Origin of the sequence: Streptomyces tropicalis, from assembly GCF_029269835.1 — a bacterium.
In the GTDB taxonomy this organism is placed as follows: Bacteria; Actinomycetota; Actinomycetes; order Streptomycetales; family Streptomycetaceae; genus Streptomyces; species Streptomyces tropicalis.
Genome location: NZ_JARJBB010000007.1, coordinates 227,478 through 283,489 on the forward strand (window position 1 = coordinate 227,478; position 56,012 = coordinate 283,489).

General features: G+C 74.0%; 50 protein-coding genes, 3 pseudogenes and 2 riboswitches. Of the genes and pseudogenes, 28 read left to right on the forward strand and 25 right to left on the reverse strand.

Going from position 1 to position 56,012, the window contains the following annotated elements:
• Window positions 1–345: 345 nt before the first annotated feature.
• On the forward strand, window positions 346–2,016 hold the full coding sequence (locus P3H78_RS16575) for an FAD-dependent monooxygenase (RefSeq protein WP_276109754.1): 1,671 nt from the start codon (window positions 346–348) through the stop codon (window positions 2,014–2,016).
• A 188-nt stretch (window positions 2,017–2,204) separates the two neighbouring features.
• Here P3H78_RS16575 and P3H78_RS16580 read toward each other — a convergent pair whose 3' ends face one another.
• The 4 genes from P3H78_RS16580 to P3H78_RS16595 all read right to left on the reverse strand — a co-directional run bounded on the left by P3H78_RS16580 (window position 2,205) and on the right by P3H78_RS16595 (window position 6,150).
• Complete coding sequence (locus tag P3H78_RS16580) at window positions 2,205–3,125, reverse strand: WD40 repeat domain-containing protein (RefSeq protein ID WP_276109755.1); 921 nt, start codon at window positions 3,123–3,125, stop codon at window positions 2,205–2,207.
• Between the two features lie 126 nt (window positions 3,126–3,251).
• On the reverse strand, window positions 3,252–3,782 hold the full coding sequence (locus tag P3H78_RS16585; RefSeq protein ID WP_276109756.1) for a transglycosylase SLT domain-containing protein: 531 nt from the start codon (window positions 3,780–3,782) through the stop codon (window positions 3,252–3,254).
• A gap of 352 nt (window positions 3,783–4,134) precedes the next feature.
• Window positions 4,135–5,229 (reverse strand): DUF6215 domain-containing protein, encoded by a 1,095-nt coding sequence (locus P3H78_RS16590; RefSeq protein WP_276109757.1) that lies wholly within the window; start codon window positions 5,227–5,229, stop codon window positions 4,135–4,137.
• A 150-nt stretch (window positions 5,230–5,379) separates the two neighbouring features.
• The gene (locus P3H78_RS16595; RefSeq protein ID WP_276109758.1) at window positions 5,380–6,150 is read right to left on the reverse strand and encodes a class I SAM-dependent methyltransferase; all 771 of its coding nucleotides are present in this window, start codon (window positions 6,148–6,150) and stop codon (window positions 5,380–5,382) included.
• Window positions 6,151–6,261: 111 nt separating this feature from the next.
• On the opposite strand from P3H78_RS16595, the gene P3H78_RS16600 reads away from it, so the two are divergent.
• On the forward strand, window positions 6,262–6,639 hold the full coding sequence (locus tag P3H78_RS16600; protein WP_276109759.1) for a VOC family protein: 378 nt from the start codon (window positions 6,262–6,264) through the stop codon (window positions 6,637–6,639).
• Window positions 6,640–6,794: 155 nt separating this feature from the next.
• Here the strand turns inward: P3H78_RS16600 and P3H78_RS16605 are convergent, their stop codons facing one another.
• The gene (locus P3H78_RS16605; protein WP_276109760.1) at window positions 6,795–7,529 is read right to left on the reverse strand and encodes a S1 family peptidase; all 735 of its coding nucleotides are present in this window, start codon (window positions 7,527–7,529) and stop codon (window positions 6,795–6,797) included.
• Window positions 7,530–7,655: 126 nt separating this feature from the next.
• On the reverse strand, window positions 7,656–8,723 hold the full coding sequence (locus P3H78_RS16610; protein ID WP_276109761.1) for a GlxA family transcriptional regulator: 1,068 nt from the start codon (window positions 8,721–8,723) through the stop codon (window positions 7,656–7,658).
• Between the two features lie 195 nt (window positions 8,724–8,918).
• Here P3H78_RS16610 and P3H78_RS16615 point away from each other — a divergent pair, with 195 nt between their 5' ends.
• From P3H78_RS16615 to P3H78_RS16630, 4 genes and pseudogenes are all read left to right on the forward strand, one after another.
• Window positions 8,919–9,842, forward strand: coding sequence for an NADP-dependent oxidoreductase (locus P3H78_RS16615; protein WP_276109762.1), 924 nt, complete (start codon window positions 8,919–8,921; stop codon window positions 9,840–9,842).
• A 216-nt stretch (window positions 9,843–10,058) separates the two neighbouring features.
• A pseudogene (locus P3H78_RS16620) lies at window positions 10,059–10,513 on the forward strand (2OG-Fe(II) oxygenase).
• A gap of 240 nt (window positions 10,514–10,753) precedes the next feature.
• A complete protein-coding gene (locus P3H78_RS16625) occupies window positions 10,754–11,005 on the forward strand; it encodes a DUF6332 family protein (RefSeq protein WP_276109763.1) in 252 nt (83 codons plus the stop codon).
• Window positions 11,006–11,032: 27 nt separating this feature from the next.
• A riboswitch (guanidine-III (ykkC-III) riboswitch) is annotated at window positions 11,033–11,095 on the forward strand.
• 12 nt (window positions 11,096–11,107) lie between these two features.
• Complete coding sequence (locus P3H78_RS16630; protein WP_276109764.1) at window positions 11,108–11,986, forward strand: MBL fold metallo-hydrolase; 879 nt, start codon at window positions 11,108–11,110, stop codon at window positions 11,984–11,986.
• A gap of 34 nt (window positions 11,987–12,020) precedes the next feature.
• On the opposite strand, the gene P3H78_RS16635 is transcribed toward P3H78_RS16630, so the two are convergent.
• The 3 genes from P3H78_RS16635 to P3H78_RS16645 form a co-directional block, all read right to left on the reverse strand.
• Window positions 12,021–13,043 (reverse strand): cytochrome c oxidase assembly protein, encoded by a 1,023-nt coding sequence (locus tag P3H78_RS16635; RefSeq protein WP_276109765.1) that lies wholly within the window; start codon window positions 13,041–13,043, stop codon window positions 12,021–12,023.
• A 113-nt stretch (window positions 13,044–13,156) separates the two neighbouring features.
• The gene (locus tag P3H78_RS16640; protein ID WP_276109766.1) at window positions 13,157–14,512 is read right to left on the reverse strand and encodes an NRAMP family divalent metal transporter; all 1,356 of its coding nucleotides are present in this window, start codon (window positions 14,510–14,512) and stop codon (window positions 13,157–13,159) included.
• Window positions 14,509–15,876: a magnesium transporter MgtE N-terminal domain-containing protein gene (locus tag P3H78_RS16645; RefSeq protein ID WP_276109767.1), complete on the reverse strand. Its 1,368-nt coding sequence runs from the start codon at window positions 15,874–15,876 to the stop codon at window positions 14,509–14,511. Before P3H78_RS16645 ends, P3H78_RS16640 begins: the two co-directional genes overlap by 4 nt.
• A gap of 314 nt (window positions 15,877–16,190) precedes the next feature.
• A riboswitch (M-box (ykoK) riboswitch) is annotated at window positions 16,191–16,366 on the reverse strand.
• A 298-nt stretch (window positions 16,367–16,664) separates the two neighbouring features.
• Between P3H78_RS16645 and P3H78_RS16650 the strand changes: the two genes are divergently transcribed.
• Both P3H78_RS16650 and P3H78_RS16655 read left to right on the forward strand, forming a co-directional pair.
• Window positions 16,665–17,192 carry a hypothetical protein gene (locus P3H78_RS16650; RefSeq protein WP_276109768.1) on the forward strand — a complete coding sequence of 176 codons (528 nt, stop codon included), beginning with the start codon at window positions 16,665–16,667 and terminating at the stop codon, window positions 17,190–17,192.
• Window positions 17,193–17,547: 355 nt separating this feature from the next.
• Entirely contained in the window at window positions 17,548–17,886 is a 339-nt protein-coding gene (locus P3H78_RS16655) for a phospholipase D-like domain-containing protein (protein ID WP_276109769.1), read from the forward strand.
• Between the two features lie 288 nt (window positions 17,887–18,174).
• On the opposite strand, the gene P3H78_RS16660 is transcribed toward P3H78_RS16655, so the two are convergent.
• Complete coding sequence (locus P3H78_RS16660) at window positions 18,175–19,563, reverse strand: DUF418 domain-containing protein (protein WP_276109770.1); 1,389 nt, start codon at window positions 19,561–19,563, stop codon at window positions 18,175–18,177.
• A 266-nt stretch (window positions 19,564–19,829) separates the two neighbouring features.
• Between P3H78_RS16660 and P3H78_RS16665 the strand changes: the two genes are divergently transcribed.
• Window positions 19,830–20,495: a response regulator gene (locus tag P3H78_RS16665; protein ID WP_276109771.1), complete on the forward strand. Its 666-nt coding sequence runs from the start codon at window positions 19,830–19,832 to the stop codon at window positions 20,493–20,495.
• 56 nt (window positions 20,496–20,551) lie between these two features.
• A complete protein-coding gene (locus P3H78_RS16670) occupies window positions 20,552–21,634 on the forward strand; it encodes a sensor histidine kinase (RefSeq protein ID WP_276109855.1) in 1,083 nt (360 codons plus the stop codon).
• A gap of 40 nt (window positions 21,635–21,674) precedes the next feature.
• On the opposite strand, the gene P3H78_RS16675 is transcribed toward P3H78_RS16670, so the two are convergent.
• Window positions 21,675–21,854, reverse strand: coding sequence for a DUF6480 family protein (locus P3H78_RS16675; RefSeq protein ID WP_276109772.1), 180 nt, complete (start codon window positions 21,852–21,854; stop codon window positions 21,675–21,677).
• A gap of 145 nt (window positions 21,855–21,999) precedes the next feature.
• Here P3H78_RS16675 and P3H78_RS16680 point away from each other — a divergent pair, with 145 nt between their 5' ends.
• Window positions 22,000–22,686 (forward strand): DUF899 domain-containing protein, encoded by a 687-nt coding sequence (locus P3H78_RS16680; RefSeq protein ID WP_276109773.1) that lies wholly within the window; start codon window positions 22,000–22,002, stop codon window positions 22,684–22,686.
• Between the two features lie 235 nt (window positions 22,687–22,921).
• Window positions 22,922–23,580 (forward strand): annotated as a pseudogene (locus tag P3H78_RS16685) (lamin tail domain-containing protein); the annotation flags it as partial.
• Window positions 23,581–23,626: 46 nt separating this feature from the next.
• Here P3H78_RS16685 and P3H78_RS16690 read toward each other — a convergent pair.
• From P3H78_RS16690 to P3H78_RS16710, 5 genes are all read right to left on the reverse strand, one after another.
• Window positions 23,627–24,208, reverse strand: a complete 582-nt coding sequence (locus P3H78_RS16690) for a GNAT family N-acetyltransferase (protein WP_276109774.1) — start codon at window positions 24,206–24,208, stop codon at window positions 23,627–23,629.
• 94 nt (window positions 24,209–24,302) lie between these two features.
• Window positions 24,303–24,824: an NUDIX hydrolase gene (locus P3H78_RS16695; protein WP_276109775.1), complete on the reverse strand. Its 522-nt coding sequence runs from the start codon at window positions 24,822–24,824 to the stop codon at window positions 24,303–24,305.
• A 143-nt stretch (window positions 24,825–24,967) separates the two neighbouring features.
• Window positions 24,968–25,252 carry a hypothetical protein gene (locus tag P3H78_RS16700; RefSeq protein ID WP_276109776.1) on the reverse strand — a complete coding sequence of 95 codons (285 nt, stop codon included), beginning with the start codon at window positions 25,250–25,252 and terminating at the stop codon, window positions 24,968–24,970.
• A gap of 12 nt (window positions 25,253–25,264) precedes the next feature.
• The gene (locus tag P3H78_RS16705; RefSeq protein ID WP_276109777.1) at window positions 25,265–26,497 is read right to left on the reverse strand and encodes an anhydro-N-acetylmuramic acid kinase; all 1,233 of its coding nucleotides are present in this window, start codon (window positions 26,495–26,497) and stop codon (window positions 25,265–25,267) included.
• Window positions 26,498–26,621: 124 nt separating this feature from the next.
• On the reverse strand, window positions 26,622–28,187 hold the full coding sequence (locus P3H78_RS16710; RefSeq protein WP_276109778.1) for a sodium:solute symporter: 1,566 nt from the start codon (window positions 28,185–28,187) through the stop codon (window positions 26,622–26,624).
• Between the two features lie 312 nt (window positions 28,188–28,499).
• Here P3H78_RS16710 and P3H78_RS16715 point away from each other — a divergent pair, with 312 nt between their 5' ends.
• Entirely contained in the window at window positions 28,500–29,447 is a 948-nt protein-coding gene (locus tag P3H78_RS16715; RefSeq protein WP_276109779.1) for a MurR/RpiR family transcriptional regulator, read from the forward strand.
• Between the two features lie 53 nt (window positions 29,448–29,500).
• Window positions 29,501–30,397: an N-acetylmuramic acid 6-phosphate etherase gene (gene murQ / locus P3H78_RS16720; protein WP_276109780.1), complete on the forward strand. Its 897-nt coding sequence runs from the start codon at window positions 29,501–29,503 to the stop codon at window positions 30,395–30,397.
• A gap of 50 nt (window positions 30,398–30,447) precedes the next feature.
• Here murQ and P3H78_RS16725 read toward each other — a convergent pair whose 3' ends face one another.
• Window positions 30,448–32,586 (reverse strand): amylo-alpha-1,6-glucosidase, encoded by a 2,139-nt coding sequence (locus P3H78_RS16725; RefSeq protein ID WP_276109781.1) that lies wholly within the window; start codon window positions 32,584–32,586, stop codon window positions 30,448–30,450.
• A gap of 130 nt (window positions 32,587–32,716) precedes the next feature.
• Here P3H78_RS16725 and P3H78_RS16730 point away from each other — a divergent pair, with 130 nt between their 5' ends.
• From P3H78_RS16730 to P3H78_RS16745, 4 genes are all read left to right on the forward strand, one after another.
• Window positions 32,717–33,799: a LacI family DNA-binding transcriptional regulator gene (locus P3H78_RS16730; RefSeq protein WP_276109782.1), complete on the forward strand. Its 1,083-nt coding sequence runs from the start codon at window positions 32,717–32,719 to the stop codon at window positions 33,797–33,799.
• Between the two features lie 111 nt (window positions 33,800–33,910).
• A complete protein-coding gene (locus P3H78_RS16735) occupies window positions 33,911–35,155 on the forward strand; it encodes a sugar ABC transporter substrate-binding protein (RefSeq protein WP_276109784.1) in 1,245 nt (414 codons plus the stop codon).
• Between the two features lie 6 nt (window positions 35,156–35,161).
• Complete coding sequence (locus P3H78_RS16740; protein ID WP_276109785.1) at window positions 35,162–36,205, forward strand: carbohydrate ABC transporter permease; 1,044 nt, start codon at window positions 35,162–35,164, stop codon at window positions 36,203–36,205.
• Window positions 36,202–37,101, forward strand: coding sequence for a carbohydrate ABC transporter permease (locus tag P3H78_RS16745; protein ID WP_276109786.1), 900 nt, complete (start codon window positions 36,202–36,204; stop codon window positions 37,099–37,101). Before P3H78_RS16740 ends, P3H78_RS16745 begins: the two co-directional genes overlap by 4 nt.
• Here P3H78_RS16745 and P3H78_RS16750 read toward each other — a convergent pair.
• Both P3H78_RS16750 and P3H78_RS16755 read right to left on the reverse strand, forming a co-directional pair.
• The gene (locus P3H78_RS16750; RefSeq protein WP_276109787.1) at window positions 37,091–38,158 is read right to left on the reverse strand and encodes a lysylphosphatidylglycerol synthase transmembrane domain-containing protein; all 1,068 of its coding nucleotides are present in this window, start codon (window positions 38,156–38,158) and stop codon (window positions 37,091–37,093) included. The two genes, P3H78_RS16745 and P3H78_RS16750, sit on opposite strands and share 11 nt — an antisense overlap.
• Before the next feature lie 172 nt (window positions 38,159–38,330).
• Window positions 38,331–38,759 carry an SSI family serine proteinase inhibitor gene (locus P3H78_RS16755; RefSeq protein ID WP_276109788.1) on the reverse strand — a complete coding sequence of 143 codons (429 nt, stop codon included), beginning with the start codon at window positions 38,757–38,759 and terminating at the stop codon, window positions 38,331–38,333.
• 431 nt (window positions 38,760–39,190) lie between these two features.
• Between P3H78_RS16755 and P3H78_RS16760 the strand changes: the two genes are divergently transcribed.
• The 4 genes from P3H78_RS16760 to P3H78_RS16775 all read left to right on the forward strand — a co-directional run bounded on the left by P3H78_RS16760 (window position 39,191) and on the right by P3H78_RS16775 (window position 43,749).
• A complete protein-coding gene (locus P3H78_RS16760) occupies window positions 39,191–40,438 on the forward strand; it encodes an LmeA family phospholipid-binding protein (protein WP_276109789.1) in 1,248 nt (415 codons plus the stop codon).
• Window positions 40,439–40,873: 435 nt separating this feature from the next.
• The gene (locus P3H78_RS16765) at window positions 40,874–42,103 is read left to right on the forward strand and encodes a sensor histidine kinase (RefSeq protein WP_276109790.1); all 1,230 of its coding nucleotides are present in this window, start codon (window positions 40,874–40,876) and stop codon (window positions 42,101–42,103) included.
• Entirely contained in the window at window positions 42,100–42,795 is a 696-nt protein-coding gene (locus tag P3H78_RS16770) for a response regulator (protein WP_276109791.1), read from the forward strand. Before P3H78_RS16765 ends, P3H78_RS16770 begins: the two co-directional genes overlap by 4 nt.
• A 615-nt stretch (window positions 42,796–43,410) precedes the next feature.
• Window positions 43,411–43,749, forward strand: coding sequence for a zf-HC2 domain-containing protein (locus tag P3H78_RS16775; RefSeq protein ID WP_276109792.1), 339 nt, complete (start codon window positions 43,411–43,413; stop codon window positions 43,747–43,749).
• Window positions 43,750–43,787: 38 nt separating this feature from the next.
• Here P3H78_RS16775 and P3H78_RS16780 read toward each other — a convergent pair whose 3' ends face one another.
• Window positions 43,788–44,522 carry a GAP family protein gene (locus P3H78_RS16780; protein WP_276109793.1) on the reverse strand — a complete coding sequence of 245 codons (735 nt, stop codon included), beginning with the start codon at window positions 44,520–44,522 and terminating at the stop codon, window positions 43,788–43,790.
• Between the two features lie 255 nt (window positions 44,523–44,777).
• On the opposite strand from P3H78_RS16780, the gene P3H78_RS16785 reads away from it, so the two are divergent.
• Window positions 44,778–45,659, forward strand: a complete 882-nt coding sequence (locus P3H78_RS16785; protein ID WP_276109794.1) for a YhjD/YihY/BrkB family envelope integrity protein — start codon at window positions 44,778–44,780, stop codon at window positions 45,657–45,659.
• A gap of 123 nt (window positions 45,660–45,782) precedes the next feature.
• Here P3H78_RS16785 and P3H78_RS16790 read toward each other — a convergent pair whose 3' ends face one another.
• From P3H78_RS16790 to tap, 3 genes are all read right to left on the reverse strand, one after another.
• On the reverse strand, window positions 45,783–46,412 hold the full coding sequence (locus P3H78_RS16790; protein ID WP_276109795.1) for a GmrSD restriction endonuclease domain-containing protein: 630 nt from the start codon (window positions 46,410–46,412) through the stop codon (window positions 45,783–45,785).
• Window positions 46,413–46,716: 304 nt separating this feature from the next.
• Window positions 46,717–47,271 carry a telomere-protecting terminal protein Tpg gene (tpg, locus tag P3H78_RS16795; protein ID WP_276109796.1) on the reverse strand — a complete coding sequence of 185 codons (555 nt, stop codon included), beginning with the start codon at window positions 47,269–47,271 and terminating at the stop codon, window positions 46,717–46,719.
• Window positions 47,272–47,277: 6 nt separating this feature from the next.
• On the reverse strand, window positions 47,278–49,476 hold the full coding sequence (tap, locus tag P3H78_RS16800) for a telomere-associated protein Tap (RefSeq protein ID WP_276109797.1): 2,199 nt from the start codon (window positions 49,474–49,476) through the stop codon (window positions 47,278–47,280).
• Between the two features lie 337 nt (window positions 49,477–49,813).
• On the opposite strand from tap, the gene P3H78_RS16805 reads away from it, so the two are divergent.
• From P3H78_RS16805 to P3H78_RS16815, 3 genes are all read left to right on the forward strand, one after another.
• On the forward strand, window positions 49,814–50,020 hold the full coding sequence (locus P3H78_RS16805) for a hypothetical protein (RefSeq protein WP_276109798.1): 207 nt from the start codon (window positions 49,814–49,816) through the stop codon (window positions 50,018–50,020).
• Between the two features lie 238 nt (window positions 50,021–50,258).
• Window positions 50,259–50,633, forward strand: a complete 375-nt coding sequence (locus P3H78_RS16810; protein WP_276109799.1) for a VOC family protein — start codon at window positions 50,259–50,261, stop codon at window positions 50,631–50,633.
• A gap of 156 nt (window positions 50,634–50,789) precedes the next feature.
• Window positions 50,790–51,908: a helix-turn-helix transcriptional regulator gene (locus tag P3H78_RS16815; protein WP_276109800.1), complete on the forward strand. Its 1,119-nt coding sequence runs from the start codon at window positions 50,790–50,792 to the stop codon at window positions 51,906–51,908.
• Window positions 51,909–51,982: 74 nt separating this feature from the next.
• On the opposite strand, the pseudogene P3H78_RS16820 reads toward P3H78_RS16815, so the two are convergent.
• Window positions 51,983–53,068: pseudogene (locus P3H78_RS16820) on the reverse strand (MFS transporter); the annotation flags it as partial.
• Window positions 53,069–53,617: 549 nt separating this feature from the next.
• Here P3H78_RS16820 and P3H78_RS16825 point away from each other — a divergent pair.
• Window positions 53,618–54,409, forward strand: a complete 792-nt coding sequence (locus tag P3H78_RS16825; RefSeq protein ID WP_276109801.1) for an inositol monophosphatase family protein — start codon at window positions 53,618–53,620, stop codon at window positions 54,407–54,409.
• A gap of 54 nt (window positions 54,410–54,463) precedes the next feature.
• On the opposite strand, the gene lgt is transcribed toward P3H78_RS16825, so the two are convergent.
• Window positions 54,464–55,357, reverse strand: coding sequence for a prolipoprotein diacylglyceryl transferase (gene lgt, locus P3H78_RS16830; protein ID WP_276109856.1), 894 nt, complete (start codon window positions 55,355–55,357; stop codon window positions 54,464–54,466).
• A 144-nt stretch (window positions 55,358–55,501) separates the two neighbouring features.
• Between lgt and P3H78_RS16835 the strand changes: the two genes are divergently transcribed.
• Entirely contained in the window at window positions 55,502–56,008 is a 507-nt protein-coding gene (locus P3H78_RS16835; protein ID WP_276109802.1) for a MarR family winged helix-turn-helix transcriptional regulator, read from the forward strand.
• Window positions 56,009–56,012: the final 4 nt, after the last annotated feature.

A 56,012-nucleotide genomic window follows, 5' to 3' on the forward strand; every position in this document is an offset into this window, starting at 1 on the left:
CCGACTCAGGCGTCGAGGAGAGCGTCCGTGGGTCCCGGGCGACCGGCCCGACGCCGGGTTCGCGGGCGTGGCGTGCGGTGCGAGGCCGATCGGCTGCCCCATCGCCCGCTGCACCTGTACCGCCGCGACCGGGTGAACGGCGCGCGCTCGCGGAGTTGACGGGCTCCCACTCGACACCCTTTGACACCCTTTGAGGTCATCCGGCTCGGTAGGCAATTGGTAAAGGAAGGGTTTCGATTCCTTCCGCTCCGCACTGCGGGAGAACGTCAACCCTTTCGGGTCGGCGCAACCTGGTGAAGCACACACTGGCTCGGGAGCCAATCCGGACGACGAGGGAGCCTGATCATGGCCGATGTCGACGTACTCGTGGTGGGCGCGGGCCCGGTGGGCCTGACGGCGGCGGCCGAGCTGCGCCGGCACGGCGTGGACTGCCGCATCGTCGACCGGCTGGCCGTCCCGAAACCCTATGCCAAGGCCGTCGGCGTCCTGCCCCGCACGCTGGAGGTGTGGGACGCCATGGGCCTGGTCCGCGGGGCGCTGGACGACGCGGTGCCGCACCGGGGCCAGCTGGTCTTCATCGACGGCAAGCCGCGTCCCCGGGTCGAGCTGACTCTGCCGCCCGAGATCCCCTACCCCTTCGCCACACTGCCCCAGTGCGCGACCGAGCGACTGCTCGCCGAGCATCTTGCGCGCTTCGGGACGGAGGTGGAGCGGCCGACCGAGCTCCGCTCGGTGGAGATGCGCCCGGACGAGGTCGAGGCCGTCCTCGCGCACGCCGACGGCCGGACCGAGCGTCTGCACGCCCGCTACGTCGTGGGCTGCGACGGCGCGCACAGCCTGGTCCGCAAGGCGGCCGGGCTGACCTTCGAGGGCGACGCCTTCCCCGAGCAGTACATGATCGGCGACGTCGAGGTCGACTGGGAACTGCCCGCCGGCTACAGCATGCGGGCCGTGAACCTGGACGCGAACGGTGCGATGGACGACATGCTCGTCTGCATTCCGATGCCGGGCGTTCGGCGGTACTGGCTGTCGATGCTGCGCCCCCGCGCCCGAGCCGGAGGCGACGACGGCTCGAGCGCGGGGGACGGCGTCCTCGACCTGGGCGATGGCCAGGGACCGGACCTCGGCCAGATCCAGGCCGTGCTCGACCGGCTGTCCCCGGAGCCGACGACCGCCTCCACGCTGCGCTGGTCGTCCACCTTCCGGGCCAGCCACCGCATGGTGGACCGCTACCGGAACGGCCGCCTCTTCGTCGCCGGGGACGCCGCGCACATCCACCCGCCGATCGGCGGGCAAGGTCTGAACACCGGCGTGCAGGACGCCTTCAACCTCGCCTGGAAGCTGGCCCTGACCGTCCGGGGTCTGGCCACGGACGACGTGCTGGAGAGCTATCACGCCGAACGCCACCCGGTGGCGCAGGAGGTGGTCGACCGCACCGTCCGCCATGCCCGCACCGTCCGCCATGGCCGCTCCGGTCTCAGCGGCAGCGGGGACGACGCAGGGATGCTGCTGCGGCGTCAGGCCCAGCTGCTGGTCGCCTACCCGGACAGCCCGTTGATCCAGTCGCAGGCGGCGGACGCCACACCCGCGGACGGTCCCGCCCCCGGTGAGCGGGCACCGGACTGCCGCGGCCTGCTGAGCGACCTCGCCACCTACCCGCGGCGGCTGTTCGACCTGCTGCGCACCCCGCGGCACGTGCTGCTGCTGTTCGCGGGCCCGGAGCACGCCTCGGACGACGGCGCCGCCCGGCTCGAGGCCTGCGCCGCCGAGGCGTATCGCGCCGCCCACGGCCTCCTCGACGCCTATCTGGTCACCGCCGCAGAGGTACCGGAGGGCGCCCGCCCGGTCGGCCGGCGTCCGCCGCGGGTGCGCGACGCGGCGGGCGAGTTCCGCGACGCCTATGCGCCGCGTGACGGAGAGGCCCTCCTGATCCGCCCGGACGGCTACCTCTCCGGACGCTTCCACCCGGCCGTACCGGAACGCCTGACGGCGCATCTGCGCCGGACCTTCGCCTGACTCCCGCTGCCACGGGCGGAGCGCCACCGGGCGGTCCTGCGGACGCGCCCCCGAAGACGTGCTCCGCGCGGATGCCGCCCACAGAGCGAGGAGGTAGGGAGCGCTGCTCCCTGCCGGCTCCCTGCTGATGGGCAGGGAGCCCGCCGCCGGGCCTCGTACATCCGCGCGGCGGTTGCGGTCGGGCGCCCTCACCACGACGGGTAGTCGACTTTCCAGAACCGGTAGGTCGCGTGGCGTCGGCCCTCCTCGCTGCTCCCGTCCATGTTCGGCGGCGGGCAGTAGCCCGAGACGAGCAGCGTTCTGTGGTTCGGGGAGAAGGAAGCGGCGCACACAGCAGGAGGCCTGGGCTTCGTCTCGGACGGACAGGTCGCTGGGAAGGCAAGGGGAAGTAGGGCCCGGATCCGGTGGGCGGCGAGATCCCAGAACAGGAGCCGCGCGTCCTGCAGGACCGCCGCCACCCGGCCGTCGTCGGCCACCGGCTGGATCGGGCTTCGCCGGGTGCTGACGGTCTTGTCGGCGATGACGCCGCTGAGCACCGGGTGCGGCTGCCCGGGAGCCGCATCGGCGCTCGGCAGCGGGCTGGTGCGACGGTGGTCCAGCAGCAGTACGTGGCTGAACGAGCCGTAGAGGATACGGTCATGGCCGACCAGGGCGTTGCCCGTGCGCGGGAAGTACACCTGCCGCTCCATGCGCAGCGTGCCGGCGTTCCAGATGCTCGCGCAGGAGTCGAACGCTGCGATCAGCTCACCGCCGGCAAAGGCCAGATCACGGGCGCCGGAACAGTCGTAGGTGCCCGCCAGCCAGCGAGGCCCGCTGCTGCCGCGCACGTCGTAGACGCCGATCGAGTCCGTCTGCGCAGCGACCAGTCGACCGCCGCGGTCGATGGCGAGCCGGTCCGGCTTGATCAGGCCGGCGCCCAGGGAGGTGACCGTCCGCACGGCACGCCGCACGACGGGGGCGGACGGATGGGCCGTGTCCATGACGGCGAGTTCACTCCCGGCGCTGACGGCCGCGAGCCACCTGCCGTCGGGGTCGAAGGCGAGCGTCACCACACGGCCGCTGAGGCCGCCGAGCCGGTGCGGAGCAGACCGCCCGGACGAGAGATACACATTCCCGGGCCTCTGCCCAGTCGGTGAAGCGCCGCCGGGCCGTTTCTCGGTGAGCACCCGCCCGCGGGAGACGGCGCGGCCCGCCGTTGTCCGGCGGGACCGCTACTGCGAGGGGGACGGCGCCGGTCAGTATGCGGAGTTGACGTTGTCGATGGAGCCGTAGCGGTGGGCTGCGTAGTTGGCGGCAGCGGTGATGTTGGCCACCGGGTCGGTGACGCTCTGAGCGGTACCGGCGACGTGGTAGGCGTGGAAGGTCGGGTCGATCACCTGCAGGAGGCCCTTGGAGGGGATGCCCTTCTGCGCGTTGACGTCCCAGTCGTTCTCGGCGTTGGGGTTGCCGCTGGACTCACGCATGATGTTGCGGTGCAGGCCCTCGTAGCTGCCGGGGATGCCCTTCGCCTTCATGATGGCCAGGGACTGCCTGATCCAGCCGTCGAGGTTCCCCGACGCAGCCCCCGCACCCGTAGCGCCGGTGGAGTCGGTGTGGCCGGCGCGGGCGGGAGCGGTGACGCGGTGAGCGCTCTGCGGGGCCTCGGCGGCCTGCGCGGAGGCCGGCGTCAGCGTCAGGACGGCGGCCGCGGCACCGGTGGTGGCCACAGCGCTCAGCGCAAGGGCACGCAGGCGGGAAGAACGGCGGATGGCAGGGATCGCAGTCATGAAAAAGGCACTCTCCTGTGAGACGTCTTCAAGGTCGCCGGCCGATGCCGGTCACGGCCCGTAGGGCGTCGGGGCGAGGCCCCGCGCTGCACAGGAGGGCATCGGGCACGAGCCGGGCGCTGCACACCCGGCCGGCCTCGTGGCTCCCGGCAACGACGGACATGGTTAGCCGCGGCCGGAAACCCACGCAAGAATGTGACGTACTACCCACATACGGAGAAATGCCCGAAAACTGCACCATTGGTGGCTTTCGGGCTGTTCACGGCGAAACCCACCTACGATGCACGATAGGACGTGACCCACGCCCTATGAGCGGCATCACGCACCCACCCCGATTCCCCGGCCGCGTGTCTCATCGAGCGCTTCGATCGGGGATCGACGGAAGGACCTTCTCGGCGACGCCGAGGAGCGCGCTGTCGTCCGGGAGGGCACCGGACTCGCTCCACACGGTGAGGTCGTAGTAGCCGCCCCCGTCCTTCCCGTCGAGGGCCACGGACAGGGTCCTGGCCAGGGGACCTTCTTCGACCGGCCCGCCGGTCCCGCCGCCCCCGAGACTGATCTTGAACTTCATGGTGTGGTCCGAGGAGAAGACCGCACTCCGGCCGAGAACCGTGAGCGTCCTGACGTCCTTCTCACTCCCGAACTTCATCAGCTTGACGTACTGAGCGATCGACAACCCGTTGTACGTGGCCGAGAAATGCACGGTGTACGTGTCGAACGAGACCTCGGCTTCCGGCTGGGCGACCTTCTCATCCGTCAACGGAGCGGTGTTGCTGGTACCGGAAGCCGTGGTTGCCCTCTCCCCCGGAGTTCCGAGGAGCTGCGCCAGGTCGGGACGGTTGAGGGCCTTGCACAGTTCGTCACCGGTCACGGCCCGCGGCTCCTTCCTGTAGGCCTTCGGCATCTCCTCGTGCTCCCCGTCCGTACACGAAGCGGGCCGGGGTGCGGTGTAGTCGGACGGCAGCACACGCGGCGCCGCCCACAGAGCGATCGCAAGCGCCCCGAACACGGCCACGGCCGCGGCGGCCTGGCCCCACGCGTTGGGCTCCTTCTCCGGAGCGTCCGGAGCACCACGCCGCCCGGTACCGACTTGAGGCTGGGTCTGGAGTTGGGGCTGGGCCTGGGGCTGGGGCTGGGCCTGGGGCTGGGGCTGGGGCTGGGGCTGGGCCTGGGGCTGGGGCTGGGCCTGGGGCTGGGCGGCAGGTTCCACCACTTCCCCGTCCGCGGTGGCCGCCGGGCCCGGGTTCCGGCGTGCGCGCAGGGCCCGGATCACCATGTGAACGCGTATCGCGGTGAACACGAGGAACACCACGCCCAGGCCGGCCGCCACCCAGTCGTGATCCTGGACCGCGAGATACATGATGCGTGCACCGAGAACGGACCCGACCGCGATGAGCAGGGGCTCGCGCACCCAGAACGGCAGGAGACGGAGAAGGAAACCGAGCATCCGGCGATCTCACCAGGACAAGATCACCTTTGCCGTGATGGAGGCCACAGTTCCGGGAACGTCTGGATAACGGGCCTCTGCGGGGCTTGTTCCTCCGAGCTCATCGCACGATCGCGGGGGCTTTTCCGGAGGACGGCCGGACGGAATCGGCTATCCACCAGCGCGTGCTGTGAGCAGCGGCTGGAAGAAGCCCGTCTCCTGCGGCATCAGCCACCGGGGGTCCACGAATCCCGCGTCGCTCACGAGGCCTGTCAGTCTGTCCCGGCCGAGCGCCCAGCAGACGGTCCGGCGAACCTCGACACGCCATTCCCCGCCGGGCGACGGCAGGAGTTGGAAGTGCTCCATGTCGTAGTGCTCGCCGTCCTCGTGCCAGTGCCAGAGCTGGAAGGTGACGGTCCGTTCTCCCCCGTCCGCGGGCTGGTGGACTTGCGGAGGTGCCGAAGGGGGACGGTGATGCAGCACGTCGTCGTAGGGGCGCGTGCTGACCATCAGCCGGCCCGCGGGGCGCAGCACACGGCGCATCTCCGTCAGGGCCGCGCGGACATCCTGCTCCGTCAGAAGGTGGGGCAGGGAGTTGTCGGCGCAGACGACAGCGTCGAACCGGGCGTCGGGAAACGGGAGACGTCGCATGTCGGCGGCGGCCGTGTGCAGCGTCGCGTTCCGCCGGGCAGCCTCCTGCGCGGCGCGCTTCGCCGCACGGGGGCTGAGGTCCGTCCCCGTGACACGGTGTCCGCGCAGGGCCAGGCCGATGGCCTGTGTGCCGATGCCGCAGGAGCAGTCGAGTACCGCCGCGCCGTCGCGGCCGATCAGGGCGTCCAGCGCGCGCCCCTGCCGGCGCAGGCTCGCGTCCCAGTCCGGATAGATCAGATGGTAGGCGTCGGCCAGTTCGTCGTAGAAGTGCGCCACCGAGGTCTCGGACATGCCGCCCATCCTCCCAGGGCTCGGCGCTGTCCGGCGGAAAAGTGGCCGGCGGCCGGGCGGTCGGCCGGATCCGCCTGGACGGGCGCGGGCGCACGTGATCGGGTGGCGCGCATGAGTTCCCTGATCCGTCATGTCACCGTCGACTCCGTCGATCCCCATGGTCTTGCGGTCTTCTGGGCCCGGGTCCTGGACGGCGCTCTCGCTGCCGACGACCTTCCGGGGGATCCGGAAGCCACCGTCACGTCCGCCGGTGCCACCTTGCTGTTCGTCAGGGTCGACGACCGAAGGACGGTGAAGAACCGAGTGCATCTGGACGTACAGCCTCAGGACCGCACCCGGGACGAGGAGGTCGAACGGCTCCTCTCGCTCGGAGCCACGTTGCGGCGCGACCACCGCAGGCCCGACGGGACGGGGTGGGTGACGCTGCGCGACCCCGAGGGCAACGAGTTCTGCGTGGAACGCAGCGCGGCGGAGCGGGCCGGCGGGTGAGTCCGGCCGTCCATCAGTCCGTCACTCCGTCCGTCGCTCCGGCTGTCAGCCCGTCCATCAGCCCTCTGATCGACGCGGTACTCCCCGGAGTTCATACCGGGGAGTCCCCCTTGCGGCGGTCCTGCGACAGGTGGTCCGCGCCTGCCCGCGTCCTGTCAGCGCCGGGTGACCGAGCGGATCCAGGCGAGTTGCTGTGCGATCTCTCCCGCCTCGGCGACACTCTGCCGGTCGGAGCCGTCGAAGACGCCGAGGAGTGCTTCCGTACCGTGCGGGGCGATGCTCATCACCGGGCCGCCGGAGTCGCCGCCGGCGGGAATCCCGGACACGGTCTCCATGCAGAAGTCAGATCCGCCCGGTGCGGTGAAGCCGTCGCATCGCGGGTCGTCCGGTCGTACGACCCGCAGGTCCGCCTGCTTGAGCACCGGAGACTGGCACCTGTTCTCGTCTCCGGTGCAGGTGGCGCCCCACCCGTACTGCCGCACCGGCTCGCCCTGATGGACATGGGCCGTCGCCAGGCGCGCCGGGCGGATCCTCATCGGCGGGACCTTCACGAGCATCATGTCGGCGTGCGCGCTTCCCACGCGGCCGCCCGGCACCGGACGCACCACAGTGCCCTTGCGTACGTCGAGATCGCCCACCCGGAACGAGATCCGCTGGTCGGCGATCGGCTGCGCCTGCTCGTAGAAGCAGTGCGAGGCGCTGAGAATCCACCGGCGTGAGACCGCCGTTGCGGTGCACACCGGTCTGCCGTCGACCAGCACGCGCACCGCCCACGGAGCGTAGACGCTCCTCGACCCGCCGATGACCGCGCCCGCCGGGGCGGACGACATCACCGAGGCCGCCACCAGAAAGAGGACGCTCAGCAGCAGCACCCGCATGCGACGCACCATCCGGAACAGATCCTCTCACTCGGGGCTGATGCCCTACCGGACAGTGAGACGGCCTGACGGGTCGACACGTTGCGAAGTTTCCGGATGAGAGGGGACGGGGCGGCGTCCCGGCGACACGGGCGGGCGTCAGAGGCCGGGGGCAGCGGACGCCGGGACGGCGTCGTGCGGGCTGAAGGTGCGGCGGTAGGCGGCGGGTGAGACGCCGAAGGCGGTTCTCATGTGCGCACGCAGGGAGTTCGCCGAGCCGAAGCCGGACCGGTGGGCGACGAGGTCGATCGACAGGTCGGTGGTCTCCAGCAGTTGTCTGGCCAGTTCCAGGCGCTGTGCGGTGAGCCACTGCACCGGGGTCATGCCGACCTCGTCGCGGAAGCGGCGGGTGAAGGAGCGCAGGCTCATCCGGGCGTGCTCGGCCAGCCGGGCCAGCGACAGCGGCTCGCCCAGGTGCTCCAGGGCCCAGGCGCGGGTGGCCGTGGTGGTGGCGACGGTGGGCTCGGGGACCGGACGGTCGATGTACTGGGCCTGGCCGCCGTCCCGCCAGGGCGGGACCACGCACATCCGCGCGGCGCGGTTGGCGGCGGCCGCACCGTGGTCGCGCCGGATCATGTGCAGGCACAGATCCACCCCCGCCGCCACACCTGCGGAGGTCAGCACGTCGCCGTCGTCGACGAAGAGGACGTCCTCGTCGACCTTCACCCGCGGATAGGCCCGGCGGAACTCCGGGGCCAGATTCCAGTGGGTCGTGGCCGGCCGGCCGTCGAGCAGTCCGGCCGCGGCGAGTACGTAGGAGCCCGTGCAGATCGACACCAGCCGGGTACCGGGCCGGATCCCGGCGATGGCCGCGGTGACCTCAGGCGGCAGTGGCCCGCCGCGACCCAGCTCGGGCATGGCGTGCGTGGGCGGAAGGATCACCGTGTCCGCGACGGCCAAAGCCTCCGGGCCCGCCGCGGGCTGCACCGTGAAACCGGCGTCGCTGAGCACCGGGGCGCCGTCCGCGGTGCACACGGTCACCTCGTACAGCGGGTGGCCCCCGGCGTCCTCCACGCTGCCGAAGACGCGTGAGGGGATGCCCAGCTCTAAGGGCGGGACGCCGGGCAGGGCGAGCACGGCGATCCGGTGACGGCGCGGCGCACCCTGCGCCGTGTCCCGCTCACCGGCCGCGTTCCGCGTGCCTGCTGTGACTGCCGGGGCGTCCATGGCTCCGGTGGCTGCTGTGGTGTCCGTGGCTGCTGTGGCCGACTGCCGCGCCCTACCCATGGCCAGATCCTGTCACATAGTGGCCGACCGGCCAACACCACTACGGGCCGCGTTGGCCGATCGTGGACTGAGTCGCCGCCGGAAGACCTTGCGGCGCGGAACCGGACCAGACGGAAAAGAACGAGGCAGGACAGCATGCGCGCGGTGGTCGTGGAGAAGTGGGGCGGGCCCGAGAACCTGGTCGAACGGGACGTCGAGCGCCCGGAACCGGGGCTGGGCGAGGTCCTGGTCCGGGTGCACGCGGCCGGCGTGAACCCGGTGGACTGGAAGACCCGCGCGAGCGGGGGCCTCATCGCCTGGGGCGACGTGCCCGCGGTCGGCTGGGACGTCTCCGGCACCGTAGAGGCCGTCGGCCCGGGAGTGGGGCTGTTCCGCCCCGGCGACGAGGTCTACGGCATGCCGCTCTTCCCCCGTCAGGCCGGCGCCTACGCCGAGTACGTCGTCGCCCCCGCCCGGCACCTCGCTCCCAAGCCGGCCGGCCTCACGCACGTCCAGGCCGCGGCCCTGCCGCTCGCCGCGCTGACCGCCTGGCAGGCCTTGGTCGACACCGCCGACGTCCAGCCCGGCGAGCGCGTCCTGATCCATGCGGCCGCCGGAGGCGTCGGCCACCTCGCCGTGCAGATCGCCAAGGCCCGCGGCGCCCATGTCATCGGCACCGCCAGCGCCGCCAAGCACGACCTCGTCCGGCAGCTCGGCGCCGACGAGGTGATCGACTACCGCACCGTCCGCTTCGAGGACGTGGTGGGCGACATCGACGTCGTCCTCGACGGGCTCGGCGGAGAGACCGCCCGGCGCTCCGTGAGCGTCCTGCGCGACGGCGGCCGCCTCGTCACCCTGCCAGGACCCGACGACGTCCCCGCCACCCCCGAGGGACAGCGAGCCGTGTGGGTCCTCGTCGAGCCCGACCACCACGGCCTCCGCGAGATCACCGAGCTCGTCGAGCAGGGCGCACTCAAGCCGGTCGTCGACACCGTCCTGCCGCTGCACGAAGCCGCCACGGCACACGGGATCGGCGAACAGGGCCGCACCACCGGCAAGATCGTCCTCACCGTCGGCTGACACGCAGCCCGAAGGACAGGGCCGCCGTCCCCGGGCCGAGGGCAGCCGACCCCCGGCCCGCAGGCGGCACACAGCAGGCACCGCACGACCCACCCGGCGGCGCGGCACCGCACCCCGGAGACAGGGCCACTCCCACCAGCCACGACGGGCACGCGGGGGTGGAGGCGGAGGTGGGGCTCGAAGCCAGGGTCCACCAGGACCCGGCCGGGCACGTCAGTGGACTGGACGCCTTCGCACAAGCCGGGGCGGCAGACGTCCTGGCCCGACAGCCTCGACGACTGGCTCGAGACGTGCCACCGGGCCGGGCGGACGAAGCCGACCGCGATCCTCTTCAAGTACGGCGCGGGGGACGGGACGCCCTGCACCGCGACCTGTTCGGAGACCTGGTCCTCCCCCTCCGGGCGGTCGTCCGGCTCAGCGATCCCCGACGGGAGCGCACCGCACCGCACCGCACCGGCGGCGAGTTCCTCCTGCTCGAACAGCGGCCGCGAGCGCAGTCACGCGGGTCGGCCTTCCTGGTCCCGCAGGGGCACGGCTACGCGTTCACCACGCAGGACCGCCCGGTGCGCTCCCGGCGCGGCTGGTCGGCGGCGCCCGTCCGGCACGGCGTCTCCGCCGTACGCTCCGGCGAGCGGTACCCCCGGCCCTCGTCGTCCACGACGCCCCCCTGACCGATCGGCGCCGACAGCGGGGATCACAGCACGGTGCAGGTCGACGCCCCGCTGCCGGCGGGAATCGTCGGAGCGCGCCGAATCGATCGCTGCACGAAGCGGCCGGCAGCCGCGGACGAGCCCGAGGGCCGACGCCGGGCCCCCGGCAGCCGGCGCCCCGGCAGCCGCGCACACACCGGAAATGCGCCAACACGGGCCGATTGCTTGGACCCTGGCCGAGCCGAATGGGATTCTTCGGACATGACGACGGGGCGGCGCAGTCAGGCGGAGCGGGACGCGATCACGGTCGAGATCGGCTACGCGCTGGTCAGTGCGGGCTTCCTCGGCGCCGTCGTGTTCGGGGTCGTCGCCGGTCCCGCGTACGTCTGGGACCTTCCGCCCACCGTCGAGAAGGTGACGCCGATGGTGGCGGCCCCGGTGGCCGGGATCCTCGCGGTGGCCCGCGTCGTCCAGGTCCTGTGGCGGCACGGGGAGAGGTCCCGCCGGGGCTGATCGGCGGCGTGGTAGCGTCGCCGCGGCGGTGCGCAGGTGCCTGCCCCGGACGAGATGTGCGCCGTACCCGGCCCGCCAAGACGACGCACTCGAGGAGACGCCGTGGGCCCGGGCACGCCCCTCATCGACTTCGCCGGACCGGTCCCCCGGCCCCGCGGGCTGGACGTCCGCTGGATCCACGGATCGCCGTCGGCCAAGCACAACACCGACCCCGACATCCAGGTCCACGCGTACGACGACCACACGTACATCCTGCGGCAGAACATGGCGATCGACTACGAGGCGCCGTTCCTGTTCCTGCTGTTCGGGAACGACCGCGCGGTGCTGATCGACACCGGCGCCACCGCGTCCGCCGCGTTCTTCCCACTGCGCCGCGTGGTCGACGAACTGGTCGACGGCTGGCTCGCCCGCCATCCCCGGGACGGGTACCGGCTGCTCGTGCTGCACACCCACCCCCACCGTGACCACGTCGCGGGCGACGGCCAGTTCGCCGGCCGGCCCGGGACCACGGTCGTCGGCGCGGACCTCGCCACCGCCCGGAGGTATTTCGGGTTCGGCGAGGATCCCGGCTCCGTGGCCCGGGTCGATCTGGGGGGCCGTGTACTCGAGGTCCTGGCCACTCCGGGCCATCACGCCGCCGCGGTCACATACCACGACCCGTGGACCGGGTTCCTGCTCACCGGCGACACCGTCTACCCCGGGCGGCTCTACATCGAGGACTGGCCGGCCTTCACGCGCTCCCTCGACCGGCTCATCGAGTTCTGCGACCGGCGGCGGGTCACCCACGTCCTGGGCTGCCACATCGAGATGACCCGGCAGCCGGGCGTGGACTACCCGATCCGCACCACCCACCAGCCCGACGAGCCCCCGCTGCAGCTGGCCGCCGGCCACCTCCGTGAGATCCGCGCGGCGATCGAGGACAACGGGAACCGTCCCGGACGGCTCGTCCTCCCCCTCTTCATCCTCTGCCCCGGCGCATAGGGAGAGGACGGAGCGAGGGGAGTCCGGGTCCCGCTCAGTCGCTCCCCCGCTGGCTCCGGATCCTTGCCGCCACACTGCTCTGTTCCGTCTCCCACCAGGGTCGTACCCGGTCGGCGGACGGAGCGGGGCCCTGGGCGTGGTCCGCGGCCGGTCGGGGGGCGGCGGCGAGTTCGGCGTCCAGACGGCGGTCCAGCGCCGCGTTCTGGACACGCTCGGCGCGCGCCCACTGGAACAGCAGCGCCAGCAGGAACGGCAGCGCGACCAGTTCGGCGATGCCCACCATCGCGCCGCCGCCGAGCTGCTGGTCGCGCTGGACGTCCGGCGACCAGGGCGGGGCGTGGTGCAGATACCAGGCGCCCGCGATCAGCGTGCCGTGGGTCATCACGACCACGCCGGGCACCGCATCGACGATGCCGTCCAGGAAGACCAGGGCCGCCCTCACCGGATGGGTGCACCAGGCCGGGAGCGCCTCCTCGTGCGTCAGCACGGGTACGACGACCAGGCAGCCCGCCACCAGCAGGTGCAGGTACATGAGCTCGTGCAGCCATCCGACGCGCAGGGCGGTGGCGAAGTACGGCGTGAAGTAGACCGTCAGCTCGGTGGCCAGCACCAGGGCCGTGCTGACCAGCGGAAACGTCAGCGTCCGCAGCACTCGTCCCGTCATCGCGGCCCGCAGGCGGCGTGCTCCCCGCTCCGGCAGCGCCCCGACGGCCAGCCGCAGCGGATCGCCGAGCGCCAGGCCCAGGGGCGCGACGAGGTCGAGCAGGATGTTCTGCACGGCGGCCGGCCAGAACAGCACACGGTCGTAGACGGCCAGTCCGGACATCGTCGCCGCGACCACGCCGCCGAGACCGAGCACCACGAAGGCGGCGATCCGCGCGGGCGGCCAGGCCGTGCCGCGCCCCCGCAGCCGGACCACGCCCCAGGCGTACAGCGCGCCCAGGACGGCGACGAGCAGCAACGCGGGTACGTCCGGCTGCCACGAGGACAGCAGTCGCCCGGTGGTCAGTTCCGCGAGCTGTCCGGCCGACTGATCGGTCATCGTGTAACCAATCATGCAGATCGTTCTCCTTCGCGACCCATCGGGCGAGCCGTCTCATTTGCCGTGTGGAACCGTAGCCTCCCCGCGCCGGGGAGGGGGCGGCGGGGTGGTCGGCGCCGTGTCCGCGGTCAGGCCGCGCCGAACCAGCCGAGCACCGTCTGCACGAGCAGGACGGTGGACATGCCCGCCACACCGACGACCACGGCGGTGGCGGCGATGCGGTAGCGCGGTCCGTTCGCCGCTGCGCCGAGCAGTGAGCGGCGGTTGGTGAGGACCAGCAGGTAGACCAGGACGACGGGGCTGATCAGGCCCTGGAGGACCTGGGTGCCGATGAGGAGCTGGATGACGTCGACCGGGGTCATCGCCACGGTCGCGCCGAGGACGATCTGTGCGGTGAACAGGCCGAGGAAGAGCGGGGCGTCGCGGAAGCTGCGGGAGACCGAGCGCTCCACGCCGGCGGCCTCCCCCACGGCGTAGGCCGCGGAGAGCGGGACGACGGCCCCGGCCAGGGCGGAGGCCCCGAGCAGGCCGAGGGCGAAGAGGAGTTCGGCGTTCTTGCCGGCGACCGGTTCGAGGGCCCGGGCCGCCTGCGCGGCGGAGTCGAGCGGGCCGGTGCCGCCGATCGCGGACGCGGTGGCGATGATGATGGTGAGGCTGATGACGCAGGCGAAGACCGCGCCGAGCACGGCGTCCATGCGGATCAGGCGGTAGTCGGCCGGTTTGGCACCGCGGTCGACGACGCCCGCGGCGGCGTAGAACTGCATGTAGGGGCTGACGGTCGTGCCGATCAGGGCGACCGCGAGGAGGACGAAGTCCTTGCCCGGCTCGATGTGCGGGACGACGAGGTGGTGGCCGACGGCGCCCCAGTCGGGGTGCCCGAGGATCATCGCGACCGGATAGGCGAAGAACGCCAGCGACATGATCAGGAAGATGCGCTCGGCCCAGTGGTAGGAGCCGAACAGCACCAGCGCCCACAGCAGGACCGCCGCCGGGGGGACGACGGCCCATTTCGGGACGCCGAGCAGTTCGAAAGCGGCACCGATGCCCGCGAACTCGCTGACGACCAGGCCGGTGTTGGCCAGCAGCAGGCACAGGACGGCCAGTGCGGTCAGGCGCAGGCTGAACTGTTCGCGGATGAGGGCGCCGAGGCCCTTGCCGGTGTGGGCGCCGAGACGTACGGCCATCTCCTGCACCATCACCAGGGCGACGGTCACCAGGACCATGAAGAAGAGCGTGCCGTAGGTGAACTGGGAGCCCGCGGAGGCGTAGGTGGCGATGCCCGCCGCGTCGTTCCCCGCGTTCGCGGCGACCAGGCCGGGTCCGGCGACCGCCGCGATCACGGTGATGCGCCGCCATCCGGTACGGCGCCTGCGCGTCGCGTCCCGTGTGCCGGCCAGGGCCTCCGACGGGCCGCCCGGGGTCCCCGGCGCGCCGGCCGGTGCCGTGGCCGCGGGGGTGGTGCTGGTGTCCAGGTCGCGGGTCACCGCAGGAACCTCCGGAAGTGCAGGCGCCCGCGCGCGGGCAGAAGGGCGTCGAGCAGGTCGTCGGCCAGGATCCGGCCGACGGGGCGGCCGGTGTCGTCGACCACGAGCAGCGAGGAGGCGCGGGCGGCGACCAGCCGGTCGGCGGCCTCGGCCAGGGGCGTGTCCGGGCGGACGGTGGCGGGCGGGCCGAACTGGGCGTGCCAGGACACCAGGTCGGCGACCGACGTGGTGTCCTCGGCCACCGCCAGGTCGAACAGCGCGATGTCGCACAGCAACCGGTCCTGCCCGTCCACGACGGCGACGGCGTCGATCTCGGTGCGGTGCTCGGCCTGTTCGGCCAGCCGGCCGCGCACCTCGGCGACGGTCTCGTCCCGCAGCGCGGTGAGCAGCAGGGTGGTCATGGCGCCGCCCGCGGTGCCCTCCCGGTGGGTCAGCAGCCCCCGGAGTTCCGCCGCCTCGCCGTCGGGCATGCGGGTGAGCAGGGCGTCGCGCTCCTCGGGGGTGAGGTCGCGCAGGGCGTCGGCGGCCTCGTCCGGTTCCATCTCGTCGATCAGGCGGGCGGCGCGGTCGGGCTGCGCCTCGCGCAGGAGGTTCTCCAGTTCGGCCGGCTCCATCTCCTCCAGCGCGTCGGCGGCCCGCTCCGGATCCAGCCAGTCGAGCAGCTGCCGGCGCTCGCTCCGGCCGAGGTCCTCCAGGATGTCGGCGAGGTCGGCGGGACGCAGCCGGTGCAGCGCGGCCCGGGAGGCGCGCAGCCGCACCTCGGGGGGACCGTCGGTGGCCTGTTCGGCGAAGGGGGCCACCGACTGCCAGTCCAGCACCCGGTCCGGGGTGGGCCGGGCCTGCCACCGGCGCGGGCCGAGCCGGCGCAGCAGGGTGGGCAGCGAGACGTCCACGCCGACCAGCACCACCCGGTCGGCCAGCGGCGCCAGGTACAGGTCCGCGGCGCGGGTGACCTGGACACCGTCCACGTCGACGAGCTGGTGGTCGAGGACGTCCCGGGCCAGCAGGACCTCGCCGGGGCGGCGGGCGAAGTCGCGCAGGTCCACGCGGGCCGTGCGCAGCCGCACCTGCCGGGCGTGGACCTTGGCGATCGCGCCGGAGGCCAGGAAGGCCCGCCGGCGTCCGATGCGCAGGATCAGCCCGGTGACCGGCGGATACGGCTCGGGCCCGTACAGGCGGGCGACGACGTCGACGACGCGGCCGACCTCCTCGCCGGCCTGGTTGGTGACCGGGCCGCCGATCAGCCCGGCAAGGGAGACGAGGGACGCGCGGACCGCCCGGGACGCGGTCGCGTGGCGCTCCAGGGTGACGCGGCGGTCGCGCAGGCGGTCGCTGGTGGACATGAACACGGTGTTGACGGACAAGACGGACACCCCCCTGCCCCGCGAGGGCGGGGCAACGGGCGGCCCGGCGGCGCTCCCGCCCCTGTCACCGGTGCCGTGGTGCGCGGGTGCGCGCCTGCGCGCCACGCCCGGGCACGGGTGCGCCCGCGCCGGGGCCCGGCGGGCGCCGGATCACAGGGAGAGGGAGGGCTGCCCGGGGCCGCGGAAGGACGGCGGGGACAACACGGAGAGGGGCCGACTGTGGCCCGGACTACTGTCCAACTCCGCCTCCTCCCGGTCCGGGCCGCGCGGGTCGCGACGGCCGTGCGGCAAGGGGAGACCGGGAGGCAGCTCCCGGTGCACCCCATCTCGTCAGAGCTTTGGCACTCCACGGCGTGTCCCCGCTCGTGCCGGGGAAGCCACTTGGGGTCACCCCTTGGGCCGGGGAGACCTGTCCTGATCCGGAGCGTCTCTCGACGGGTGGGATCAGTGGCCTGTATCCGTGAAGACGCCTCACCGAACGAGGTGTCCGATCAAAACCGGATCAAGGATACGTCCCGGGCGCCGGGCCCCGCGCGGCCATGACCGCGCCTTGACCTGACTCCTACGCGAATCTGACCGTCCTCCGAAGTCCACGGCCGTGTGCACCCCGTGGGTGCGGGGCCCGCCGGCGCGCGATGCCCGCCGCAGGGCCGGGGCGGCGCACACAGTGTGGCCATTTTTCGCTCACGCGCTCTTCACCTCCGGGTGTCTACCCGCGTAGTCCCGCCTGCGCTGTCATGTACCTGACTCCCGGAACCCCATCTCCGGGACCGACAGCCGGAGTGCCCATGTCTGCTCTCGCACGCATCGCCGCCACCAGCTCAGCACTCGCCCTGGCCGCAGCCGGGATCGTCGTCGGCGCCGCCCCCGGTCCCGCGGTCGCCGCCGGCTGCTCCCAGGCCTACCTCCCCCTCCCCGACTCGTCGTGCACCCCCGGCGCATACAACCCCGACGTCACGCAGTCCACGATCGGCTCGACGATATGCGTCTCGGGGTGGACCAGCACCGTCCGGCCGCCCACCTCGTACACGAACCCCCTCAAGGCGCAGGGCATCATCGACTACGGGTACGCGGACACCAGCATGTCCGACTACGAGGAGGACCACCTCGTCCCGCTCGAACTCGGCGGCGCACCGCGGGACCCGCAGAACCTGTGGCCCGAGCCGCACTACGGCACGAAGACCTCCTCCACCAAGGACGGGGTGGAGACCAAGCTGAAGAACGCCGTCTGCAAGGGCACCATCACCCTCGCCTCGGCCCGCAACGCCATCCGCACCGACTGGACGACCGCCCTTCAGGTGACCGGCATCGGCTGAACCGCCCACGGCGCGCGGCGGCTCGGCACACCGACGGTGCCGAGCGGCTCGGGGCCTCCGTCCCCGGGAGCGCGCCGCCCTGGACGCGCCTGCGCCCGTCCCTCGGTGAGGGGCGGGCGCTCGTGCGCCGGTGACCGCGCTCTGTGAGCCGTCTCCCGGCGGTGAACTCCCCTGCTGGTGGATTCTCATGATCATCCGTAGGCCCGGCGGCCGCCGTGCGCCGGATCCGGTCCGGTGCCGGGTGCTGTCCGGGGCGTCGGCCGTGCTGTGATCTCCCGGCAAGGGCGCGAAAGTTGCCCCGGACCCGGTCCCGTCCCTTATCCCGTCTCACCGGCACCTCGGTGTGCTGCGTGACGTGCTCCGCGACCGCCTGGAGCGCAGCACGGGCGACCCGGCGCAGGCCCGGTCGGCCCTGTGTGCCAACCTCCAGCCGGCTTCCAACCGTTCCTCCGGCAGGCCCATGTGGGCCGACGGGAAGCCGTACGCCCAGCACCACAAACTGGTGTCGGTGGACGGCTCGGCCTTCTACCTCGGCTCGAAGAACCTCTACCCGGCCCGGCTGCAGGACTTCGGGTACGTCGTGGAGAGCCCGGCCGCCGCCGGGCAGCTGAAGTCCGCGCCGCCGGCCCCGCAGTGGACGTACTCGCAGACGACGGCCACCTACGACTACGCGCGCGGCATCTGCCCGCAGTGACGGCGGCGGGGGGCGGGGCCGGAGCGCGTCCCGGGAAGGTCACCGGACCGGCGACACGGCCACCGTGCTGGAGGGGGAGTTCTGCCGGGCGGGGGCTCCGGACTGTGCCGCTCCGGGGGCGGGGGCGGGCTCGGGTGCGCCGTCCGATTCGAGTGCTGCGGGAGTGGCGCGAACGGGGGCGGGCGGAGTCCGAGCGGGGCGGGCCGCCCGTACCCGGCGCGAGCTGCCTCCGGGCGGCCCGCCCCTGTCCCGTCGCACGTCCCTGGCCTTCTCCCGGCCCGCCGCGTCTCACCTGACGAGCCGGGCGGGCCGGGTGGCGAGGTGCAGGAGGTGCTCCAGCGGGCCGCGCCGGAACCGCCGTGTCCACGCGGTCGCCAGCAGGACCGCGGCCGCGACGAAGCCGAGGAGCACCGGCAGCGCGGCCATGCCGTCGTCGTCGACCGGGACCACGTACCAGACGTCGTCGAAGAACCACAGCGCGACGACGTGCAGGACGTAGACCGTCAGCGCCGTCATGCCGACCGCCGCGACGGGGGCGGCGAGGTGGGTCACGCGGGGCAGCCGGTCGGCGACCGTGAGGCACGCGGCCACGACCATCAGGGCGATGCCGGTGTTGCCGACGGCGGAGAACGTCGTCTCGCTGTGCGGTGCGGCCACCAGGAGCCAGGCCGACGGCGCGCGTCTCGGGGGCTCGCCCACGGCGTCGGACCACCACGCGGAGGACGCGGACCCGGCGCCCGTCGCGGCCGCGACCGTGGTGAGGGCCCGCGGTACCAGATGCAGGGCCAGCCAGGAACCGCCGTAGCCGAGCAGGGCGAGCGCCCCGCCGGCCAGGGTCAGCCGACGGCGGACACCGGGGCGCGCCAGGTCGAGCCGGGCCACGGCCATGCCCGCGAGCATGAACGGCATCCAGGTCAGCACGGGGTAGTCGCCCGTGAACAGCAGTTCGGTGACACCGTCGGTGCCGGTGATCCGGGCCAGCGGGTCCCACGCGGTCACGGCGTCCAGCCCGTGGCCGTCCTGGGCCGCCGCCCGCACCGTGTACAGGACCGGGGGCATGGCCAGCGCGGTCGCCGCGGCGATCGCGGCCAGGGTCCGCGCCCGCAGCCGGTGCAGCGGCAGGACGACGAGGAAGAGCAGCCCGTAGAAGCTGAGGATGACGTTCACCGGGCCGTCGAGGGCGGTCAGGGCGTAGCCGAGGGCGATGAGGACGATGCCGCGGATGACCACCCGGGCCGCGGCCTGTCGGCCCTCGCGTCCGGTCCGGGGTCGTGGCCGCCCGGTGATGATGATCAGGGAGAAGCCCGCGAGCAGCGCGAAGAGGGCCGACGAGCGGCCTCGCGCCGCCTCCAGGGCGAAGCCCACCGGCCCGCCGACCGTGGGCTCGGGGCCCACGTGCACGGAGAACATGCCGAAGACCGCCAGGCCGCGAGCCAGGTCGATGCCGATCAGCCGTCCCGGGAGGGCCCGGGCGCGGCCCGGGCCGGTGTCCGGGGCCGGATCCTCGACGGTGCCGGAGTGCGGGGCCGGGGCGCGGGCGGGGCCCGGGGCCGGGGCACGGGCGGGGTCCGGCCGTCCGGACGTCTTCCTGATCCGCGGCGGCCGCCCGAGCGGCGGCCCGTGCGCCCCGGCCGCGGCAGGTGACCCGTCCACGGCCCACGATGCATTGCGCGTCATGCCCTCAGGTATTGCCGCCCGGCGCGCGGACGGCACCGGGCCGACCGTCCGGGGACACCCCGCCGACCGGCCGGACCCTCCCCCGCCATCCGGCCGGGCGATCCTGCCGAGGGAGCCGGGCGGCCGTCCGGGCGGGTGCGCGCCAGCCGACCGGCTGAGATCGCGCCGCCATCCGGCGGGATACCGCGCCGGGCCCGCTGCCCGGGCGCCGCCGGGTGGTACGCCACGGACGGCAGGACAGCGGGCCCACGGTGAGCGGAGCGCACTTGATCCGGGTGTTGGTGGTCGACGACGAAGCCCTGGTCCGTACGGGCTTCACGCACATCCTCGACGCGGCCGGCGACCTCGACGTCGTCGCGGCGGTCTCCGGCGACGAGGCCGTGAGGGCGGTGCGGGAACTGCGTCCCGACGTGGTGCTGCTGGACATCCGGATGCCGGACGTCGACGGGCTCAGCGTGCTGGCGGAGCTGCGCCGGCTGCCGGATCCTCCGGTGGTGGCGATGCTGACCACGTTCGACGCCGACGACTACGTGGCGGCGGCGCTGCGCTCGGGCGCGGCCGGCTTCCTGCTCAAGGACACCGATCCCGAGCAGCTGCCGTGTCTGGTGCGGGCGCTGGCCGAGGGCGGGACGGTGCTGTCGTCGGAGGTGACCCGCACCGTCGTGGACGGTTTCCTGGGCCACGGGGCGCGCGAGCCGGCCGCCCGTCTCACCGACCGGCTGACCGACCGGGAGCGTGCCGTCCTGCTGCTCATGGCGGAAGGGCTCGCCAACGGTGAGATCGGCGAGCGCCTGCATCTGAGCACCGGGACGGTCAAGGGGCACGTCAGCGCCGTGTTCAGCAAGCTGCAGGTCGGCAGTCGTGTGCAGGCGGCGCTGATCGCCGAGCGGGCGGGGCTTCTCGGGGCGCTGCGGAGCGGGCGGACGCCTTGACCTCCCGCCGGGTGCGGGACAGCCCGCGGGACGCGACCGTGGTGCGGGACGGCCTGATGGACGCCGCCCTGGTGCTGGTCGCGCTGGCGGACGCGTGGGTCCACGTCGACCCCGGGCAGCGGGCGGCCATGTCCTGCGCGCTCCTGGCCGCACTCGCGCTGACCGTGCGCCGCCGGCTTCCGCTGACGACGTTCGTGCTGACGCTGCCGACGGCCCTGGTCAGCGACGCGGTGGTCGCACCGACGGTCGCGCTGTACACCCTGGCCTCGCTCAGCCGGCGGCGTGTCCTGCCCGCCTGCTGCGCCCTGGCCTACGCGATCACCGACTTCCTGCCGTGGCCGTGGTCGTCGATGGAGACCGACGACCTGGCCCGCACGTCCGGCCTGGTCCACCTCGGCTACACCCTGGCCGCCGCGGCCGCCCCCGTCTTCCTGGGCCGGCTGGTGCAGGCCCGGCGCGAGCTGTCCCTGCGGCTCGCCGAGATCTCCGAGGCCCGCGAGCACGAGCGGCTGCTGACCGCGCAGAGCGTGCTGGCCACGGAGCGCGCGCAGCTCGCCCGGGAGATGCACGACGTGGTGTCGCACCAGGTCAGCCTGATCGCCGTCCAGGCCGGGGCGCTCCAGGTCGGCGGCCCGGACGCCGAGACCCGGCAGGCCGCGGCCGCGATCCGGCGGCTCAGTGTGCAGACGCTGGACGAGCTGCGGCACATGGTCGGTGTGCTGCGCGCCTCCGGCAGCCGCCCGACGGAACTCACCCCGCAGCCGTCCCTCGCCGACCTGCAGCGGCTGGTCGACGGCAGCGGCCTGGACGCGAAACTGGATCCCGATCTGCCGGCCGACCTGCCGCCCACGGTGCAGCGCGCCGTCTACCGCACGGTCCAGGAAGCCCTGACCAACGCCCGCAAGCACGCTCCCGGGGCGTCGGCGGCCATCCGCATCCAGCGCACGCACGACACGGTCCGGACCACGGTCACCAACACCGCGCCCACCCGTCCCGCGCTGCCCCTGCCCAGCGCCCACCACGGCCTGGCCGGCCTGCGCCAGCGCGCCGCCCTCCTCGGCGGCACCCTGAGCGCCGGGCCCACGGAGGACGGCGGCTACCGGCTCAGTCTCGACCTGCCCCTCGACCACGAGGGGTGACCGGCCGGACGGTGTCCGGTCCGGGTGGCGGCGCGGCGGCCTACACCAGGTCGACGACGCGGAAGACGAAGAACCCGGCCACGATGACGGATCCCAGGACGATCAGGCCCAGCCAGAAGTACGGGTGCTCCCACACTCCGCCGTCCGGCCGCTCCTGATGAGCCTCTGCGATCGAACCCTCCGCGGGAGGGGTCTCGCCCGGGGGAGGAAGTGAATCCATAGCAGCATCCTCCCCCGGGGGTACGGGCGCCGCACCCGCTGCCGGCGGCCGCCCGCCGCACCGGTCCGTCGACGCACCGATGAGTCCTGCGCCGCCGCGGGGTCACTACCAGGACAGCCTGTCACGCGAATGATCGGTGAGGGACATGACCGCCAACGCACTACCGCCCGTCGTCGACGCCGGCACCTGGCAGCGGGAACTCGACGAGTTGCGGGTCCGGGAGAAGGCCGCGACCCGGGAGCTGGACGCGATCGCCGCACGGCGCCGCCGCCTGCCCATGGTCGAGATGCCCGAGTACGTCCTGGAGGGCGAGGACGGCCCCCTGCGGCTGGCCGACGTCTTCGACGGCAGGAAGCAGCTGATCGTCTATCACCACATGTGGTTCCCGGGCGAGACGTGGCAGTGCCCGGGGTGTACGGGGTTCACCTCGCAGTTCACGCGGCTGGAGTTCCTGCAGGCCTACGACGCCCGGTTCGTCGTCGTCACACAGGGGCCGATCGACGAGGCGCTGGCCTACCGGCGGCGGGTCGGGAACAGGATGCCCTGGTACTCCACGGCCGGCAGTCCCTTCGGCGGGGACGTCGGCGCGCCGCCCGGTGGGGGCTTCGCCGTCAACGTGTTCCTGCGCGACGGCGACACCGTCTACCGCACCTGGCACACCGACGGCCGGGGCACCGAGCAGCTCGGTCACTCCTTCGCGTTGATCGACCTGCTGCCCTACGGGCGGCAGGAGGAGTGGCAGGACTCCCCCGACGGGTGGCCGCAGTCGCCGACGTACAGCCGGTGGAGCGGCTCCGAGGAGATCGCCGCGCGCTACGGCCCGGACGCCTGAACCGGGGGGCGGCGCGCGGCCCTTCACGGTGCCGCCCGGCTTCCGTCCGGCCGGTTCAGCGGGGCCGGTGGGCGGAGCCCGCGGCCCCGTGCGCGGCGACGGGGACGCGGTCGACACGGGGCGCGCCGACTGTGCGGTCACCGTTCACCGGGCAACCGCGGTCAGGCGAAGGCCTGTTGGGTGACGGGCCTGGACGGTCGTGCCGCCCCGGCCCACCGACTCCCGGACGGACGTCGTGACCGCATCGCGTGGACGCCACGGGCGCCGCAGTCCTGCCTTCTTCGTGATCGCCGTCCCGGCGCCGGCCGCCGCACCGGTGACCGCCGCGCCCGCGCACGCGGCCCCGGCGGACGACGTCCGGATCAACGAGGTGGTGACCACCGGGAGCGTCGACGACTCGGTCGAGCCGTACACCAGGGGCACCGGCACGGTCGACGTGTCCGGCTGGATCCTGAAGGACGACAACGACAGTTCGGCGTCCACGATCGCCTCCGGGACCTCTCTGGCCCCGGCGGGGTCCGTGCCTTCGACGTGCACGGCGCGTTCGGTCCGGGATCCGACGACGTGGCGCGCCCGTACCTGCCGGACGGCAGGACGCCGGTCGACGGCCTCGCGTGGACCGAGCACTCCGCTCCGTCCTGGTCGCGGTGCCCGGACGGCACGGGTCCGTTCCAGTGGGCCGCGCTCACCCTGGGCGCACCGAACGCCTGCGGCGGCGGGTCCGGGGGCACCAACTCGGTGGCGTGGCCCGGCGGCAGCTCGGTGACCACGGCCGACGCGTCCCATGTCTTCGGCAGGGACCTCAGCGGCCTGTACCAGGAGGGGGGCGTGATGTGGGGCGCCCAGCACTCCGGGAGGCTGTGGCGCCTCGTGCGCGGACGTCGCCCGTCGACGGGTGCGCCGTCGTCGTGCGCCGGCGGTGCACCCCGCGCGTCGGAGATCACCACAGCCTGTCGACGACTCCGGGGTGCAGTGCGATGCGGCTGTCCCGGAACGACGGCTCGGCCCGCCGTGCGTCCGGTGTGAAGAAGCCGGCCATGGTGACCTTGTCGAATCCGGGCCGGTCGCTGGGGAAGGGGTCGTCGGGCGTCCCTCCGATGAGGACCGCTCCGGGAAGGTGCCGCCATCCGGCGCTCTCGTAGAACTCCCGGAGCGGTCTGTCGCAGGTGAAGAGTCCCAGGTCGAGCCCGCGGGCGATCATCTCCTCACGGGCCGCCGCCACCAGGCGCCTCCCGTGGCCGCGGCCACGGGAGGCGCGGCGCGTGACCACGGTGCTCAGCCCGCCCGCGGCGTAGCGCCCGCCGGCGTGCACGATCTCCTTGGAGAGGACGTCCAGGGCGGCCAGCACCGTTCCGTCCTCGACGAGCAGCATCGACCACGGGTGCAGTGCGGGATCGTGGACGGGGGCCTGCGGCGGCGGCTCCGCTCCGGGCGGCGACGGCCACACCTGCTCCTGGATCTCCCGCACCTGCAGCCGCAGTGCGAGAGGGGTTGCCTGCTCGGGGAACGAAAGGATCTGCACGCGCCCGATTCTCCACACGGCGCGTGCACGTGCCAACGGAGGTCCGGCCGGGGGCACCGAGGGGCCGTCACTCGCGCCCGGCGCCGTGTGCGGCTCAGCAGATCGGCCGTCGCCGGACAGCCTCGCGGTAACGACCCAACGCGGCACCGCTGTCCGGAGTGAACGGGTGCTGTCGCATGAACCGGGCCAGCTCGACCGCCGTCAGCCAGTCGTGCCACATCACCTCGCCGGGATCCGGTCTCACCTCGACCGGGACGACGACCGCCTCGTGAACCCCGAGCCAGTGGGGGCTGAGACCGGCGCGGTTCAGGAACTTCAGCACGAAGCGGACGGGGACCGCGACGCCCAGTTCCTCAGCCAGCTCCCGCTCCGCCGCCTGCTCGTAGGACTCGCCCACGGCGACGGCACCGCCGAGCACGGCCTCGTAGCAACCCGGGAACCGGGCGACGCGCTCGGAGCGGCGGTGGACGAGGATCCGCTCGCCTCCGTCCGTGCACAACGTCACGGCGACCCGGTGCAGCCAGCCATGACGGACCGCCTCGTCACGGCGTACGACCGCTCGCACCCGGTCGTGCTCGTCGACCCGCTCCACCCATTCGTCCGCCCACTCGTCCACGAGCCCACCCTCCCAGACGGCACTGACACCGGGACCGGACGTGCGGCGGGCCCCGCGGCCATGACCGGACCGGCGCCCGGCGGGGCTGTGAACGGCGCTGACCCGCCCGCGGACACCGGGGCCGTACGTCCTGTGACGGACCGTCAGCGCGACGATCCGCGTCTCCTCCGCGCCGGCCGGTGCGGGGCGCGGACCGTCGTGCCGGCGGGCGGATCGGGCGCGGCCGGTTCGAGGCGGTGGTCGGCCACGCGGTGGTGCATGCCGCTCGCGGTCACCGACAGCCAGTCGCGCAGGGTCAGTCCGGACTCGCCGTGCCAGGCCACGCGGGCGACCGTGTGCAGGAGGGCGCAGACCCAGCAGTCGGCCACCGGGACGAAGGCGTTGGCCGGCGGGTCGGTGAGCGCGCCGGGGGGCCGGGAGGCGGTCACGGACGTGCTGCTTCAGGTTCTCGCGGGCTGCTGCGTCTCATCGTGTTCCGTCCTGGAGGTGGGGTGGGCGGGGCGGGTGACGCGCAGGCGGTGCGGTGCACGGGTGGCCGGTTCGGGCAGGCGCAGCGGTGACCGGCCGGGGGTGATGCTGCCGAGCAGGCTGGCGTGGCGGGCGCCGGTGCCGGAGGGGAGGGTGCCGGGCAGGCCGTGGACCGTGAGGAAGCCGAGGACGGCGAAGGCCAGGGCCTCCTTGGCGTCGGACGGCAGGCCGAGGTCGTCGCTGGGGTGCAGGGGGACGCCGGGGAGTTCCTCGCCAAGGCGGCGCATCAGTTCGGGGTTGCGGGTGCCGCCGCCGGAGACGACGAGTTCGGTGACGCGGTGGGCGCGGCAGGCGTCGGCCACCGTGATCGCGGTCAGCCGGGTGAGGGTGGCGAGGACGTCGTCGGCGCCGGGCCGGGGCCCGGACAGGGCGTCGAGAGCGCGGTGCAGGTAGGGGAGGTGGAAGTGCTCCTTGCCGGTGCTCTTCGGCGCGGGCCGGCGGTAGTAGGGGTCGGCGAGGAGGGCACGGAGCAGCTCGGGGCTGGTGCGGCCGGCGGCGGCCCGGCGGCCGTCCTCGTCGCAGGCGGCGGCGCCACCGGTGAAGTGGTGGACGGCCGCGTCGAGGAGGGCGTTGGCGGGGCCGGTGTCGAAGGCGAGCGGGTCGGCTCCGGCGGCGAGGACGGTGATGTTGGCGATGCCGCCGAGGTTGAGGGCGGCGGGGGTGCCGGGCAGGGCGCGCAGCAGGAGGGCGTCGGTCAGGCCGACGAGCGGGGCGCCCTGGCCGCCCGCGGCCACGTCCCGGCTGCGCAGGTCGGAGACGACGGGAAGTCCGGTGGCCTCGGCGATCCAGGCGGGCCGGCCGAGTTGGAGGGTGCCGCGGACGGTGCCGTCCTCGACCCAGTGGTGCAGGGTCTGGCCGTGGGAGACCACGAGGTCCGCGGTGCCGTCGCACAGGTCGCGCAGTGCACGTTCGGCGGCGCCGGCGAAGGCCTGGCCGATGCCGGTGTCCAGAGCGCAGACGGCCGCGGTGGTCGTGGCGGCCGGGGGCAGGGTGGCCGCGATCAGGCTGCGCAGGTCGTCCGGGTAGGGGACGGAGAGGTGGCCGAGCGGGCTCAGGTGCAGGGTGTCGCCGTCCAGGGTGAGATCCGCGGCGGCGGCCTCGATGGCGTCGTAGGAGGTGCCGGACATCAGGCCGATCACGCGCACGGCGTCTCCCGGTGTGTGCGGGGGGCGGCGGGCCGGGTGGGCTGGGGCAAGGCGTCTCCCGGGAGAGGGCGGGACGGGGCGGGTGCGGGGCGGCGGCCGGCCCCGCACCCGGTGGGAGGGGTCGTCAGTCCTGGCCGGCGGCGGTCGCGAGGCGGTCGGGGTGGCCGCCGGGCGCGCCGTCGGGTGCGGCGGACGCCTCGGGTGCGCGGTGCAGCAGGCTCATCAGGCCGCCGGCGGCGAGGGTGACGGCGACGCCGATGGGTACCAGCCACTGCGCGGCGATGGCGGTGGGCACGGTGGCGCCGGCGGTCGTGACGTCGATCTTCACGCTGCGGACGATGTACGTCATGACGCCGATCGTCACGAGGAAGGCCACGACGGCGTCGGTCTGGTTGGCGCGCCTGACGGTCCGGCCGAGCAGGAAGGCGCCGAGCAGTGCGCCGTAGGTGTATCCCGCGATGGTGAGACCGGTGAGGTACACGTTGCCGGTGCCGGCGCTGAAGGCGCAGGCGAAAACCGCCATCAGGGCCGCCCACACCAGGGTCATCACGCGGGCGAGCCGCAGCAGGAACTCCTCGGAGGGGGTGGCGCGGAAGAGGTTGTGCACGATGTCGGCGACGGTGGAGTTCGACATGGAGTTCAGGGCGGAGGACAGCGAGCCCATCGCGGCGCCGAGGATGCCGGCCACGAGCAGGCCGGAGACCACGACGGGGAGGCCGTGCAGGATGAAGTTCGGGTAGAGGTTGTCGGAGCTGCTGAGGCCGAGGTCGGTGAAGCTCCTGCCGCGGTTGTAGGACCACAGCAGCGCGCCGACGAGGGAGAAGGCCGCGAACTGGACGGTGACGAAGACACCGGAGGCGATCATCGCCTTCTGTCCGTCGCGCAGCGAGCGGGTGGCCAGGATGCGCTGGACGATCAGCTGGTCGGAGCCGTGGCTGGCCATGGCGAAGAGGGCGCCGCCGACGATCGCGGTGGGCAGGGCGAACGGGCTGGTGAGGATGTGCGCCGGGGTGAAGTCGGTGTCGAAGAGCCGGAACTGGCCGGCGTGCAGGGCGCGGGCGAAGCCGTCGCCGCCGACGTGGGCGGACAGCACGGCGACGGCGAGGATCGCGCCGCCCAGGTAGAGGCCCATCTGGATGGCGTCGGTCCAGATCACGGCCTTGATGCCGCCGAGGTAGGTGTAGACGACGGTGATCAGGGTGAGGACGACGATGATGAGCCGGTAGCCGGCGTGGACGCCGAACTCGTCGAGCAGCAGCTTGATGGGGATCGCGGAGGCGAAGAGCCGGACGCCCTCGGCGAGGAGCCGGGTGACGACGAAGGTGACGGAGGCCAGCCCCTGGAGCTTTCCGCCGAAGCGGCTGCCCAGGTACTGGTAGGCGCTGACGAAGCCGCCGCGCTTGTACAGCGGGATCAGCACGGTCGCCACGACGACGCGGCCGATCACGTAGCCGAGGGCGAGTTCGACGTTGCCGAAGCCCTGGCCGCTGTAGGCGCCGCCGGGGACGCTGATGACGGTGAGCACGCTGGTCTCGGTGGCCACCACGGAGAAGGAGACCGTCCACCAGGGCATGTGGCCCTCGCCGACGAAGTAGTCCTTCGTGGTCCGCTGCCGTCCGGCCAGCCGCAGTCCGATGACGGCGATCGCCACGAGGTAGACGACGACCACGACGAGGTCGAGTTGGCGCACGCTCACTCCTAAACAACGGCCGGCGGTCACGCCGACGGGGTGGGGACGGTCGGGAGGGTCGCCGACCGGCGGACGCCGGCGACGTGGGGTGCGCGCGGCGGCCGCCGGCGCCCGCCGCGTGCCACCGGGCGGGCCCTCGAGCGGGGGCGGTGGCCGGCGGGACGGCGACGGGCGCGGATCGCGGTGCAGCGAGTATCAGAAGGCTGACCTCCACATGTCAATAAGTGACCTCGCGTAACACAGTACGTAAATTTTTGACGGACCCGGGCAGCGTGACTACTGTGGCGCCACGCGCCTTCGGAGGGACGGCCCATGGCCCGCCAGGATCCACCCCGCACCCCGCCCCGGCCGGCGGAGGACACCACGCCGGCCGGCACGCTGGCACGGATACGCGCGGCGCTGCCCTCCCTGGCCCCCTCGGAACGCCGGGTCGCGGAGGCCGTCCTGTCCGATCCCGCGCACGCGTCGGAGCTGTCCATCCGCACCCTCGGCGAGCGGGCCGACACCTCGGTCGCCACGGTGATGCGCTTCTGCCGGACCGTCGGCGTGGCCAACTACCCGCAGCTGCGGCTCACCCTGGCCGCGGCCGCCGCCCGCGAGGACGCGCTCGGCGGCGAACGCCCCGCGCCGGGCACCGACATCAGCGCCACGGACACCCTGGACCAGATCGTCAGCAAGATCATCTACAACGAGGTGCGCGCCCTGGAGGACTCCGGCACCGCGCTGGACATGGCGGTGCTGGACCGCGCGGTGGAGGCGGTGGCGGGGGCCCGCCGGATCGACGTCTTCGGCGTCGGCGCCAGCGCCTTCGTCGGCCAGGACCTGCACCAGAAGCTGCACCGCATCGGCCGCATGGCGTTCATCTGGACCGACCGGCACGCGGCCCTGACCGCGACCGCGCTCCTGCAGCCCGGCGACGTCGCCCTGGCCATCTCGCACTCCGGGCAGACCGAGGACACGGTCGAGCCCCTGCAGGACGCGGCCGAGCGGGGCGCCACGACCATCGCCCTCACCAACTCCCCGGACTCCGCCCTCGCCCGGAGCGCGGACCTGGTGCTGACGACCCGTGCCCGGGAGATGCCCTTCCGCTCGGGCGCGACCGTCAGCCGCATCGCCCAGCTCGCCGTCATCGACTGCCTGTTCGTCGGGGTGGCGCAGCGCTCCTTCGACGCCACGACGGTGGCGCTCGAGAAGACCTACGGGGCGGTCCAGCGCCGCAGGCGGCGCCCGCCGCAGCGCCGGACACCGGCCGGAGACTGACCGCGATCCCCCGCTTCCCGCCATGGCACCACCTGCGAAAGGACGACCGCGTCGTGGACCTCAGCACCCTGGAGACCGAGACCCGCAACGAGCGGACCACCGACCTGGACCGCATGCCGCTGCCCGAGCTGCTCTCGGTCATGAACGCGGAGGACCTCACCGTGGCGCAGGCGGTGCGCGAGGCGCTGCCGCAGATCGGTGCCGCCGTGGAGGCGATCGCCGTGTCGCTGCGGCGCGGCGGGCGGCTGGTCTACCTGGGCGCGGGGACGAGCGGCCGGATCGGCCTGCTCGACGCCGTGGAGTGCCCGCCCACCTTCGGCACCTCCCCGGAGCAGGTCGTCGGCCTGCTCTCGGGCGGTCCGGGCGCGTTCGCGGTGGCGGTCGAGGGTGCCGAGGACGAGCCCGGGCGGGCGGTGGCCGACCTCGACGCGATCGGCCTCACCGCCCGCGACACGGTGGTCGGGCTCGCCGCCAGCGGCCGCACCCCCTACGTCGTGGGCGGTCTGCGGCACGCCGCCGCGCGCGGCGCGACAACGGTGTCGGTGGCCTGCAACCGCGATGCCGTCGTCAGCCGCCACGCCGATGTGGCGATCGAGGTGCCGACCGGGCCGGAGGTCCTCACCGGCTCCACCCGGCTCAAGGCGGGCACCGCCCAGAAGATGGTCTGCAACATGCTCTCCACCGCGTCGATGGTGCAGGTGGGCAAGGTCTACGGGAACCTGATGGTCGACGTCCGGGCCAGCAACGACAAGCTCGTCGACCGGGCCCGGCGCATCGTCGTCGAGGCCACCGGGGCCGCCCCCGACGCCGCCGCCGAGGCGCTGCGGGCGTGCGGCGGCCACGCCAAGACGGCCGTCGTGATGCTCCTGGCCCCGTGCAGCGCCGAGGAGGCCGCCCGGCGCCTCGAGCGCGCGGGCGGCGACACCCGGACCGCCCTCGGCCGCACCTGACGCGCCCTTCCCCGCGGCGGCCGGGCCGGCCGCGGGGAGGCGCCGCCCGGTCAGCCGGAGACCAGGGTCGTCCCGGCGGGCGGGGTCGCGGACACCGTGCCGTCCGCGGCGACCTCGACGTCCATCCGCGCTCCGGCGACCTGCAGCCCGGTGACGGTCAACGGGCCGTACCGCCGGGCGAATCCGGGCGCGAGGGTGACCGTCCCGGCGGGGACGTCCGCGTCGAGGCCCAGGGCGGCGCGCAGCACCAGGACCGCCGAGGCCGCGGCCCACGCCTGGGGGCGGCAGGACGCCGGGTAGGGGGCGGGGTGCGCGCCCGGCGCGCCGCCGTGGCCGGCGTAGAGCTCCGGCAGCCGGCCGCCGAACGCGTCCGCCGCCTCCAGCAGCCCGGCCGCCAGCGGCGCCGCCGCGTCCGGGAAGCCCGCCCGGACCAGGCCGTGCACGGCGATCGCGGTGTCGTGCGGCCAGATGGAACCGATGTGGTAGCCGTACGGGTTGAAGCCCACCGCCTCCCCGGAGAGGGTGCGCAGACCGTGGCCGGAGTCGAGGTCGCCGCGGGTGAGCCGGGCCGCCAGCGTGGCGCTCTCCTCGTCGTTCAGCAGGCCGGTGCCGAGGAGGTGGCCGAAGGCCGAGGTGACCGCGTCCACGGGCCTGCCGTCGCGGTCCAGTGCGACCGCCGGGTAGGGGCCGTGTGCGTCCTCGACCCAGAAGCGCTCGCGGAAGCGGCCGGCGAGCCGGTGGGCCCAGTCCTCCCACGCGTCGGCGCCCGGGCGTCCGAACGCCCGCAGCAGCGCCGCCCCGCCGCGGGCCGCCTCGTGGGCGTACGCCTGCACCTCGCACAGCGCGATCGGCGGATCCGCGAGCCGGCCGTCCTGGTGGCGGATGGAGTCGCCGGAGTCCTTCCAGCCCTGGTTGGCCAGGCCCCGGCCGGTCCGGTCGACGTACTTGAGGAATCCGTCGCCGTCGGCCGCGGCCTGGTCGCGCATCCACGCGAGGGCGGCCTCGGCGTGCGGCAGCAGCGGCTCCACCTCCGCCGGGTCGAGGCCCCAGCGCCAGGCGTCGTGGAGCAGGGTGACCCACAGGGGGGTGGCGTCCACCGTGCCGTAGTAGACCGGCGGCAGTGCGAAGGCGTCGGTGAAGTTCTGGGTGCCGCGGCGCACTTCGTGCAGGATCCGGCCCGGCTGCTCGTCGGTGTCCGGGTCGGTCGTGGTGCCCTGGCGCCGGGCCAGCGTCCGCAGGGTGCCGGCCGCCAGGTCCGTGCCGAGCGGCAGCAGCATGCGGGCGGCCCACAGCGCGTCGCGGCCGAAGAGGGTGAGGAACCAGGGCGCCCCCGCGGCCAGGAACTGGTCGGCGCGGTGCTCCGGGCCCGCGGGGGCCTCCGCCGACCGCGGGTCGGTCAGGCGCAGGCCGTCGAGGTCGGCGACGGACTGCCGCAGCCACCGGTCGAGGCGGCGGTCCGCGCTGTGCAGCGCCGGGGTGCGCCAGGGCGCCGTGCCGGGCCCGGCCCCGGGGAACTGGTCGCCGTCGGCATGGGCCGCCGTGACGCGCAGGAGCGCCGTCCAGGAGGCCCCGGGGTCGAGCTGCACGTCGTAGGAGAGCCGGCCCGCGGCGGCGTCCAGGGCGGCGGGGGCCGGATCGGCGGCCAGGCGGACCCCGAAGGTGTCCTGCTGCCAGGCCAGTTCACCGGGACCGGCCGCCGTGGCCGGCACCGGTGGCCGCCGGCGGCCCGACTTCACGTCCTCCATCGGGGCCAGGTCCGTGCCGGCGGCGACGGTCAGCCGCAGCGCGACGCGCCGGATCCCGGAGTTGACGATCTCGAGGTTCTCCTCCCACTGCCCCGCCCGGACGGCGCGGCGGCGGTACAGGACGACCGCCGGGTCCGGCGTCGTCTCGCCGAGACCGCGCAGGACGGCCTGGAAATCCGCGTGCCCGGCCCCGCGGAAGCCGCCGGCGACCGGGGCGAGCGGGACTCCTTCGACCGTGACGGCCAGCCGGGCGAGCGCCCTGCGGTCGCCGTGGAAGAAGCCGTCGGCGCCGGACCCGAGCCCGCCGTCGGGGCGGGAGATCACGAAGCTGGGTGCGTGGAGCGTGACGACCGCGTCGTGCAGAAACGGCTGCAGGCCCTCGCTGTCCTGAGCGTCCGTCACTTCCGGGTTGCTGCTGTCCTGGGTCTTGACAGTGGTGTCCAAAAGAGAAGAGCCTCTCAGCGTTAGATCGTTCCAAAAACAGTAAGTGCCTGTACAAAGCGCTGGCAATGCTTTTGGAACGCTCAAATCGCAACCACTCTGCTCTGCCAGCCCTTCACCGTCGGAGACCCTCATGTCCCGCTCCACCAGCAGCCCTTCGGCCAGGGGCGGTCCGGTGACCCTCGCCATGGTCGCCCGGCGGGCCGGAGTGTCGCCGCAGACGGTGTCCAACGCGCTCAACTCCCCCGGCCGGCTGCGCCCCGAGACCCTGGAGCGGGTGCGCCGGGCCGTCGACGAGATGGACTACCGCCCCAGCCGGGCCGCGCAGGCGCTGCGCACCCGCTCCAGCAGGCTCATCGGCTACGGCGTCCAGCCCGCCCCCGCCGCCACCGCGGCCCCCGTGATGGACCGGTTCCTGCACGCCCTGTCGCAGGCCGCCGACGAGGCCGGCCACCGGATCCTGCTCTTCGCGGCGCCGCCCGGCGATCCGACGCTGCACGGCTTCGAGGACCTGCTCGGCCGGCACGAGGTCGACGGATTCGTCCTCAGCGGCACGGCACTTCACGACCCGCGCCAGGCGTGGCTCGCCAAGCGGGGCGTGCCGTTCGTCGGGTTCGGCCGGATGTGGTCGAAGCGCCAGATCGGCGACTGGGTGGACGTCGACGGCGCGTTCGGCACGGACGCGGCCGTCGAGCACCTGGTCGCCGCAGGGCACCGCCGGATCGGCTTCCTCGGCTGGCCGCGCGGCTCCGGGGTCGGCGACGACCGGGCCCGGGGCTGGCAGCGGGCCATGCGGCGGCACGCACTGCCCACGCGCGGACGGCGGGTGGAGAGCGTCGACGACGTCGAGGCGGCGAGCGGCGCGGTGAAGCCGCTGCTCGACGCCGGGGCGACGGCCGTCGTCGCGGCCAGCGACATGCTGGCGCTCGGCTGCTACCAGGCCCTGCGCGAGCGGGATGCCGCCGTCGGCCGGGACGTCGCCGTGATCGGTTTCGACGACTCCCCCACCGCCTCGATCCTCTCGCCCGGCCTCGCCAGCGTCGCCCAGCCGCTGGAGGCGGTCGGCCGGGAGTGCGTCCGCCTGCTGCTCGCGCGGATGGCCGACGCCGACGCCCCGCCGGAACGCCTCCTGCTGGAGCCCTCCCTCGTGATCCGCGACAGCTGCCCGGACACCGGCCCGGACCCGCACGGTCCGCCCCCGCCGTACGGCGCCTAGGCGGCGGGCCGGGCCCGCACCGCCTCCCACAGCACCCCCCGCACCATCCCGGTGCCGCGGACATCCGCGGCACCGGCAGAGCCGCACGTCCCCTCAGCCCCGGAGGAACACATGACCACCCGCACGGCCGCCGCCGCTCTCGTCACGTGTACGGCACTTCTGACCGCCACCGGCTGCTCCTCGAGCTTCGGCAACGACCCGAAGACCACCCAGGACAGCGGCGGGCAGCAGCACCTGACGGTGCTGATCGCCACCTCGGGCGACGCCGAGACCGACGCGGTCAAGGAGGCGACGGCCGCGTACGCGAAGGAGTCCGGCAACACGGTGACCGTGCAGGTCGCCAAGGACATGAACCAGCAGCTCGCGCAGGCCTTCGCGGGCCACAAGCCGCCGGACGTCTTCTACGTGAACTCCGACCAGTTCGCGAACTACGCGAAGGCGGGCTCGCTGTACGCCTACGGCGACCGGATCCCCGACGCGAACGCCTTCTCCGCGCAGCTGCGGGCCTCCTTCACCCATGACGGCAAGCTGGTGTGCCTGCCCAAGGACACCTCCACGCTGGCCCTGGCCGTCAACACCCGCCTGTGGAAGAAGGCCGGCCTGACCGACCGCGACTACCCGACCACCTGGGCCCAGCTCGCCACCGTGGCGCGCAAGCTGACCGGGGGCAAGGTCACGGGTCTGGTCACCAGCAACGAGTACCAGCGCCTCGGCGTCTTCATGAAGCAGGCTGGCGGCTGGGTCACGGACCCGGGGCAGAAGCGGATGACCGCCGACAGCGCCGCGAACGCGAAGGGGCTCGCCTTCGTGCAGTCGATGCTGAAGTCGGGCGTGATGAAGTACGCCCAGCAGGTCGACGCGGGCTGGGCCGGCGAGGCCTTCGGCAAGGGCCGGGCCGCCATGACCATCGAGGGCAACTGGCTCACCGGGGCCATGAAGCTCGACTACCCCGGCGTCGACTACAAGGTGGTGGAGCTGCCGGCCGGTCCGGCCGGGAAGGCCACGCTCGCCTTCAGCAACTGCTGGGGCGTGGCCACCGGGAGCGCCCATCGCGCCGCCGCGGTCGACCTGGTGAAGTACCTCAGCACCGACAAGCAGCAGCTCGCGTTCGCCGACGCCTTCGGCGTCATGCCCTCCCGCACCGGTGCGCTGGCCGAGTTCGCCCGGCGGGACCCGGGCGCGAAGGCGTGGGCCGACGGCACCCGGTACGCGCAGGGACCGGTGACGATAGCCGGGTTCGACAAGGTGCTGGGCCAGTTCAACACGGATCTCCAGTCGCTGCGCACCACCGACCCGAAGACGATCCTCGCCGCTCTGCAGCGCAACGGCGGACAGGCCCTGACGAAGGGCGACTGAACCGTCATGCCCCGCACCGCACGCCGTGGCGAGGGCGCCTGGGGCTGGCTGTTCGTCAGCCCCATGGTCCTCGTCCTCGGCCTGTTCCTCGTCCTGCCGATCCTGATGGCGCTGTGGGTGAGCCTGCTGCACTGGGACGGCCAGTCCAACCCGTTCAGCAGCCGGGCCCACTTCGTCGGCCTGGACAACTACCGGTCACTGCTCACCGAGGACGGCCTGGACCGCACCCTGTTCGCGACCTCGCTGCGGAACAACGCCTACTACGTGCTGCTCACCGTGCCGCTGCAGACGCTCCTCGCCCTGGTGCTGGCGCTCGTCGTCAACCAGCGCATGCTGCGCGGCCGCAGCGCCCTGCGCACCGCGTTCTTCTTCCCGTCCGTGACCAGCTCCATCGCTGTCTCCACCGTCTTCCTCTTCCTGTTCCAGGGCAGCGGTGCGGTCAACACGCTGCTGGCGTGGGCGGGGGTGAAGGGCCCGAACTGGTACGCCGACCCGCGCGGCGTCCTGTCGCTGCTGCTGGGCGCCCTGGGCCTGGTGGATCCCGACCACCCCGTGGGTGTGCTCGCGAACCACTCGATCCTGGGACTGTCCTGGTACCAGTGGCTGTCCGGGCCGTCGGTCGCCATGTGCACCATCATCCTGCTCTCGGTGTGGACGACGTCCGGGACGTTCATGCTGATCTTCCTCGCCGCCCTCCAGGACATCCCGCGCGAGCTGGAGGAGTCGGCGGCCATCGAGGGCGCCGGCCGGTTCCAGATGCTGCGGTACGTGACGCTGCCCGCGCTGCGGCCGGTCCTGTTCCTGGTCCTGACGCTGGGCCTGATCTCGACCTGGCAGGTCTTCGACCAGGTGTACGTGATGAGCCGTGGCGCGCCGGGCAACACGACGCTGACCCCGGCCTACCTGTCGTACTCCTCGGCCTTCGGGGACTCCGACTTCGGGCAGGGCGCGGCCATCGCCTTCGTGCTGCTCGCCCTGATCCTCGGCCTGACCGCGCTGCAGCGCCTCGCGCTGCGCGAGCGCACGCCCCGCACCCGGAGGAACCGATGACCGTGAAGGACGCGACCGTCCGGGCCCCGGGGCGGCCGGTGCTGGGCCGCTTCCCGCTGCCGGCGCGGGTGGTGGGCTGGACGCTGGTCGCCGGCCTCGGCCTGCTGTACGTGCTGCCGTTCGTCCTCCAGCTGGTCACGGGCTTCAAGACCGATCCGGACGCGGCCGCGCACCCCCTGTCGCCGGTGCCCGTCACCCCGACGACCGCCGCCTACCAGCGGCTGTTCGGGCTGAGCCGGGCCGCTGACGGGGTGCCGTTCCTGCACTGGCTGGGCAACTCCGCCTTCGTCGCGGTGGTGGTCACGGCCGGGCGGGTGCTGTTCGACTCGATGGCGGGGTACGCGCTGGCCCGGCTGCGCTTCCCCGGTCGCTCGCTGCTGTTCGGGTTCGTGCTGGGGGTGATGGCGGTGCCGGGAGTGGCGCTGCTGATCCCGAAATTCCTGGTGCTGAACACCTTCGGGCTGTTCGACACGTACACGGGCATGATCCTGCCGCTGATGGTGGACGCGGCGGGGGTCTTCATCATGAAGCAGTTCTTCGAGTCGGTGCCGCGGGAGGTGGAGGAGGCCGCGCGGGTGGACGGCGCGGGCGTGTTCCGGGTCTTCTGGTCGGTGGTCCTGCCGATGGCGCGGCCGGCGCTCATCACCCTGACGATCCTGTCGTTCCAAGGCTCCTGGAACGAGTTCACCCACTTCCTGGTGGCCACCCAGTCCAGCCAGTACGAGACGCTGACGACGGGGCTCGCACGGTTCGTGTCGGGGGGACTGGGCAGCGGCACGCAGTACCCGCTGAAGCTGGCGGCGGCCCTGCTGTCCACGGTTCCGGTGGCGGTGCTGTTCTTCTGCTTCCAGCGGTACTTCGTACAGGGGGCCAACGCGGGAGCGGTCAAGGAATGACGTGCGGGCGGGCGTGCCGGGCGGCGAGCGTCAGGCCGAGCCAGCTCGTCCAGCCGATCGGCTGCAGGGCCCAGTAGCTGGCGATGCGGTAGAGGAGGGTGACCGCGATGGCCTGGTCGGGGCGCAGTCCGTACAGGACCAGGAGCGCGGCGAGGCCGGTCTCGACGATGCCGATGCCGCCGGGGGTGAGGCGGAGCGCTCCGGCCATCTGGGTGAGGGCGTAGGCGGTCAGCGTCACCCGCCAGGGCAGGGCGACGTCCAGCGCCCAGGCGCAGGCGGCGAGGCAGGCGGCGTCGAGGACCCAGTTGGCCAGGGCCAGCAGCGAGGGTGCGAGCCAGGGGCGCGGGCCCGGCCGGGTCGCCCGTACACGGCGGACGAGCCGCGACATCTGCTCCTCGATGCCCCACATCCGGCGGGAGCGCACCCCGATGCGGCGCCACACGCGCCATGCGCGGCGCCGGACGGCCGTGAAGCGGGACAGGGCGGCCGCCCCGGCGGCGAGCAGGACGAGGAGGGCCGCCATCCACAGCACCGCGGCCCGCAGCCCGGCGGGCCCGGCCGCGCCACCGGCGAGGACCCCGGCCACCAGCAGCAGGAACAGGGCGAGGGCGGACAGCACGCCGGAGACGGCGAGGACCGACCCGGCGAGGACCAGCGACACGCCTCGGCGCCGCAGCTGCCCGAACTGCCATGCGGCCGCGAACGCCGCGCCACCGGGAAGCGCGCCGGCCACGGCGTTGGCGGCCACGACCAGGGCCGTGACCACCGCGAGTCCCAGCCGGGCGCCCCCCATCACCAGCAGGCGGCGCTGCAGCGCCGCCAGGGAGAGCACCGACAGCGCCTCGAGCAGGGCCGCCGCCGCCAGGCGCGGCGGGCTGGCCGTCGGGATCAGGTGCAGGGCGGCGGCCAGGTCGTACCGCCGGTGCAGCGCGAGGGCGACCGCGGCCACCACGAGCACGGCCGACACCAGCCACCACACGGGGTGCCGGGCCCGGAACGGCGGTGGGCCGGGCGCCGGGTCCGCGGCGTCGTCCGTGGCGCCCGTCTCCTCTCTCACACGGCCACGCTACGGCGACTCCGCCTCCCGCGCGGGCAGCGACAGCAGGGTCGTGCCGCCGCCGGGGCGGCGGACCGCGGGGCCGGCTGCGGTCGCTCGTGGTGGGCGCCGTCGGCGAGGAGGAGCACGCGGCCCGCCCGGCGCGTGCGGTGCCCGACGGCGCCGAGCGGGCTCAGAAGGCCAGGAGGGGCCCGTAGCTCCGCATGACGCACTCGTTCGCGAACGTGCGTTCCTCGTCGACGTGTACGCCTCGCCACACGCCCTGCAGGGTGACGGTGACGGGCCGGAGGAGGAAGCTGCACCGGGGGCCGGACACCGGAGTGAGCGCGGCGAGCCGGCCCTGCGCCTGCTGGAGCGCGTCGCAGGCGGCCGCGGGCTGCGGGTGCGTGCCGCCGGGAGCGTAGGCGCAGGTGAGGGTGACGGCGCGTGCGGGCGCCGACGCCGCCCGGTTCACGGCGAGGACCACGGCGGAGGGCGCGTACGGTGCGGGGGACGGCTCGGCGGCCGGCCGGCCCGAGGCGTGGACCGGGGCACTCAGGAGCGCGGTCGTGGCCGCGGCCGCCAGGGCGAGGACCGCGGAGCGCAGAGCCTTCCGGGGCATGCGAATTCCTTCCTTCGACGGCGGGTCCGCCTCCGGGACCCGGTGCGGGGTCGCGGGCGAACGGGGTCTGTCCGCTGCGGAATTGTGCCGTCTCCTCCGGGTGCGGCTGTGCGTTCGCACACGTTTTTGCGCGCATGTGACGGTCCGTGAATGTCCGGATCCGTCCGCCCTCGGCCGGTCCGGCCTGCGGCGCACGGTCCGCGCGGGTCGGATTCCGACCTGATCCCGCGGGCCCGGGTACGTCCGAAAGAGGTGCCGTGATCCGGTGCCGGCCGAACTGCGCGGCGACGGCAGGGCCGGCCCGGGTCCGGACGTCGCGTCAGGCCCCCGGACGGCCGCCTCCCCGCGTGCACGAACCGCGAAGGGTCGCTTTGCGCCTTACCTCCTGCAGGACTTGCGGCGTGGGGGGTGACTTGTGATCAAATCTGGCGATGCGTACCCCCCACATACAGGCGCATCATCCTGATCAGTCGGACGGTCCACCGCCCGAACGGGTTCCACCAGGAGGTTCCCGCAACCCGTACGACGAACTGGCGGCGCTGGCGGACGACCCGCTGGAGATGTTCACCGACGGCACCCGGCCGATCCCCCGGGACGACGACACCGAGGAGCCCTGGTCCCCGCCCAACCACCGGCGCGGCAGCCGGCGCCGCAACCGCGCCACGGGCCTGCCCACGATGGTCAAGGTCCTGGCCTGGGTGGTCACCCTCGCCTGCCTCGTCACCCTCGCCGACCGCTGGGCCCTCCTCTACGCCGAGCACAAGGCGTCCGACCAGCTGAAGGACCGGCTCCACCTGGCCGCCGCGCCCGAGGTCCGGATCGGCGGTTTCCCCTTCCTGACCCAACTGGCCGCGCGGCGCCTGGACTCGGTGCGGATCACCGTCCCGGACATCCCGGCCCACCGGGTCACCCTCACCCAGGTCACCGCCGCCGCCCGCGGCATCCGCATCGACGGCGACGGGCCGACGCAGGTGAGTGGCGCGCTCGTACCGCAGCTGCACGGTCAGGTCCTGCTCTCCTTCGCCGACTTGGACCGCGAACTCGGCGCCTCGCAGGTGGCCTTCACCTCCCGGGGCCCCGACAAGGTCCAGGCCCGGGGCTCCCTGCGCGTCGCCGGCAACGACCTGCGCGTCCGGGCCGACGTCCGCATCCGGCGCGCCGGGGACCTCGGCATCGCCACCTCCGTGGACGGCATGCAGCTCGACATCGGCGACCTCGCGACGTACCGGCCCGGCACCGGACCCTCCGAGGGCCTGCACCTGACCCGCGCCTCGGCCCGGCGGCTCACCCAGGAGGCCGCGAGGATCAGGGCCTTCCTCGCCGTACCGGAGATCGTGCACCGCCTCGGGGTTCCCGACAGCGCCGTGCGGACCGCGCTGCACGACGAGGACAAGCTCCACGCCCTCACCGGCGTGCCCCGCTTCCTCCATGCCCTGACCCGGATGAACCTCGTGGACGTGGCGCTCGCCCACCCGGCGCTGCTGAAGCGGCTGGGGATCGACCTGTCCCTCCTCACCTCCCTGACCAAGCTGACCCGCCCTCAGGTCGCCGACCGCTTCTCCTTCTCCTTCCGCCTCCCGAAGCCGCCGTCGGGCACCATGCGGCTGGAGCGGCTGGCCGTGGACAAGGACGGCATCCGCGCCTACGTGTCGGGGGCGGGGCTGCTGCTGGGACGCTGACCCCGGTCCCCCTCCGCCCGCCCGGCCCGGCCGAGTCGCCCGGGTCCGGCAGGGGGCGCCCGGTGGAGGCCGGAGAGGCCGGGAGGCAGGCGACGGGGCGCCGTCCGTCGCGGCCGCGCGGGGCCCGGCGCGTCGCGGACCCCTGCGCGTCGTCTTCGCCTTCCGTACGCGTGGGCGGTCGGACGCGTTGACATGCGGCCAGAAATGCACGCCGGGTGACCACCCGGGTTCGCGGAACCGGAACACGCCGGGTCACGGCGCCCGTCCGGGGACGTCGGCTCCGGCCGGGACCGGCAGACGGTCCCGCGGGGCGTGCGCTCACCCTGTCGGCCGATACCGGCCGGATGCCGCTTCCCGCCTGCGGTGCCGCGGCGGACGCCGGTCTCCGGTGTCCGCGGTCCTGCGCGGCCCGGAGGCGCGCCGTACGTTGGCCAGATGGAAGTGATCACCCGCGGGAAGCGGGACCCGGGGCCGGGGATCGGCGTGCTGGACGTGCTGGGGTCGATGGCGCTGTTCGCCCTGTCCGTCCTCGCCTCGTGCATCGTTCCGCACGAGCACCGCCTCCAGCTGCGGGAGTCCGCGGTGGTGCTCGCCGCCGTGGGCTGCACGGCGCTGCTGTGGCGCCGCCGCCACCCGTTCGGCACCGTCGCCGTCGCGGTCGGCTGCGGAGTGGCCTTCCAGCTCCTCGGGTTCCGGGCGAGCCCTATCGTGACGAGCCCCCTGGTCGTATCGGTCTACACGGTGGCCGCCCGTACGGACCGGCGAACCGCCTGGCTGGTCGCCTCCGCCGCGGCCGGGATCCTGATCGGGTCCGCCGTCGTGTGCGCCGACGGATCCTGGCTGGAACCGGACACGGCCGCGATGCTGGCGTGGACGGCCCTGCCGGCCGCGGTCGGCGACGGGGTGCGGTCCCGGCGGGCCTACGTGGCCGCGGTCGAGGAGCGCGCGGAGCACGCCGAACGCACCCGCGAGCAGGAGGCCCGGCAGCGGGTGGCAGCCGAACGGGTGCGCATCGCAAGGGAGTTGCACGACGTGGTCGCCCATCACATCGCCCTGATCAACGCGCAGGCGGGGGTCGCCGCGCATCTGGGGGAGCACCGGCCCGAGCAGCTCGTGGCCGCGCTGGAGGACATCCGCGAGACCAGCAGGTCCGCCCTGGACGAACTGCGGGTGACCGTCGCCCTGCTGCGCCAGTCCGACGACCCCGAGGCACCCCGCGACCCGATTCCGGGCCTGGCGCAGGTGCCGACGCTGCTGGCCTCCTTCGAGCGCGCCGGTCTGGCCGTGCGCCATGCCCGGCACGGCTCCGCCGAACCGCTCGCGCCGGCGGTGGACGTGGCCGCGTACCGCATCGTGCAGGAGGCCCTGACCAACGTGCGCAAGCACGCGGGCGCCGATCACGCGCGCCTGTACCTGCACTACCGCCCGACGTGGCTGACGATCACCGTCGAGGACGACGGGCCGGCCGCCTCGTACGAACCCCAGCCGGGGACCGGGCACGGGCTGATCGGGATGCGCGAGCGGGCCGCGAGCGTCGGCGGGCGGCTCAGCGCACGCGCCCGGCCGGAGGGCGGGTTCACGGTGACGGCCGAACTGCCGCTGCGGCCGGGCGCGGTGGTGGCGGACGCGGTGTCCGCCGGTGGAGCCGAGGAGGAACGGCGATGACCATCCGGGTGCTGCTGACCGACGACCAGGCCCTGCTGCGGGGCACCTTCCGGATGCTGTTCGACGCGGCCGGGGACATGGAGACCGTCGGCGAGGCGTCCGACGGGCTGGAGGCCGTGGAGCTGGCCCGTACACTCCGCCCCGACGTGGTCCTCATGGACATCCGGATGCCCGGCACGGACGGGCTGGCCGCCACGCGGATGATCTGCGGGGCCGAGGACCTGGCGGAGGTGAAGGTGCTCATCCTGACCACGTTCGAGAACGACGAGTACGTCGCGGAGGCGCTGCGGGCCGGGGCGAGCGGGTTCCTCGGCAAGGGGGCACGGCCGGAGGACCTGCTGGACGCCGTCCGGACCGTGGCCGCGGGCGACGCCCTCCTCTCCCCCACCGCCACCCGCGCCCTGATCACGCGGTTCCTCGCCCAGCCCGCTCCTGCGCAGCCGGCCGGGCACGGCCGGCTGGAGTGCCTCACGCCGAGGGAGCGGGACGTGGTCGGGCTCGTCGCCCTGGGCCTGTCCAACGACGACATCGCCGAGCGCCTCTTCGTCAGCCCGCTGACCGCGAAGACGCACGTGAACCGGGCGATGACCAAACTCGGCGCCCGCGACCGGGCCCAGCTCGTGGTGATCGCCTACCAGGACGGCCTGGTCCAGGTGACGGAGGCCGCCCCTCCGCCCGCCGCCCGGCTCTGACCGGACCGGCGGCGGGACGCGGCCGCGGATCGCACCGGGACCGGAGGGGGTGCCGCACCACGGACGCGGGCGGTACCCCGCGCTTCGGACGCGCCTCGCCCCCCGCACTCGAGCGACTCCCATCGGCACCGTGATCCCGACCAGGGCTGCTGCGCGGCTGCGGGCGGCCACCGGCCGTGCCGCGGGGCAGGGGGTGGTTACCGGCCGTGTCGGAGGGGTGGGGGTGAACAGGGCGGGTGGCGGGCCGGGAGCCCCGGCGCCGGCCCGCGGGATCACGGCCGCCGACAGGCGGGGAGCCGGGCCACAGGCACCCGGAGTACCCGGCGGACCGGAAGCAGGGCCCCAGCAGGTGAGGGCCCTGCCGGCGCCGGTGCGGGCCGCCACCCGGTGGCGGGGTACCCCGCCACCCGGCTGTACCGCGCCCCCCACCCGGCGGTAGGCCGGACCGGCGGATACCGCAGCCGCAGTAGCCGGGAAAGACTGCACGTGGACGACGCGCGAGGGCCCCCTCCCGAGCCAAGCTGGGTGACGTAACGAGGTCGGACCACGGTGTCCGGTCCTCACGCGACGCAAGGCAGTACCGCGACGCGAGGCAGTACAGAGAGGAACCCCGACATGTCTGCTGCGCACCAGGAATGCCGCACCATCCGCGACCTGCTCGCCGGCCACGCCCTCCAGGTCCTGAGCCCCGAGGAGACCCGTGCGGTCGGCGCCCACCTGGCGGCCTGCCCCGCCTGCCGCGACGAGCACGACTGCCTCGCCACGGTGGCCGCGCACCTGACCGCCCTCCGGCACTGCCTGACCGGTGCGACCGGGCCGGAGCAGGGGTCGCGCATCGGGCGCCAGCAGGCCGGCCGGCCGCGCGGACGGCGCGGGGCGCCCCGGGACGGCCTGCTCGCCTCCCTCACGCTGCCCCAGTGGGTCGACCGGATGGCCGTGGCGTACGCGAGGTGACGGCCTCGCCTGCACGGCGGCGGGCCGCGCGACGGACCTCACCCGGTGAGCTGGTAGATGCTCTTCCCCGTGAACCACAGGCCGACGACCAGGCAGAGCACGACGATCGCCTGGTCCTGGTGGCCCTCCAGCCAGGAGCGCATCGCCAGCAGCCGGGCCCTGGCGGCCGTCGGCGCGAAGACCACGTACAGCTCGGCGGCGAGCAGGCTCGCGGTCGCGAGCAGGCAGAAGGAGAACAGCGCGATCCAGGTCGTGAAGTGGGAGGTGTCCGCCTCCACCACGGCCGTCGCGCCCGCCGCGACCAGGCCCCAGGGCTGGAGCAGCACCGCGAGGCCCGCCGCGGTCCACACTGTGGTGCGGTCCAGGCGGGCGGACAACCACGACGAGGAGCGTCTGCCCGGGCGCGCCGCCGGGGAGGCGGGCGCGGTGCCCGCGGAACCGGCCGGGGCCGCGCCGTCGGCCGGGGACGTCCCTCGGGCGGAGCGGTCCGTGCGGCGGCGGCGCCGGTACTCGCCGTACCCGACGAGCGACACGCCGATGGCCAGCTTGAGGGCCAGGACCGCCGTCGAGGGCGGGGACTTGGGCGGCGGGGGGTGTCCGCCGGTGATGGCCAGGACGATCGCTATCACCGCGACGAGGCACGCCAGCCAGCCGAGGATGAACGTGAGCCCCTTCCACGCCCCGCGCGCCGAGGCGACGAGCAGGACGAAGGCCATGAGCGGCAGCGGATTCAGCGTGATGGCCAGGCCGATGAGCAGCAGATCGAGGATCATGGTGACCCCACGTGTCGGTTCCTCCCGAGCGTAGGCACAGGCCCCTGCCCGCACATCTCGGGTGATCGGCGCGGAACGGACGCCTCGGGACCGGCGTGCCCGCCGTCCGTGCGTGCCGCACCCTGAGGGGGAAAGGAGCGACGCCATGGCGACGACTGCCGTCCCGGCCCCGGCCTGCTGATGCCGCCCGGCGGACCGGAGCACGGCCGGGGGAACGGGCACGGCCACGGGGCGGGGAGCGGTTGCGGGCACGAGGTGGGGACGGGGTCGCGGCGGACGCGGACCGGCCGGCTCGTCGACACGGCGAAAGCGCTGCACCGGAGGGCCGAGAGCCGCTTCCCCCTGATCACCCACCTCGCCGACCGCATGGTGTCGGTGAACATCTTCGACTCCGCCACCCGGCTGGCCGCGCAGTCCTTCCTGACCGCCGTCCCGCTGCTGTTCGTGGTGGCGGCCTACGCTCCCCCGGTGCTCCGGCACCAGCTCGTCACGTCGATCCGCGCCGTGTTCGGCCTCACGGGCCCCGCGGACGCCGAGATCGAGCAGGTGTTCCAGCCGTCCACGGGGAACCTGCGGCAGGCCACCGGTGTGATCGGCGGGCTGATGGTCCTGCTCTCGGCGACCGCGGTCAGCAGAGCGCTGCAACGGCTGTGCAAGCGGGCGTGGGAGATTCCCCGTGCGGGCACCCGCATCGCGCCGTGGCGGTGGCTGGCCTGGCTGGTCCTGTGGCTGTCCGCGCTGGTCCTCCAGGGCCCGGTGCACAGCGGCTTCGGGCTGGGCGCCTGGCTGGGGCTCCCGCTGACCCTGGTCACACAGATCCTGCTGTGGTGGTGGACCCAGCACCTGCTGCTGGGCGGGCTGGTGCGCTGGCGGCCGCTGCTGCCGGGCTCCGTGGCGACGGGGGCCGTGCTGACCGCACTGACCGTGACCGCGCGCCTGTACATGCCGCGCGCGCTGAACCGCACGCTCACCGAGTACGGCTCCGTGGGCTCCGTGTTCGTCCTGCTGTCGTGGCTGATCGTGGTCTGCGTCGCCGCGGCGCTCAGTGTGACCACCGGTGCCGTCCTGGCGCAGGAGCCGTTCCTGAGCGGGCGGCTCGGCAGCCCGCCTGCGCGCAGGGACGCCCCGGTGCCCTGAGCGCCAGGGCCGGGCGGGCCGCTCACCGGCGAAGCCCTGCTCCCGTGCGCGGACGCGGGGGAGCAGGGCGGGCCGGCCGCGGCGGGGCCGGCGGTCACCGCGCACAGGCGGACGCGCGGGGCGTCAGCCGGTGCAGGTGTCGAGCATGGAGGAGAGCGCCGACTTCTCGGCGTCGGTGCTGGTCAGCTTCCAGACGGACTTGATGTGCGTGTAGTCCTTGGCGTACGTGCACCAGATGGTGTGGTTCGTGGGCTTCCAGTCCGCGGGACCGCTGTCGGACTTGGAGGAGTTGGAGGACTCCGAGGCGATGAGCAGTTGGGGGTCCTTCAGGTCGTTGCCGAAGGCCGTGCGCTGGTCGGCGGTCCAGGTGTCGGCGCCGGAGCGCCAGGCCTCGGCCAGGGGGACCATGTGGTCGATGGTGGCCTGGGCGACGTCGGTGACGGTCCTGTCGTCGTAGGCGGAGTACCAGGAGCCGCTGGCGGGCTGGCAGTGGTCGGGCTTGTCCTGGACGTCCTTGCCGTCCCGGGCGAGGACGTCCTGACGGGTGGTGCAGCCGTCGGACTGCTTGGACCAGATGTCGAACTTGTCGCGTGCATAGCCGTCCATCGAGTGCGGCGCGGCGACCGTGAGGGCGGCGAGTTCGGTGCGGGCCGTCGCGGTGGACGGCGGGGCCGGCGGATCGGCGAGGGCGGGTGCTGCGGATATGCCGAGTACCAGCAGCGCTGCGGGCAGGCCGTAGGCGGCGCGACGCATGAAGTCTCCATAAGATGTGGGGGGTTGGAGAAGTATTCATGAGATAAGCGCACTATCGGACTGGTTCGCTACGCGCGTTGACGATGTGCAACAAGTCCCCCACGGCTCCTTCACCGTTCGAACACCGGAGCGAGTGGATGGCGGACGTTCGACCTCTGGGGACTACGTCAACGAGGTTGCTGCGAAACGGAGTTGACCGGCCCGCCCGCAGACGGACGTGCGGAGGCGGGGCAGCACCGTCCGGGTCCGGTCGGCGCGGGGCGAGCCGGGCCCCATCGGCCCGCGTGGCTGCCGACCGGTGGGGTCAGTAGTCGACGTCGATGTAGTCGATGTCGGTGAACTCGACCATCAGGCCGTCCGCACGGCGGCCGCGGTCCCTGAAGTAGATCTCCTGGAGGCCCTCGGCGACGATCTCCTGGAGCTGCTGCTCGGTGGCGCCGGCCGCGTGGGCGTCGAAGAGGCGGCCCGCGTAGGCGGGCGGAAGGCCCTGGGTGATGGGCCTCAGCCTCGGATCGTCGGTGCTGCCCGGGGCGGCGGTGAAGCCGAACCTGGCCCGGGTGTCGACGTAGATGCCGCCGGTGGTGGCGGCCTGCCGCCGCGCGCGGTCCCGCACCCGGGGCTGCCACCGCGCACGGACTTCGGCGGCGAGGCGTTCGGCGAGGGCGGGCCGGGGGTGCTTCAGCTGTCCCGTGACGTAGCGCTCCACGGTGCGCTGGGTGACCCCGAGCAGTTCCGCGGCGGCCCGGGTGCCCTTGACCTGCTTCACCAGGTAACGCATCTGCGCAGCGGCCGACTTCGGCATCGGCCGGGTGACGTGTGCGGCGTCGGCTCTGGTGAGACTGTCGGCGACGAAGCCCATCGGTGTCTACTCCCCGTCGTCCTGACCGGAGACGCTGCCGGTCTTGATGTGCCGGGCGATGTTCACGTCCGGGCCGTACTGCTCGGTCAGGCCCTCCGCCCACAGCACGCTCTGGGTCCCCTCGTGCTTGACCATGCCCGGCGAGACGCCGATGCGGAAGCCTCCCGGCAGGGGCTTGCCGTCCCGGTGGGGCAGGAAGTCGAGCGGGCTCGGGCCGTCGGAGGCGTAGACCGCGCAGTCGGAGAGGACCGCCACCGGGTGGAGGTCCGCCGCCGTGGCGAGTGTGAGCATCTTGCGGTGCATGTTGACACGGGCGTTGGCGATGACGGCGGCGCGGATGTCGGGGCGCCAAGTGGGCCGGGCGAGAGCGGGCCACGGCTCCCCCGGCCGCCAGCCCCCGCTCCGCGGCCGCTCGCGCAGCTTGCCGATGCCGCCCTTGACGGTCGCCTTGATGGCGCCGAGGACCCCGGCGGCCACGGGGTCGTTCTCGCGGCAGGTGGCCATCGCGGCCAGGAACCGGTCCTCCGGCATGCCGGGGACGACACCCAGGTCGGCCATCGTGGCGATGTAGGCGTCCCGGAGCCGGGTGTACCAGGCGTCGAGGTACGGGCCGTGCTCCCGGCGCACGTAGGCCTCGATCGGGGTGACGGGGCAGCCGAGTTCCGCGGCGTAGGCGACGGTGGGGGTGGCGTACCAGGCCGGGCCCTCGGGGCGGCCGCCGTGCGGGGTGAACGGGTTGGGCAGGCGCTCGTCGAAGTCGATGCGGGACAGGTCCACCAGCCACGAGCCGGGCAGCTTCGGGTCGAAGTCCGGGCGGTGGACGTGGACCGGCTCGGACAGCCCGACCGTGAGCCGGTTGGCCGCCGCGGCGAAGGCCATGTTGACGTCGATGCCGACCACGTACGGCTTGGTGCACTCGGCGTCGGTGAGCGGCCGCGCCCACTGGTGGGCCTCCTCCTCCAGGACCTGGTCGGGGGTGCGCCGGTGGAAGCGCGGGTAGAGGGCGGCGACACTCGGATGCCCGTCGGGGGCCTCCGGCGGTGCGCACTCGACGGCCCGGGTCAGGGACCCCGGCATCGGTGCGGACACCCATCCGCCGGTCGCCGGATCCTTGACCGCGCGGGTCGGCGGGCGCAGCGCAGTCATCAGCTCCAGGCCGGTGACCGCGGTGGATCCGCACGGGGTGTGGACGCGGGTGGCGTACGTGCCCAGCAGGCGGGCGACCTCGGCCGGATGGAGCTCGTCGGCAGGGCCCCAGGCGCGGGTGTCGAGGGCGCCCCAGGGCAGGACGGCGAACTGCACGCAACTCCGCCGGGTTCCCTCGGCGGCGCGGTAGACCCGGGCCCAGGGGCCGAACCCCCGTTGCGTCAGCTTCCACCGGGCGGCGACGAGCCCGCGGACGGCCGGGTGCCCGTCCGGCAGGCGCAGCCCGCGCCGGTCCTCGAGCTCGACCGGCAGACCCAGCCGCCCGGCGGCGGAGGCGGTCAGCACGATCAGGGGGTCGGCATCCTTGCCCGAGCGGTGCAGGCGGGGCGCGCCGAGTCCGGACTCGGCCAGCGTCCAGTCCACCAGGGCCGGAAGGTCGGTGAGCGGGCAGTCCAGCACGACTCCGCCGAGGCAGTACGCGACACCGTCCCCGTCGACGACGGCGAGGGGACCGTGGACGAAGCGGTCGTCGGGTGCTGCGCGCCGGGCGTCGGCGGGCCTCGGGGCCGCCGGTGCGCCCGCGGCGGGCTTCCGGGCGACCGGCCCGCGTGCGGCGGGCCGCGGGGCGGCCGCACGCCGGGGCGTCGCCACGGCGGGTGTGTGCACCCGGGGAGTGCGCGGCTCCTCGGTCGCCTCCGCGGGCTGTGCGGGGGCCGGTGGCCGGGGCGCCGCGGGCTGGGGGGGGAGGGGATGCGGCGCCGGGGCCGCCGGGAGCTGCGAGCCGGGGCCCGCCGGGGACCCGGGATCGGGGAAGCGTTCGGCGAGGCCTTCCAGGAGCCGGACGTAGGCCGCCCGCTTGGGCGGACGCGGCTCCGTGCGGCCCGACTCCCAGCCGGTCACCGTCTCGCGTCGCACGTCGAGCGCCTGCGCGATCTGCTCCTGGCTCAGGCTCGCCGCCTCACGCAGCCGCTTGCGCTCGGCCGGGGTCGGCAGCGGGGCGGCGGCCTGCTCCAACAACGCGTCGACCGCCGTGAAAAGCCTGTCCTGCTCATCGGACACGGACCGTCACCTCCGCCCTCACCCTATCCGAGACGAACAGCCGATCACACGCCGAACACACGGGAGTGCCTCCTCGGCCACGGTCCCCGCAGAGCGCGCGGGCGGGCTGCTCCCGCCTCCGGACGCGTGGCGCGGCCGGTGCCGTGATCGCGCGGACGCCCGGCGCGGGCCGCTGCGTGGGAGAGGTAACCATGAAGCTCTACTTCAGCGTTCCACTTCTGCTGGTGGCGTTGCTCATCGCTGCCTCCGGTGCGGCCGCGATCGTGCGCGGCTGGGTGCTCCCGCCGCACCGGCACCGCGTGCGCGCCCCTCGCCTCTACGGCTGGGCCGGTTGGTGGTGGCCGTCGCACTGTGCGGGGAGCTGGTCCCCGGGACGCCGATCGGTGATGCGGACGTCCGGCCGTGGGGCACCCTGGCAGGCAGCGCGCTGCTGCTGGCCGGGGTCGTCGTGATGGCGGTGGGACATCGGGCCGGTGGGGCCCGGCCCGCCACCGGCCCGTCCCGGGACGGCACGGTGGCGGGCCGGACACCGGAGGGGACGTAGTGGCCCGCCGCGACAACGCCGCCCCGGCGACGGCGTTGTCGCGCCGGGCCGGGTGCCGGTACGGTCACGGTGTGAACACCGGACCGGCACCCCGCCACGCACGGATGGGCCATCCGGTGGAGGGCTGACCGCACGACGGGTGCGGGCCAGTCACCCCCTCGGTTCGGCACGTGGACCTCCCGGCGCGGACGCACCGCGAGATGTCCCCTTCCATGCCGACCCCTGTGAGGACAGCCGTATGGCAGCCACCTTCAACCACACCATCATCGCCGCCCGGGACCGTGAAGAGTCGGCCCGCTTCTTCCGCGAGCTGCTGGAAGTACCGGAAGCACCGTCCTGGGGGCCCTTCACCAACATCCGGCTCGCCGACGGCGTGCTGCTCCAGTTCGCCGAACCGCCGGTGGAGATCCAGATGCAGCACTACGCCTTCCTCGTCGACGACGAGCTGTTCGACCGGGCGTACCGGCGCCTGTGCGAGCGCGGTGTCGAGCACTGGGCCGATCCGCAGATGCGGCGCCCGGGCCAGACGAACACCGAACACGGCGGCCGCGGGGTGTACTTCAAGGATCCCTCCGGGCATGCGATCGAACTGATCACGCGCCCCTACCTGTGAGCCGGACCCACCGGCAGGGCCCTGGGCCCTGCCGGGCCCTGGGCCGGGCCGGACCCAAGGCCGGGCCGGACGCCTCCGGCCCGGCGCCCCTGGCCGTGACGGATGAAGGAGGCGCATCCGGCCCCGCACGGGACCCGAGCCTGACATGATCCGGTCATGCGTGCGGCCCGGCTCCTCTCCCTGATCCTCCTGCTCCAGAACCGGGGCAGGCTGACGGCCGGTGAACTCGCCGACGAGCTCGGCGTCTCGGTCCGGACCGTGTACCGGGACGTCGAGTCGCTGAGCGGCGCCGGCATCCCGGTCTACGGGGATGCCGGCCACGGCGGCGGATACCAGCTCCTCGGCGGCTACCGGACCCGGCTCACCGGGCTGCACGCCGACGAGGCCGAGTCGCTGTTCCTCGCGGGTCTGCCGGGCGCGGCCGCCGACCTCGGCCTGGGCGAGGTGCTCGCGGCGGCTCAGCTGAAGCTGGCCGCGGCCCTGCCGGGACCCCTGCGGGACCGGGCGGGCCGCATCCGTGAGCGTTTCCACCTCGACGCCCTCGGCTGGTACCGGGAGCAGGACTCGCCGGCCGCCCTCGCGCCGCTCGCGGACGCCGTGTGGAACCAGCGGCGGATCCGGGTGCGCTACCGGCGCTGGGCCGCACCGCAGGAGGTCGACCGGGAGCTCGACCCGTACGGCCTGGTCCTGAAGGCGGGCGTCTGGTACCTCGTGGCCGCGGCGGACGGCGCCGTGCGGACGTACCGGGTGTCGTCCGTCCTGCGCCTGGAGGTCGGGGAGGACGGCTTCGAGCGTCCCCCCGGCTTCGATCTGGCGGCCCACTGGCGCGACTACCTCGGCGCCTACGACGCCCGCAGACTGAGGCTTCAGGTCTGCGTCCGGATCGCCCCGGCGCTGCTCTCCGCGCTGCCTGACCGGCTGGACGCGGCGCTGGTCCGGGCCGTCGAGGCCTCCGCGGGACCGCCGGACGCCGACGGGTGGGTGAGGGCCGTGGTGCCGATGGAGTCGGTCGACCAGGCGGTGCCGGTACTGCTGTCCCTCGGCCCGGAGATCGAGGTGCTCGCCCCGGACGAGCTGCGCCGGCGGATCGCGGAGAGGGCGGCGGCGGTGCTCGGCCTGTACCGTCCGTCGGCGGTACGGGGCCCCGGCGCGCCGGGAGTCCGTGAGGCGGCTGGCGTGGGGGAGGCTGCGGAGGACGGGGCGGGCGCCCGCAGCAGCAGTCCCGCGCACGCGGTCGACAGCAGCGCCAGGGCGGCGAGGACCGCGAAGCCGTAGCGGGTGTCGCTGTGGTCCGTGACGGCCGCGACGACGAACATGCACCCGACGGTGGCCGCCAGTCCCCCGCCGTTCGCCAGGCCGAACACCCGGCCCGCGGACGCGTCGTCGCACGAGGCCATCAGCAGGGTGCGGGAGGCGATCCTGGCCTGGCCGAAGAAGAACGCGCCCAGCGGCACCCCGACGAGATAGCCCACGAGGCCGAACTGGCTCTGCAGCACCAATCCGGCATCGCAGAGCAGGAAGCCCACGACGGCGATCCGGAGGTCCGTTCGGCGCCTGCCGGCGATCCGGTAGGCGCCCGTGGCCGCGAGGAAGCCGAGGCATCCCAGAGCGTCGACGGTGCCGAACACCGCGGCGCCCCGGTGGAGTTCGCCGATCACCGCCACGGGAAGCAGTGCGTTGAAGACCGTGACGACCACGCTTCCCTGGGCGTGGAGGAGGATGAACCGGCGTATGCGGAACGGCGCGCGCGGAGCTTCGGGGGTGGTCGGCTCGGCCGTCCCCGCCGTGCCGCTCGCCCCCGCCCCTGCGTCCGTCGTCCCCGTCGCCGCTGCCGTGGTCCCGGCTCGTGCGGTGAGCAGCCGACGTCCCACCGCGGCGACGCACAGCGCCGAGACCACGAACGTCGCGGCGTTGAACAGCAGCAGCGGTGCGGCGCCGAACGCCTGGGCGCAGAGCCCGCCGACCGTCGCCGACAGCAGCATCCCGGCCTGGGTTCCCGCCTCGAAACGGGCGTTGAAGTGGCGCAGCCGGTCCGCCGGGACGCGCTCCTTGACGAGCGCCGCAGCGGCCGGGAGGAACAGCGCGCCGACGACGGCCAGGCCGAGATTGGCACCGTAGACACCGGGCTCCGGGGCACCGCCGCAGGCCAGCCACACCGGCAGGGTGAGGGCGAGGGCCGCACTGAGGGCGTCGCAGCAGAGCCAGAGGGTCCACCGGTCGAAGCGGTCGGCGAGCCGTCCGAAGTACGGAGACAGCAGGGCCTGCGGACCGGCGACGGCGATGAAGAGCCAGCCGACGGCCATCATGGTCCGCTGCTCCCTGATCACGAGCAGCGCGCCGACGACGAGCTGGACGTTGTTCCCGAGGGCGGTGGCGAAGGCGGCGGCCACGAACAGCCGCTCGGTGCGACGGGGGCGAGGGTGGGTGAGGATCACGGCACCAGTCTTCGGGGATCCCCTGACACCTTCTGTCAGTTGACCCGCTGATCCGCGAAGACGGGTGTCGTCGGCCGTGGTGACGGGGCGCGGCGCCGACGCCCGCCGTACGGCGCCGTGCGAGCGGGCGATCGGCCGGGCGGGGCGGGGCCCTCGTCCAGGTGGGTGGTAGACGCGGCGGCGGCGAACCGGCGCGGCCCCCTCGGGCGTTGTGCAGGCCAGTCATCCGCCGCTCTCGGGAAAGGCCGCCCTCATGCGCCGTACCACGCTGCTCGCCCTCTGCGCCCTGCTCACCGCCGCAGCCACCGGATTCCTCGCCACGTCGGCACTCCGCAACCGCTGACGCGCCCCTGCTCGCCCGCCCCCACCGCGCCACCGCGTCCCCCCACGGCCTGCCTCACCCCGCGGGCGACGCGGCGGGGGCGCCGCGGCGGTGGTCCGGTCGCGTGGTGCCACGGGGACGGACGCGCCGAGGACGGACAGGGTCACACCGCGCGGGAGATCCTGAACGGCCCCCGTGGCGGGTGAGGGGTTTCTATGCTGCCCGACATGATCATTTCTCATGAGGGCCGGGACGACGCCGAGATCGCGGTCGCCGCGGCGCAGGCCGGGGCGGACGTCGTGCGCAGTCTGTTCGGACGCCGGCTCGCCCGGATCGACAAGGGCGCCGGCGACTTCGCCACCGCGGCCGACGTCGCGGCCGAGGAGGCGATCCTCGGGGTCCTGCGGGCCGCCCGTCCCGACGACGGCGTCCTCGGCGAGGAGGGCGGCGAGCGAGGGGACCGCGACGCCGCGCGCCAGTGGCTGGTGGACCCGCTGTGCGGCACGCTGAACTACGCCGTCGGCTCGCACCTGGTCGCCGTCAACGTGGCGCTGCGCGGCGGTGCCGCGGCGGTGGCCGACCCGTTCGGGGACGAGGTCTTCCTCACCGACGGCGAGAGCGCCCGGGTGCGGCACGAGGGGACCGACACCGCGCTGGCCCCCACGTCCTCCTCCGCACTGGTGGACGTGAACCTGGACCCGCCGTTCCCCCACGCCCCCGGGTTCCGCGCGGTGGAGCTGCTGGCCGACCCCGGGTTCGTCGCGCGGTTCCGGCCGCGGGTCGTCTCCACGACGCTCGCGGTGGCCTGGGTCGCCGCCGGCCGGCGTGCCGCCTACGTCACCGACGGCGGCGACCTGACGGGCAGCGTGCACTTCGCCGCCGGCATCGCGCTGTGCCGCGCGGCCGGCTGCGTGGTGACCGGGATCGACGGTGCGCCGCTCGGCCGCACGACCGGCGGACTCGTCGTGGCCGCGGACCTCGGGACCCACGAGTCGCTGATGTCGATGATCCGGGGCTGACGCCGGGTGCCGGGGCGGACGCCGACGGGCGGCGGCGTGGCGGCGGCCCCGGTCTCAGGCGGTCTGGCGGTCGGCGGCGTCCGCGTCCGGCGCTGCGACCCCGGTCTCCGCGTTCTCGTCGCCGCCCGGGTAGGGGGCGTCGTCGTCCGGGCGCGGACGGCGGGTGACGAAGAGGTGGACGGCCGCTCCGGCGAACAGGACCACCGACACGTAGTCGTTGAGGCGCAGCCCCAGGAAGTGGTTGGCGTGGTCGATGCGCAGCGCCTCGATCCAGGCCCGGCCGGCCGTGTAGGCGAGGACGTAGCAGGCGAACAGGCGGGCCCGGCGCAGCCGGTGGTGGTACCGCCCGTCGAGCCACAGCAGCAGGGCCATCACGCCCAGGTCCCAGAGCGACTCGTACAGGAACGTCGGGTGGTAGAGGGCGACGCCGGGCATGTCGACGGGGCGGTGCGCCGGGTCGATGTACAGCGCCCACGGCAGGTGGGTGGGGCCGCCGTACAACTCCTGGTTGAAGTAGTTGCCCCAGCGGCCGATGGCCTGGGCGAGGACCAGGCCGGGCGCGACGGCGTCGGCGAAGTCGGCCAGCGCGATGCCGCGGCTGCGGCAGCCGAGCCAGGCGCCGACGGCACCGAGGGCGACGGCGCCCGGGATGCCGAGGCCGCCGTCCCAGATGAACAGGGCGTGCAGCGGCTGCCGGCCGGGGGCGAAGTACAGCTCGGGGTCGGTGATCACGTGGTAGAGGCGTCCGCCGAGTACGCCGAAGGGCACCGCCCAGATCGCGATGTCGGCGATGTCCTCCCGCCGCCCGCCGCGTGCCTCCCAGCGGCGCCCGGCGAGCCACACGGCGGTGAAGACGCCGGCGAGGATGCACAGGGCGTAGGCGCGGATCGGCAGCGGCCCGAGGTGCCACACCCCCTGTGAGGGGCTGGGCAGGTACGCCAGGTTCATGGGCGTCATGGGCTCGACCGTCTCTCGGTGCGGGTGGGGCCCGGCCCGCGGGCCGGAGGACGACCCGCCCGACAATACATCGGACACCGAAGTTTCTGGAAAGGGAGCGGACGGGAGTACGGCGACAGGCCCTAGGCTTGCTGCATGTCCGCGCAGTCCCGCACCGAGGCCGCCCCGCTCCGACCCGCCGGGGAGGCGCCGGACGCGCGCCTGCTCACGGAGGCCGTGACCCGGCTCCGGCGTGCGCTGCGCTCCTCGATCCGCACCGACTACCCCTGGGAGACCCTGCCCATGGCGCAGGTGGAGCTGCTCCAGGTGCTCGGGGAGCACTCCCCCGCCCGGATCAGCGACCTCGCGGCCCGCCGGCGCCTGGCCCCGAGCACGGTGAGCGGTCTGATCGGGCAGATGATCGGCAACGGACTGGTCGCCCGCGACGTGGACCCCGCCGACCGCCGCGCCTCCGTCGTGACCCTCACCGACGCCGGACGCGACCAGCTGGCCGCCTGGACCACCGCGCACGAGCGCCGCATGGACGCCGCCCTCGCCGCCCTGGACGCCGACTCCCGCGCGGCGGTCGCGAACGCCCTGCCCGCCCTCTTCCAGCTGGCAGAGCACCTGGGCGAGCCGGCGGACGGCACCGGGCCGGCGTAGCCGG

Coding starts and splice junctions, on each gene's coding strand:
- P3H78_RS16575 (WP_276109754.1), top strand. CDS start 346: ATGGCCGATGTCGACGTACTCGTGGTGGGCGCGGGCCCGGTGGGCCTG.
- P3H78_RS16585 (WP_276109756.1), bottom strand. CDS start 3,782: ATGACTGCGATCCCTGCCATCCGCCGTTCTTCCCGCCTGCGTGCCCTT.
- P3H78_RS16590 (WP_276109757.1), bottom strand. CDS start 5,229: ATGCTCGGTTTCCTTCTCCGTCTCCTGCCGTTCTGGGTGCGCGAGCCC.
- P3H78_RS16595 (WP_276109758.1), bottom strand. CDS start 6,150: ATGTCCGAGACCTCGGTGGCGCACTTCTACGACGAACTGGCCGACGCC.
- P3H78_RS16600 (WP_276109759.1), top strand. CDS start 6,262: ATGAGTTCCCTGATCCGTCATGTCACCGTCGACTCCGTCGATCCCCAT.
- P3H78_RS16605 (WP_276109760.1), bottom strand. CDS start 7,529: ATGGTGCGTCGCATGCGGGTGCTGCTGCTGAGCGTCCTCTTTCTGGTG.
- P3H78_RS16610 (WP_276109761.1), bottom strand. CDS start 8,723: ATGGACGCCCCGGCAGTCACAGCAGGCACGCGGAACGCGGCCGGTGAG.
- P3H78_RS16615 (WP_276109762.1), top strand. CDS start 8,919: ATGCGCGCGGTGGTCGTGGAGAAGTGGGGCGGGCCCGAGAACCTGGTC.
- P3H78_RS16625 (WP_276109763.1), top strand. CDS start 10,754: ATGACGACGGGGCGGCGCAGTCAGGCGGAGCGGGACGCGATCACGGTC.
- P3H78_RS16635 (WP_276109765.1), bottom strand. CDS start 13,043: ATGATTGGTTACACGATGACCGATCAGTCGGCCGGACAGCTCGCGGAA.
- P3H78_RS16650 (WP_276109768.1), top strand. CDS start 16,665: ATGTCTGCTCTCGCACGCATCGCCGCCACCAGCTCAGCACTCGCCCTG.
- P3H78_RS16660 (WP_276109770.1), bottom strand. CDS start 19,563: ATGACGCGCAATGCATCGTGGGCCGTGGACGGGTCACCTGCCGCGGCC.
- P3H78_RS16670 (WP_276109855.1), top strand. CDS start 20,552: ATGGACGCCGCCCTGGTGCTGGTCGCGCTGGCGGACGCGTGGGTCCAC.
- P3H78_RS16675 (WP_276109772.1), bottom strand. CDS start 21,854: ATGGATTCACTTCCTCCCCCGGGCGAGACCCCTCCCGCGGAGGGTTCG.
- P3H78_RS16680 (WP_276109773.1), top strand. CDS start 22,000: ATGACCGCCAACGCACTACCGCCCGTCGTCGACGCCGGCACCTGGCAG.
- P3H78_RS16715 (WP_276109779.1), top strand. CDS start 28,500: ATGGCCCGCCAGGATCCACCCCGCACCCCGCCCCGGCCGGCGGAGGAC.
- P3H78_RS16730 (WP_276109782.1), top strand. CDS start 32,717: ATGTCCCGCTCCACCAGCAGCCCTTCGGCCAGGGGCGGTCCGGTGACC.
- P3H78_RS16735 (WP_276109784.1), top strand. CDS start 33,911: ATGACCACCCGCACGGCCGCCGCCGCTCTCGTCACGTGTACGGCACTT.
- P3H78_RS16740 (WP_276109785.1), top strand. CDS start 35,162: ATGCCCCGCACCGCACGCCGTGGCGAGGGCGCCTGGGGCTGGCTGTTC.
- P3H78_RS16745 (WP_276109786.1), top strand. CDS start 36,202: ATGACCGTGAAGGACGCGACCGTCCGGGCCCCGGGGCGGCCGGTGCTG.
- P3H78_RS16755 (WP_276109788.1), bottom strand. CDS start 38,759: ATGCCCCGGAAGGCTCTGCGCTCCGCGGTCCTCGCCCTGGCGGCCGCG.
- P3H78_RS16760 (WP_276109789.1), top strand. CDS start 39,191: ATGCGTACCCCCCACATACAGGCGCATCATCCTGATCAGTCGGACGGT.
- P3H78_RS16765 (WP_276109790.1), top strand. CDS start 40,874: ATGGAAGTGATCACCCGCGGGAAGCGGGACCCGGGGCCGGGGATCGGC.
- P3H78_RS16770 (WP_276109791.1), top strand. CDS start 42,100: ATGACCATCCGGGTGCTGCTGACCGACGACCAGGCCCTGCTGCGGGGC.
- P3H78_RS16775 (WP_276109792.1), top strand. CDS start 43,411: ATGTCTGCTGCGCACCAGGAATGCCGCACCATCCGCGACCTGCTCGCC.
- P3H78_RS16780 (WP_276109793.1), bottom strand. CDS start 44,522: ATGATCCTCGATCTGCTGCTCATCGGCCTGGCCATCACGCTGAATCCG.
- P3H78_RS16790 (WP_276109795.1), bottom strand. CDS start 46,412: ATGCGTCGCGCCGCCTACGGCCTGCCCGCAGCGCTGCTGGTACTCGGC.
- tpg (WP_276109796.1), bottom strand. CDS start 47,271: ATGGGCTTCGTCGCCGACAGTCTCACCAGAGCCGACGCCGCACACGTC.
- P3H78_RS16810 (WP_276109799.1), top strand. CDS start 50,259: ATGGCAGCCACCTTCAACCACACCATCATCGCCGCCCGGGACCGTGAA.
- P3H78_RS16815 (WP_276109800.1), top strand. CDS start 50,790: ATGCGTGCGGCCCGGCTCCTCTCCCTGATCCTCCTGCTCCAGAACCGG.
- P3H78_RS16825 (WP_276109801.1), top strand. CDS start 53,618: ATGATCATTTCTCATGAGGGCCGGGACGACGCCGAGATCGCGGTCGCC.
- lgt (WP_276109856.1), bottom strand. CDS start 55,357: ATGAACCTGGCGTACCTGCCCAGCCCCTCACAGGGGGTGTGGCACCTC.
- P3H78_RS16835 (WP_276109802.1), top strand. CDS start 55,502: ATGTCCGCGCAGTCCCGCACCGAGGCCGCCCCGCTCCGACCCGCCGGG.